Source organism: Pseudomonas sp. GCM10022186 (assembly GCF_042656385.1).
Taxonomy (GTDB): Bacteria; Pseudomonadota; Gammaproteobacteria; order Pseudomonadales; family Pseudomonadaceae; genus Metapseudomonas.
Window position 1 is genome coordinate 277906 of record NZ_JBHSOU010000060.1, and the last position, 56504, is coordinate 334409.

53 protein-coding genes (1 of these 53 running past the window's edge) are annotated in these 56504 nt (G+C 65.0%); 40 read left to right on the plus strand and 13 right to left on the minus strand.

Features of this window, described 5'->3' with window-relative positions; translation table 11 throughout:
- Window positions 1–410: 410 nt before the first annotated feature.
- Complete coding sequence (gene mscL, locus ACFPU0_RS20315; protein WP_377695078.1) at window positions 411–821, minus strand: large-conductance mechanosensitive channel protein MscL; 411 nt, start codon at window positions 819–821, stop codon at window positions 411–413.
- A 209-nt stretch (window positions 822–1030) separates the two neighbouring features.
- Between mscL and ACFPU0_RS20320 the strand changes: the two genes are divergently transcribed.
- The 3 genes from ACFPU0_RS20320 (at window position 1031) to radA (ending at window position 3041) form a co-directional block, all read left to right on the plus strand.
- Window positions 1031–1276, plus strand: a complete 246-nt coding sequence (locus ACFPU0_RS20320) for a YdcH family protein (protein WP_377695079.1) — start codon at window positions 1031–1033, stop codon at window positions 1274–1276.
- A gap of 78 nt (window positions 1277–1354) precedes the next feature.
- Window positions 1355–1633, plus strand: a complete 279-nt coding sequence (locus ACFPU0_RS20325) for a hypothetical protein (RefSeq protein WP_377695080.1) — start codon at window positions 1355–1357, stop codon at window positions 1631–1633.
- A gap of 43 nt (window positions 1634–1676) precedes the next feature.
- Window positions 1677–3041, plus strand: a complete 1365-nt coding sequence (gene radA / locus ACFPU0_RS20330; protein ID WP_377695081.1) for a DNA repair protein RadA — start codon at window positions 1677–1679, stop codon at window positions 3039–3041.
- A gap of 216 nt (window positions 3042–3257) precedes the next feature.
- Here radA and ACFPU0_RS20335 read toward each other — a convergent pair whose 3' ends face one another.
- From ACFPU0_RS20335 to ACFPU0_RS20345, 3 genes are read right to left on the minus strand one after another with little or no spacing between them, the layout of a single operon-like run.
- On the minus strand, window positions 3258–3626 hold the full coding sequence (locus tag ACFPU0_RS20335; protein ID WP_377695082.1) for a PilZ domain-containing protein: 369 nt from the start codon (window positions 3624–3626) through the stop codon (window positions 3258–3260).
- Window positions 3627–3678: 52 nt separating this feature from the next.
- The gene (locus ACFPU0_RS20340; RefSeq protein WP_377695083.1) at window positions 3679–5856 is read right to left on the minus strand and encodes a hypothetical protein; all 2178 of its coding nucleotides are present in this window, start codon (window positions 5854–5856) and stop codon (window positions 3679–3681) included.
- Entirely contained in the window at window positions 5843–7024 is a 1182-nt protein-coding gene (locus ACFPU0_RS20345; RefSeq protein ID WP_377695084.1) for a DUF3142 domain-containing protein, read from the minus strand. Before ACFPU0_RS20345 ends, ACFPU0_RS20340 begins: the two co-directional genes overlap by 14 nt.
- A 173-nt stretch (window positions 7025–7197) precedes the next feature.
- Between ACFPU0_RS20345 and ACFPU0_RS20350 the strand changes: the two genes are divergently transcribed.
- The 3 genes from ACFPU0_RS20350 to ACFPU0_RS20360 all read left to right on the plus strand — a co-directional run bounded on the left by ACFPU0_RS20350 (window position 7198) and on the right by ACFPU0_RS20360 (window position 10138).
- Window positions 7198–7704, plus strand: a complete 507-nt coding sequence (locus ACFPU0_RS20350) for a DUF3015 domain-containing protein (RefSeq protein ID WP_377695085.1) — start codon at window positions 7198–7200, stop codon at window positions 7702–7704.
- 152 nt (window positions 7705–7856) lie between these two features.
- Window positions 7857–9923 (plus strand): carbon starvation CstA family protein, encoded by a 2067-nt coding sequence (locus ACFPU0_RS20355; protein ID WP_377695086.1) that lies wholly within the window; start codon window positions 7857–7859, stop codon window positions 9921–9923.
- An 11-nt stretch (window positions 9924–9934) separates the two neighbouring features.
- Window positions 9935–10138, plus strand: coding sequence for a YbdD/YjiX family protein (locus ACFPU0_RS20360; protein ID WP_377695087.1), 204 nt, complete (start codon window positions 9935–9937; stop codon window positions 10136–10138).
- 306 nt (window positions 10139–10444) lie between these two features.
- Here ACFPU0_RS20360 and glyA read toward each other — a convergent pair whose 3' ends face one another.
- Together glyA and ACFPU0_RS20370 are read right to left on the minus strand one after the other, a co-directional pair.
- Window positions 10445–11698: a serine hydroxymethyltransferase gene (glyA, locus tag ACFPU0_RS20365; protein WP_377695088.1), complete on the minus strand. Its 1254-nt coding sequence runs from the start codon at window positions 11696–11698 to the stop codon at window positions 10445–10447.
- 187 nt (window positions 11699–11885) lie between these two features.
- Entirely contained in the window at window positions 11886–16133 is a 4248-nt protein-coding gene (locus ACFPU0_RS20370; protein WP_377695089.1) for an EAL domain-containing protein, read from the minus strand.
- Window positions 16134–16367: 234 nt separating this feature from the next.
- On the opposite strand from ACFPU0_RS20370, the gene ettA reads away from it, so the two are divergent.
- From ettA to gdhA, 3 genes are all read left to right on the plus strand, one after another.
- Complete coding sequence (gene ettA, locus ACFPU0_RS20375) at window positions 16368–18035, plus strand: energy-dependent translational throttle protein EttA (protein WP_377695090.1); 1668 nt, start codon at window positions 16368–16370, stop codon at window positions 18033–18035.
- A 63-nt stretch (window positions 18036–18098) separates the two neighbouring features.
- Complete coding sequence (locus tag ACFPU0_RS20380) at window positions 18099–18629, plus strand: hypothetical protein (protein ID WP_377695091.1); 531 nt, start codon at window positions 18099–18101, stop codon at window positions 18627–18629.
- Window positions 18630–18917: 288 nt separating this feature from the next.
- Window positions 18918–20252: an NADP-specific glutamate dehydrogenase gene (gene gdhA / locus ACFPU0_RS20385; RefSeq protein ID WP_377695092.1), complete on the plus strand. Its 1335-nt coding sequence runs from the start codon at window positions 18918–18920 to the stop codon at window positions 20250–20252.
- A 149-nt stretch (window positions 20253–20401) separates the two neighbouring features.
- Here gdhA and rtcA read toward each other — a convergent pair whose 3' ends face one another.
- The 3 genes from rtcA to ACFPU0_RS20400 form a co-directional block, all read right to left on the minus strand.
- Window positions 20402–21427 (minus strand): RNA 3'-terminal phosphate cyclase, encoded by a 1026-nt coding sequence (gene rtcA / locus ACFPU0_RS20390; protein ID WP_377695093.1) that lies wholly within the window; start codon window positions 21425–21427, stop codon window positions 20402–20404.
- Window positions 21428–21452: 25 nt separating this feature from the next.
- Complete coding sequence (locus ACFPU0_RS20395) at window positions 21453–22673, minus strand: RtcB family protein (protein ID WP_377695094.1); 1221 nt, start codon at window positions 22671–22673, stop codon at window positions 21453–21455.
- A gap of 115 nt (window positions 22674–22788) precedes the next feature.
- Window positions 22789–24642, minus strand: coding sequence for a DUF4105 domain-containing protein (locus ACFPU0_RS20400; protein ID WP_377695095.1), 1854 nt, complete (start codon window positions 24640–24642; stop codon window positions 22789–22791).
- 164 nt (window positions 24643–24806) lie between these two features.
- Between ACFPU0_RS20400 and ACFPU0_RS20405 the strand changes: the two genes are divergently transcribed.
- The 6 genes from ACFPU0_RS20405 (at window position 24807) to ACFPU0_RS20430 (ending at window position 30106) form a co-directional block, all read left to right on the plus strand.
- The gene (locus ACFPU0_RS20405) at window positions 24807–25130 is read left to right on the plus strand and encodes a TraR/DksA family transcriptional regulator (RefSeq protein WP_377695096.1); all 324 of its coding nucleotides are present in this window, start codon (window positions 24807–24809) and stop codon (window positions 25128–25130) included.
- An 89-nt stretch (window positions 25131–25219) separates the two neighbouring features.
- Entirely contained in the window at window positions 25220–27730 is a 2511-nt protein-coding gene (locus ACFPU0_RS20410; protein ID WP_377695097.1) for a Lon protease family protein, read from the plus strand.
- A gap of 213 nt (window positions 27731–27943) precedes the next feature.
- Window positions 27944–28285, plus strand: a complete 342-nt coding sequence (locus tag ACFPU0_RS20415; protein ID WP_377695098.1) for a hypothetical protein — start codon at window positions 27944–27946, stop codon at window positions 28283–28285.
- A 194-nt stretch (window positions 28286–28479) separates the two neighbouring features.
- Window positions 28480–28974: a TIGR00645 family protein gene (locus ACFPU0_RS20420; RefSeq protein WP_377695099.1), complete on the plus strand. Its 495-nt coding sequence runs from the start codon at window positions 28480–28482 to the stop codon at window positions 28972–28974.
- 123 nt (window positions 28975–29097) lie between these two features.
- Window positions 29098–29403: a DUF6482 family protein gene (locus tag ACFPU0_RS20425; protein WP_377695100.1), complete on the plus strand. Its 306-nt coding sequence runs from the start codon at window positions 29098–29100 to the stop codon at window positions 29401–29403.
- Between the two features lie 85 nt (window positions 29404–29488).
- Window positions 29489–30106, plus strand: coding sequence for an FKBP-type peptidyl-prolyl cis-trans isomerase (locus tag ACFPU0_RS20430; RefSeq protein ID WP_377695101.1), 618 nt, complete (start codon window positions 29489–29491; stop codon window positions 30104–30106).
- 119 nt (window positions 30107–30225) lie between these two features.
- On the opposite strand, the gene ACFPU0_RS20435 is transcribed toward ACFPU0_RS20430, so the two are convergent.
- On the minus strand, window positions 30226–30468 hold the full coding sequence (locus tag ACFPU0_RS20435; RefSeq protein WP_377695102.1) for a hypothetical protein: 243 nt from the start codon (window positions 30466–30468) through the stop codon (window positions 30226–30228).
- 296 nt (window positions 30469–30764) lie between these two features.
- Complete coding sequence (locus ACFPU0_RS20440; protein ID WP_377695103.1) at window positions 30765–31733, minus strand: polyprenyl synthetase family protein; 969 nt, start codon at window positions 31731–31733, stop codon at window positions 30765–30767.
- Window positions 31734–31977: 244 nt separating this feature from the next.
- Here ACFPU0_RS20440 and rplU point away from each other — a divergent pair, with 244 nt between their 5' ends.
- The 5 genes from rplU (at window position 31978) to ACFPU0_RS20465 (ending at window position 35604) form a co-directional block, all read left to right on the plus strand.
- The gene (rplU, locus tag ACFPU0_RS20445; RefSeq protein WP_016490856.1) at window positions 31978–32289 is read left to right on the plus strand and encodes a 50S ribosomal protein L21; all 312 of its coding nucleotides are present in this window, start codon (window positions 31978–31980) and stop codon (window positions 32287–32289) included.
- A gap of 24 nt (window positions 32290–32313) precedes the next feature.
- Window positions 32314–32571 (plus strand): 50S ribosomal protein L27, encoded by a 258-nt coding sequence (gene rpmA / locus ACFPU0_RS20450; RefSeq protein WP_120653000.1) that lies wholly within the window; start codon window positions 32314–32316, stop codon window positions 32569–32571.
- 143 nt (window positions 32572–32714) lie between these two features.
- A complete protein-coding gene (cgtA, locus tag ACFPU0_RS20455) occupies window positions 32715–33929 on the plus strand; it encodes an Obg family GTPase CgtA (RefSeq protein ID WP_377695104.1) in 1215 nt (404 codons plus the stop codon).
- Between the two features lie 80 nt (window positions 33930–34009).
- A complete protein-coding gene (gene proB, locus ACFPU0_RS20460) occupies window positions 34010–35128 on the plus strand; it encodes a glutamate 5-kinase (protein WP_377695105.1) in 1119 nt (372 codons plus the stop codon).
- Window positions 35129–35139: 11 nt separating this feature from the next.
- Window positions 35140–35604 carry a CreA family protein gene (locus ACFPU0_RS20465; protein WP_377695107.1) on the plus strand — a complete coding sequence of 155 codons (465 nt, stop codon included), beginning with the start codon at window positions 35140–35142 and terminating at the stop codon, window positions 35602–35604.
- A gap of 103 nt (window positions 35605–35707) precedes the next feature.
- On the opposite strand, the gene rpsT is transcribed toward ACFPU0_RS20465, so the two are convergent.
- A complete protein-coding gene (rpsT, locus tag ACFPU0_RS20470) occupies window positions 35708–35983 on the minus strand; it encodes a 30S ribosomal protein S20 (RefSeq protein ID WP_069082204.1) in 276 nt (91 codons plus the stop codon).
- Window positions 35984–36199: 216 nt separating this feature from the next.
- On the opposite strand from rpsT, the gene murJ reads away from it, so the two are divergent.
- From murJ to ispH, 8 genes are all read left to right on the plus strand, one after another.
- Entirely contained in the window at window positions 36200–37735 is a 1536-nt protein-coding gene (gene murJ / locus ACFPU0_RS20475) for a murein biosynthesis integral membrane protein MurJ (protein WP_377695108.1), read from the plus strand.
- A 109-nt stretch (window positions 37736–37844) separates the two neighbouring features.
- Complete coding sequence (ribF, locus tag ACFPU0_RS20480) at window positions 37845–38783, plus strand: bifunctional riboflavin kinase/FAD synthetase (protein WP_377695109.1); 939 nt, start codon at window positions 37845–37847, stop codon at window positions 38781–38783.
- 15 nt (window positions 38784–38798) lie between these two features.
- Window positions 38799–41633, plus strand: coding sequence for an isoleucine--tRNA ligase (gene ileS / locus ACFPU0_RS20485; RefSeq protein ID WP_377695110.1), 2835 nt, complete (start codon window positions 38799–38801; stop codon window positions 41631–41633).
- On the plus strand, window positions 41626–42129 hold the full coding sequence (gene lspA, locus ACFPU0_RS20490; RefSeq protein WP_377695111.1) for a signal peptidase II: 504 nt from the start codon (window positions 41626–41628) through the stop codon (window positions 42127–42129). The genes ileS and lspA overlap by 8 nt, the downstream gene beginning before the upstream one ends.
- Window positions 42122–42562, plus strand: a complete 441-nt coding sequence (locus ACFPU0_RS20495) for an FKBP-type peptidyl-prolyl cis-trans isomerase (protein ID WP_377695112.1) — start codon at window positions 42122–42124, stop codon at window positions 42560–42562. Before lspA ends, ACFPU0_RS20495 begins: the two co-directional genes overlap by 8 nt.
- A 49-nt stretch (window positions 42563–42611) precedes the next feature.
- A complete protein-coding gene (locus ACFPU0_RS20500; RefSeq protein ID WP_377695113.1) occupies window positions 42612–42884 on the plus strand; it encodes a BrnT family toxin in 273 nt (90 codons plus the stop codon).
- Window positions 42865–43104, plus strand: coding sequence for a type II toxin-antitoxin system BrnA family antitoxin (brnA, locus tag ACFPU0_RS20505; protein ID WP_377695114.1), 240 nt, complete (start codon window positions 42865–42867; stop codon window positions 43102–43104). Before ACFPU0_RS20500 ends, brnA begins: the two co-directional genes overlap by 20 nt.
- A 52-nt stretch (window positions 43105–43156) precedes the next feature.
- Window positions 43157–44104: a 4-hydroxy-3-methylbut-2-enyl diphosphate reductase gene (gene ispH, locus ACFPU0_RS20510; RefSeq protein WP_377695115.1), complete on the plus strand. Its 948-nt coding sequence runs from the start codon at window positions 43157–43159 to the stop codon at window positions 44102–44104.
- Window positions 44105–44121: 17 nt separating this feature from the next.
- On the opposite strand, the gene ACFPU0_RS20515 is transcribed toward ispH, so the two are convergent.
- On the minus strand, window positions 44122–44637 hold the full coding sequence (locus tag ACFPU0_RS20515; RefSeq protein ID WP_377695116.1) for a GspH/FimT family pseudopilin: 516 nt from the start codon (window positions 44635–44637) through the stop codon (window positions 44122–44124).
- Window positions 44638–45080: 443 nt separating this feature from the next.
- Between ACFPU0_RS20515 and ACFPU0_RS20520 the strand changes: the two genes are divergently transcribed.
- The 12 genes from ACFPU0_RS20520 to ACFPU0_RS20575 form a co-directional block, all read left to right on the plus strand.
- On the plus strand, window positions 45081–45470 hold the full coding sequence (locus ACFPU0_RS20520; protein ID WP_377695117.1) for a type IV pilin protein: 390 nt from the start codon (window positions 45081–45083) through the stop codon (window positions 45468–45470).
- Between the two features lie 5 nt (window positions 45471–45475).
- On the plus strand, window positions 45476–45946 hold the full coding sequence (locus ACFPU0_RS20525) for a GspH/FimT family pseudopilin (protein ID WP_377695118.1): 471 nt from the start codon (window positions 45476–45478) through the stop codon (window positions 45944–45946).
- The gene (gene pilV / locus ACFPU0_RS20530) at window positions 45943–46479 is read left to right on the plus strand and encodes a type IV pilus modification protein PilV (protein WP_377695119.1); all 537 of its coding nucleotides are present in this window, start codon (window positions 45943–45945) and stop codon (window positions 46477–46479) included. The genes ACFPU0_RS20525 and pilV (ACFPU0_RS20530) overlap by 4 nt, the downstream gene beginning before the upstream one ends.
- 10 nt (window positions 46480–46489) lie before the next feature.
- Window positions 46490–47515, plus strand: coding sequence for a PilW family protein (locus ACFPU0_RS20535; RefSeq protein WP_377695120.1), 1026 nt, complete (start codon window positions 46490–46492; stop codon window positions 47513–47515).
- Complete coding sequence (locus ACFPU0_RS20540) at window positions 47515–47973, plus strand: PilX N-terminal domain-containing pilus assembly protein (protein ID WP_377695121.1); 459 nt, start codon at window positions 47515–47517, stop codon at window positions 47971–47973. Before ACFPU0_RS20535 ends, ACFPU0_RS20540 begins: the two co-directional genes overlap by 1 nt.
- Before the next feature lie 72 nt (window positions 47974–48045).
- The gene (locus tag ACFPU0_RS20545; RefSeq protein WP_377695122.1) at window positions 48046–51174 is read left to right on the plus strand and encodes a pilus assembly protein; all 3129 of its coding nucleotides are present in this window, start codon (window positions 48046–48048) and stop codon (window positions 51172–51174) included.
- Between the two features lie 251 nt (window positions 51175–51425).
- The gene (gene thiO, locus ACFPU0_RS20550; protein WP_377695123.1) at window positions 51426–52520 is read left to right on the plus strand and encodes a glycine oxidase ThiO; all 1095 of its coding nucleotides are present in this window, start codon (window positions 51426–51428) and stop codon (window positions 52518–52520) included.
- 276 nt (window positions 52521–52796) lie between these two features.
- Window positions 52797–53261 (plus strand): GspH/FimT family pseudopilin, encoded by a 465-nt coding sequence (locus ACFPU0_RS20555; protein ID WP_377695124.1) that lies wholly within the window; start codon window positions 52797–52799, stop codon window positions 53259–53261.
- Window positions 53258–53695: a type IV pilus modification protein PilV gene (gene pilV / locus ACFPU0_RS20560; protein WP_377695125.1), complete on the plus strand. Its 438-nt coding sequence runs from the start codon at window positions 53258–53260 to the stop codon at window positions 53693–53695. The genes ACFPU0_RS20555 and pilV (ACFPU0_RS20560) overlap by 4 nt, the downstream gene beginning before the upstream one ends.
- A 10-nt stretch (window positions 53696–53705) precedes the next feature.
- On the plus strand, window positions 53706–54737 hold the full coding sequence (locus ACFPU0_RS20565) for a PilW family protein (RefSeq protein ID WP_377695127.1): 1032 nt from the start codon (window positions 53706–53708) through the stop codon (window positions 54735–54737).
- A gap of 16 nt (window positions 54738–54753) precedes the next feature.
- Window positions 54754–55266, plus strand: coding sequence for a pilus assembly PilX family protein (locus ACFPU0_RS20570; protein WP_377695128.1), 513 nt, complete (start codon window positions 54754–54756; stop codon window positions 55264–55266).
- A 16-nt stretch (window positions 55267–55282) separates the two neighbouring features.
- A protein-coding gene (locus tag ACFPU0_RS20575; protein WP_377695130.1) for a pilus assembly protein crosses the window boundary here: on the plus strand, window positions 55283–56504 show its 5' end (the start). 2225 nt of this gene lie beyond the right edge of the window; only the first 1222 of its 3447 coding nucleotides appear in the window; it begins with the start codon at window positions 55283–55285; its stop codon lies beyond the right edge, outside the window.

The window sequence follows — 56504 nt, forward strand, 5'->3', positions numbered from 1 at the left end:
GGCGCCGCCCCACCTTTGGTGCTCAGTTTCAGACCGGTATCGGCTTCAGGATTGCTGTGCCCTGTCAGGCGCGAGTCACCCCTCTCCCTCCGGGGTGAAGAGGCACGCTTTCGGAAGCACCGCTTCCGGTGCCGATGAACGCCTGAGCGCGAAGCGATCAGGCAGGGGCGCAGGGCGGGGGCCGGGGGAGAGGGAGGTGTCAGACTGGTGCGGAGACCTGAAAGCCCCGTACTAGAGGCTTCTATTCGGTCCTGCAACAGCTAATGCAGACATAGTCAATGAATTCGCCAAGCAGGCCGCAGGTCCGCCCTGCATGGACCCGGGGGGCCGCTTCGCAACCCTTGGCGAATGAATTCGCCCCTACAAGGAACAACGGCGCCAATCAGGCGCCGTTGTCGTTTCTTTCAGGACTACTTGTTCTGCTGCGCCTTCAACAGGTCGCGGATCTCGGTCAGCAGCTCCTGCTCCTTGGTCGGTGCCGGCGGAGCTTCGGGAGCCGCGGCCTCTTCGCGCTTGAGCCGGTTGATCGCCTTGATCCCCATGAAAATGGCGAAGGCGATGATCACGAAATCGAGCACTGTCTGAATGAACTTGCCGTAGGCCAGGACGACTGCGGGGATTTCGCCTTCGGCGGCCTTGAGGGTGATGGCCAGGTCGGAGAAATCCACCCCGCCGATCAGCAGGCCAATGGGTGGCATGATCACATCGCCCACGAAGGACGAGACGATCTTGCCGAAGGCTGCGCCGATGATGATGCCCACGGCCATGTCGACCACGTTGCCCTTGACGGCGAAAGCTTTGAATTCACTGAGCAGGCTCATGTTTCACTCCCTGAGGTTCTGGTTTTAAGGCTGAAGTGTAATTCAGCGATCAGAGGCCGCCAGCGCTGGCCACCTCCTTGTGCGGGTGCACATGCTAGGGGCGTGCATGGAAAGTGCCAAGCCCGGGCCGGGTTTCCGTCAGGCGGCGTTTCCCGGCGCCGGGGCCTGGTCTAGCCTGAGAGTGAGGCTGCAAGAGGAGGGTCGCTGCCATGCCATTAGAACATCACCCGCTCAACCGTGAATTCCCGGAGTTCAAGGACACCATGCGTGCGCTGCTGCAGAGCGACGCGCACTTTGCCCGGTTGGCGGGGGAGTACCAGGATCTGGATTCGCGTATCTACGAAGTCGAGGACGGCAACCAGGCCCTCGACGACAACACCTTGCACGACTGGAAGGTGCAGAGGGTCGCCCTCAAGGACGAAATCGCCCGAATGCTCAAGCAAGCCAAGGGCTGAGCCGGGAATTGACCGGTGTCAACGGGGCCCGGGAGGTGACCGGATAGGCTGGGGCATCCTATAGCCGGAGACCGTCCCATGCCTGCCACCATCCAGTCGCCCGGCGCGGAGCTTGCGTCCGCGTCGCCGTCCCTGCCTGAGCGCCGGGAAGCCATCGAGCGCCTCGAGCGCCTGCAGCAGCAGTACGACCTGCTGCAACGCCGTGTTGCGCGCGTCGAAGAAGGCAGCGAGCCGCTGGACGGTTCGAGCCTGGCTGCATTGAACATGCGCCTTGACGCTTTGCGCCAGGACCTGGAGCGCCAACGCCGGCGCGCCAGCGGTCAGTGCTGCAACTGTGGGGGCGGTTGCGGGGGCTGATCCGCTATCATGCGGGCTTTCGTTTTTTCGACGGAGTCCGCCGATGGCCAAGGCCAAGCGCATGTATGGCTGCACCGAGTGCGGCGCCACCTTCCCCAAATGGGCCGGCCAGTGCGCCGACTGCGGGGCCTGGAACACCCTGGTGGAAACTGTGCTGGAGGGCGCCGCTGCCTCGTCCGGCGGACGCGGCGGCTGGGCCGGCCAGCAGGCGCAGATCAAGACGCTGGCCGAAGTCAGCGTCGAGGAAATGCCGCGTTTCTCCACCGCCTCCACCGAACTCGACCGCGTACTCGGCGGTGGCCTGGTGGACGGCTCGGTGGTGCTGATCGGCGGCGACCCCGGCATCGGCAAGTCCACCATCCTCCTGCAGACCCTCTGCAACATCGCCACGCGCTTCCCCGCGCTCTATGTCACCGGTGAGGAATCCCAGCAGCAGGTGGCCATGCGCGCCCGCCGCCTGGGGCTGCCGGAAGACAGGCTCAAGGTGATGACCGAGACCTGCATCGAGAGCATCATCGCCACCGCCCGTGTCGAGCAGCCCAAGGTGATGGTGATCGACTCCATCCAGACCATCTTCACCGAACAACTGCAGTCCGCCCCTGGCGGCGTCGCCCAGGTGCGCGAGAGCGCGGCCCTGCTGGTGCGCTTCGCCAAGCAGAGCGGCACGGCGATCTTCCTGGTCGGCCATGTGACCAAGGAGGGCGCCCTGGCGGGGCCCCGCGTGCTGGAGCACATGGTGGACACGGTGCTCTATTTCGAGGGCGAGTCCGACGGCCGCCTGCGCTTGCTGCGGGCGGTGAAGAACCGCTTCGGCGCGGTCAACGAACTGGGCGTGTTCGGCATGACCGACAAGGGCCTGAAGGAAGTCTCCAACCCCTCGGCGATCTTCCTCACCCGTGCCCAGGAGTCCGTGCCCGGCAGCGTGGTGATGGCCACCTGGGAAGGCTCGCGGCCCATGCTGGTGGAAGTGCAGGCGCTGGTGGACACCAGCCACCTGGCCAACCCCCGCCGCGTCACCCTGGGCCTGGACCAGAACCGCCTGGCCATGCTGCTGGCGGTGCTGCACCGCCACGGCGGCATCCCCACCTACGACCAGGACGTGTTCCTCAACGTGGTGGGCGGGGTCAAGGTGCTGGAAACCGCCTCGGACCTGGCGCTGATCGCCGCGATCATTTCCAGCCTGCGCAATCGCCCGCTGGCCCACGATGTGCTGGTGTTCGGCGAGGTCGGCCTGTCCGGCGAGGTGCGTCCGGTGCCCAGCGGCCAGGAGCGCCTGAAGGAAGCCGCCAAGCACGGCTTCAAGCGCGCCATAGTGCCCAAGGGCAATGCCCCCAAGGAGGCCCCGCCCGGTCTGGAGGTAGTGGCTGTGACCCGCCTGGAGCAGGCGCTGGATGCGTTGTTCGAGTAGGGACTCGCGAACGAATTCGCTCCCACAGCATGGGTTTCGCTCCGCTCTACCCATCCTACGGGGCCTACGGTCTGTCCAAATCAGCCGTGTAGGGTGGATAGCGCTTTTCTATCCACCGGCGAGGCGTTGCAGGACACCGATGGTGGGCTGCACTTACGGCCCCCTCTCCCGCTTGCGGGAGAGGGTTGGGGAGAGGGCGGGCCCAGGGGCTTGAATCTATTGCTCCCCCAACGCCGTCAGGTCCCGCTCCAGCAGGGTTTCGTCCCCCAGGTTGAGCTCGACCAGCCGGCGCAGGTGGCTGATGGAGTCGAGGTCGATATGGCGGCAGATGAAGCCGAGCTGATTGCCCTCGGCACGGGCCAGGTCCACTTCCATGCGCACCTGGATCTCGTCGCTGAGCCTGATGCAGGCATTGAAGGGACGGGCCGGGTCTCCCGCCCAACCCGCAGGACGGATCACCAGCAGGCCCTTGAGGGAAACATCGTGCAGTTCCACCGCCCAGCACTGGTCGCCCTGGGCGACTTCGGTGGCGGCGTCGAAATTGATGCGGTGGAAGCGCCGACGTTCGTTGGCGGTTTCACTCATGTCCATGCTCCTGCGAAATTTCAACCACTATAGACAAGGCTGGCGGGCCCGTTCAGGCGCCCCGGCGGCGCCTGAGCAACCAGATCGCGAGGCCGAGGACCAGCGCGCCGGCTCCGGCCGCCAGGTATTTGTAGGGGCGCAGGCTGGTGCGCAGCCATTGCCCACGTTCTTCCCAGACGCGCTTGCCGGCGGCGTCGAAGTCCGGCGCTTCGCAGTTCTGGCCGAAATTGGCCGCCCAGGGCACATGGGGGCCTTCCTCCACATAGCGACGGTAATAGGCGCGCGCGCCCTCCAGGTCGCGGTAGAGCAGCCAGCCGCTGGCCCTGCACAGCACGGCGGCGAAGGCCTGGCTGCTGTGGGGCAACTGGTCGGCGGCGCGGCCGGCCAGTTCGGCGGCGACCCAGCGGTAGTGATAGCGGGTGTTGGGGCGGGCGAGGCTGGCGTTCTGTCGCCTGGCCTCATCGGCACTCAGCAGCCCCTCGGCTTCCTGCGGGCCGACCTGACGCAGGGCGAAGGAGCCGCCGAGCGTCTGGAAGTCCGGCGACATTTCGTAGCCCAGCAATTCCATACCCTGTTCCCGTGCGATCACCGCCGCCTGGTAAAGCGCCTCGGCGCGGCCGGTGGCGGTCCAGCGGTTCTCCGCATCGATCCGGGCCTGGCCGTAGCGGCGGGCGGCCTCGCGCAACTCATCGCTGTCGAAGTAGGGCAATGCCTCGGCGTACCGGCCTTCGCGCAGCAGGCGGCGGGCCAGCAGGTCGCGCAATCGCGCGGCGGGCGGGCGCGGCTCGTAGCGCTCGCGCTCGTCTTCGGCCTGCGCCTTGGTGGCAGGCACCTTGGCATCCACGTAGCCCTTGAGTTCCTCGAGGGTGAGAACCCGCTCGGCGACGGTGGCCGCGTCCCACCAATAGATGTCGCCGCTGCGGAAGAGCAGGTCGAAGGCGTCCAGGTAGTCGCCGCGCTGCAGGGAGAGGATGGCGTTCTCGCCGTTCACCCGGCAATGCGGCTTCAGGGTTTCGTAGTCCCAGTCGGCGGTGCGCCGGTAGCCCCAGTCCTCGTCCGCGGGGAAGGCCCGGGCGGCCTTGGCGTAGGCCTCGGTGGCGCGGGTGGCGTCGCCGCGGCGCAATGCCAGCTTGGCCCGCAGCCACCAGGCCAGGCCGCTGTCGCCGGCCTTGTCGAGGAAGCGCGCGGCATTGTCGTAGCGGCCGTATTGATAGCTCAGTGCTGCCAGGCGATCGGCGTTGGCGAGGTCGGCCGCCGTGTTGTCCAGCAGCAGGTCGGCCAGGTGCTGCTCAGCGTTCGGGCGCTGCTCGTTGTACCAGCCGATGCGGCTGAGCAACTGGGCGGTGAGCAATTGCTGGACTTCCGGTATGGCGAGCAGGGGGATCAGCTGCGTGTCCGGCAGGCGTGCCAGCTCGCCGGACAGCTGACGCAGGGAGCTGTAGCCGGTGGCGGAGTGATGGGCGCTCTGGCTGGCATAGAGGCGGATGGCCGTGGCCCAGTCGCCGGCCTGGTAGGCCAGCCGCGCTTCTTCGCCGAGGCTGGCGATACCCAGCTCCAGCGGGTCGGCATAGCCCTGGGCGACGAGCTGGCGGGCCTGCCGGAAGGCTTCCGTGGCGGCCCCAGAGGCTTCCTGGATGAACAGCCGCTGATCGTCCTCGTTGCGCTGGGTTTCCTCGGCGGGCACGCCTTCGGGGCGGCTGAGGCCTGCCTGGGCGCGGCCCAGGGAGTAGGCGGCCCAGGTACTGCGCAGGCGGCGCTGCTCCGGCGGCAGTTGCAGCACGCGGCGGAAGTAGTCGCTGGCCAGGACGTAATCGGCTTGGCCGAAGGCCACGGCGCCGGCGGTGTAGAGGCGCAGTTCGGCGGGCAGGTCCAGACCCTGGTCCTCAACCTGGCGGGCGTCGGTCAGCCTGCGCAGGCGCTTGACCTGCTGGTAGAGGGCATCGCCCAGCTCCTGCCGTTCGATTTCATCGCGTTGCTGGAAGTACTGTTCGCTGCTGCCGTCCCAGTACGCCACCAGGGTGGCGTCGCCCGACTGGCCGATGCCCGGCGCGGGTTTGCCGAGGCGCGCGACTTCGAAGGCGAAGTTGCCCTCGGGCAGCTCGGCGAGGGTCTGGGCGCGGTCGTCCAGCAGGCTGAGGGGAAATTCCGGGCCGCAGGCCTGGGCGCCGAGCACCGGCAGGCAGAAGGCGATGGCGAGTGCCAGGCAATGGCGGCGTTCAGGGGTAGACACGGGATCCTCCTTGATCGAGGTTCTGGCAGCGCGCCCAACCCAGGGCACGCTGCTGGCCGGCGGGCAATTGGCCGTCCGCACGGCGGGTGAACACCAGGCTGTCGGCGTTGCGCTGCAGGCCGTAGCCGGCCAGGGCATCGGCGGCTTCGCAGCCCCGGGCCGGCAGCTCGATCCGCTCCGGCAACGGCCCGCCGATAGTGCCCAGGTTGGCCAGGGCCAGTTCGTGGAGCGGCCCTTGCTGGCGGATGCGCGGTTGGATATCGGCAAACAGGGCCTCGCCCCGGGCCACCGCCTTGAGGGTGGCGAGGGGCCAGGCACGGCGGTCGCCGGCAAGGGGCAGGCGGAACCAGATGAGGCCGGTGAGGTGCTCGGGACGGTCCTGGCGCAGTGCGGCGAGCAGTTCGGCCAGTTGTTGCGGATCGGCCTGCAGCTCGCGGCGCGCACCGGCGATGGCCAGGGGGCTTTCGCTTTCTATTCGGCGATTGACCAGGGCGATGCCATAGGCGGGCAGGGCGAGCTGGAAGGGCCGGTCGCCGAGTGCGTTCCAGCGGCGCGCCCAGGACAGCGCCTTGTCCGGGTCGAACAGCCCGTGCTGCGGGGCTGCGATCGCGTGGACCTGCAGCACGCTGCTGTCCACCTGGCGCAGCAGGTCGGGCAGGGCAGGGCTGTCGAGCCAGGCGGGCAGGGCAGTGATGCTGAGCCGCAAGTCGGCGGGCAGTTCCCGGCGCAGTTCGCCGAGGAAGTCGGCATAGCCCGCCAGGCGCGCGCTGGCGCAATCGTGATCGATCTCCAGGCCTTGCATGGCCAGTCCCAGGGCGCGCCAGTGCCTGACCAGGGCGAGGATCTCCGTGCGGGCGCGTTGCAGGTCCAGTTCCGGAAGCTGGCCATCCAGGCGTACCACGGCGACCAGTGGGCGGCCGTCGGCCTTGAGCAGTTCGCTGTCTACCCGGATGCGGGACCAGCCGGCGCGGGGGTGATCCTGGGCGGCGAGCACGCGCAGGGTGGAAAAGTCGGCGTGGCTGGCCGCCAGGGCCTCGGCATGGGCGGGCTGCCATTGCCGTTGCCAGATGTACAACTGCTGGTCGAGCGCGGGCGGCGCTTCCGGCCGGCAGCCAGCGGCGAAGAGCAGGAGCAGGGCGAGGACGGCGCGGCGGCTGGAGGCGGGCATGGATTCGGCGCGCCCTGGGGGCGGCTCCTTGGGGCAGTTGACCCGGATTGCGGCGAATTACATCTGCATTCGTTTGCGCCGGCAAGCGCGCATCCAGACAGGTTTGACAGTTGTCCAACCGTCGCCAAAGCTGCTTAGGCGGTTTTTCTATAAATCCATTCGGAGCGCAAATAATGGATAAGCGACTGCTTAGCAAGGGGTTGATCGTCGGGCTGCTGGGTGTGGCCAGCCTGGCGGCGCAGGCCGAGGAGGCCGGCGGCAAAGGCTGCGGCTGGGGCAACATGCTGTTCGAAGGCCAGCGCGGGCTGGCTCCCCACCTGCTGGCGACCACCACCAACGGCACCTCCGGCAACGCCACCTTCGGCCTGACTTCCGGGACCAACGGCTGCGATTCCAGCGTGCGCATCGGCTACGGCGGCCGTTCCTGGCTGGCCATGAACGGCATGCTGGACAACATCGCCGAGGACATGGCCCAGGGCAAGGGCGAGGCGCTGGATGCCTACGCCACCCTGCTGGGCATCGAGCAGGGCGACCGCGCCCATTTCGCCCAGGTCACCCAGGCCAACTTCTCCACCATCTTCTCCGCCCCGGACGTGACCGGGGAGCAGGTGCTCGCCGCGACCCTGGACGTGATGAGCCGCGACCAGCAGCTGGCCCGCTATGCCAAGCAACCGAGCTAAGCGCCTCAACGAATAAGAAAGCCGGGCCACGCCCGGCTTTTTTCTAGCCCCCGGTCACTGAAAGGGCCGTTGCAGACCCGGGTCCGATACCCCTTGGCGGTGGAACGACTAAGCTTGTGCAAGCTTGTTTGTTCATTCATTCGGAGTGTCCTATGAGCAATAACAACAGCGTCCTGCGCCACCTGCCCTGGGCAGTGCTGGCCGTGGCCGGCGCCTGTGCGCTCGGCGTCGTCGCATTACGCCGCGGCGAAGCGATCAACGCCCTGTGGATCGTGGTGGCGGCCGTTGCCCTCTACCTGGTCGCCTATCGCTACTACAGCCTGTTCATCGCGACCCGGGTGATGCAGCTGGATCCCACCCGCGCCACGCCGGCGGTCATCCACAACGACGGCCTGGACTACGTCCCGACCAACAAGCACGTGCTCTTCGGTCACCACTTCGCCGCCATCGCCGGCGCCGGCCCGTTGGTGGGGCCGGTGCTCGCCGCGCAGATGGGTTACCTGCCCGGCACCCTCTGGCTGATCGCCGGCGTGGTCCTGGCCGGCGCGGTGCAGGACTTCATGGTGCTGTTCATTTCCAGCCGGCGCAACGGCCGCTCCCTGGGCGAACTGGTGCGCGAGGAAATGGGCCAGGTGGCGGGCACCATCGCGCTGTTCGGCGCCTTCCTGATCATGATCATCATCCTCGCGGTGCTTTCGCTGATCGTGGTGAAGGCCCTGGCGGAAAGCCCCTGGGGCATGTTCACCGTGATGGCGACCATCCCCATCGCCATGCTCATGGGCATCTACATGCGCTACATCCGCCCGGGCCGCATCGGCGAGATATCGGTGGTGGGCGTGGCCTTGCTACTGGCCTCCATCTGGCTCGGTGGACAGGTGGCCGCCGACCCGGTCTGGGGCCCGGCCTTTACCTTCAATGGCGTGCAGATCACCTGGATGCTGATCGGCTACGGCTTCGTCGCCGCGGTGCTGCCGGTGTGGCTGATCCTCGCCCCGCGGGACTACCTGTCGACCTTCCTCAAGATCGGCACCATAGTCGCTCTGGCCATCGGCATCCTGATCACCATGCCGGAGCTGAAGATGCCGGCCCTGACCCAGTTCGTCGACGGCACCGGCCCGGTGTGGAAGGGCGCCCTGTTCCCCTTCCTGTTCATCACCATCGCCTGCGGTGCCGTGTCCGGCTTCCACGCGCTGATTTCTTCGGGCACCACGCCCAAGATGCTGGCCAGTGAGTCCCACGCCCGCTACATCGGCTACGGCGGCATGCTGATGGAATCCTTCGTCGCCATCATGGCCATGGTCGCCGCCTCGGTGATCGAACCGGGCGTGTACTTCGCCATGAACAGCCCGCCGGCGGTGGTGGGGGCGGATGTCGCCAGCGTGGCCGCGACGGTCAGCAGCTGGGGCTTCACCATCACCCCCGAGGTGCTGGAAGCCACCGCCAGGGACATCGGCGAACACACCATCCTCGCCCGCGCCGGCGGCGCGCCCACACTGGCCGTGGGCATCGCGCAGATCCTCCACCAGGTGCTGCCGGGCGAGAACACCATGGCCTTCTGGTACCACTTCGCGATCCTCTTCGAGGCGTTGTTCATCCTCACCGCGGTGGATGCCGGTACCCGTGCCGGCCGCTTCATGCTGCAGGACCTCCTGGGCGAGTTCGTCCCGGCCCTCAGCAACACCGAATCCTGGTTCGCCAACGTGGTCGCCACCGCCGGCTGCGTCGCCATGTGGGGCTGGCTGCTGTACCAGGGCGTGATCGATCCGCTGGGCGGTATCAACACCCTCTGGCCGCTGTTCGGCATCTCCAACCAGATGCTGGCCGGTATCGCCCTGATGCTGGGCTGCGTGGTGCTGATCAAGATGAAGCGCCAGCGCTACGTCTGGGTCACCCTGGTGCCGGCCACCTGGCTGCTGATCTGCACCACCACCGCGGGGGTTATCAAGCTGATCGACCCGAACCCGGCCGTCGGCTTCCTGGCCCTGGCCAAGAAGTACAGCGACGCCCTGGCCGCCGGACAGGTCCTGGCGCCGGCCAAGGACATCGGGCAGATGCAGAACGTGATCTTCAACGCCTACACCAACGCGGCTCTGACGGCGCTGTTCCTCTTCGTGGTGCTGAGCATCCTGTTCTACGCCATCAAGGTGGGGCGCAATGCCTGGATGAAACCGGAGCGCACCGACAAGGAATCGCCCTTCCAGCCGATTCCGGATTCCTGAGGAGGTAGCCCATGTTCAACGACCTCAGCCGCATGGGTAAGTACCTGGGCCAGGCTGCCCGCATGCTGGTGGGCATGCCCGACTACGACAACTACGTCGAGCACATGCGCAGCAGGCACCCGGACAAGCCGGTGATGACCTATGAGGAGTTCTTCCGCGAGCGGCAGGAGGCTCGCTATGGCGGTGGCAAGGGGCGGCCGGTGCGTTGTTGCTGAGCTGCGCTGCCCGAAACCGAAGCGCCACGCCTTGTCGTGGCGCTTTTTTGTTGCTCGCGGGACGGACCGGGTGCCCGATCCCATGTAGGGTGGACCACGCTTCACCGGTCCATCGGTGCGTGCAGGCGTTCGCCTGCGAAGTTCCCGGCCCCCTCCGATGGTGGAAATCCACCACGTGGATTTTCACCCTACCCGGCTTGCGTGGATGGGCCGGGCGGCGTTCCGCAAGCGAAGCGATACCCATCGGCGCGGGCCCCAATGAAAAAGCCCGGCATCCGCCGGGCTCCTTCGTTGCGCGTCTGTCGCTTACTTGCCGTAGACCGGCAGCTTGGCGCAGATGGCCTTGACCTTCTCGCGAACCGCGTCGATCACGGACTCGTCGCCCATGTTCTCCAGGATGTCGCAGATCCAGCCGGCCAGTTCACGGCACTCGGCTTCCTTGAAACCACGGGTGGTGACTGCGGGGGTACCGATGCGCAGGCCGGAGGTGACGAAGGGGGAACGCGGGTCGTTCGGTACCGAGTTCTTGTTCACGGTGATGAAGGCGCGGCCGAGGGCGGCGTCGGCGTCCTTACCGGTGATGTCCTGCTTGATCAGGCTGAGCAGGAACAGGTGGTTCCGGGTGCCGCCGGAAACCACGTCGAAGCCGCGGTCGATGAAGACCTGGGCCATGGTCTGGGCGTTCTTCAGGACCTGCTGCTGGTAGATCTTGAACTCGGGCTGCAGGGCTTCCTTGAAGCACACGGCCTTGGCCGCGATCACGTGCTCCAGCGGGCCGCCCTGGGCGCCGGGGAATACGGCGGAGTTCAGCTTCTTCTCGATCTCTTCGTTCTTGCGCGCGAGGATCAGGCCGCCACGGGGACCACGCAGGGTCTTGTGGGTGGTGGTGGTGACCACGTCGGCGAAGGGCACCGGGTTCGGGTAGACGCCGGCGGCGACCAGGCCGGCGACGTGGGCCATGTCGACGAACAGGTAGGCGCCTACCTTGTCGGCGATGGCGCGGAAGCGCGGGAAGTCCAGGACCTGGGAGTAGGCGGAGAAGCCGGCGACGATCATCTTCGGCTTGTGTTCCACGGCCAGGCGCTCGACCTCGTCGTAGTCGATCAGGCCGTTGGCGTCGATGCCGTACTGCACGGCGTTGTACAGCTTGCCGGAGGAGCTGACGCTGGCGCCGTGGGTCAGGTGGCCGCCGTGGGCCAGGCTCATGCCGAGGATGGTGTCACCGGCATTGAGCAGGGCCAGGTAGACCGCGGCGTTGGCCTGGGAACCGGCATGGGGCTGGACGTTGGCGTAGTCGGCGCCGAACAGTTCCTTGGCGCGGTCGATGGCCAGTTGCTCGACGATGTCGACGTACTCGCAACCACCGTAGTAGCGCTTGTGCGGGTAGCCTTCGGCGTACTTGTTGGTCAGCACGGAGCCCTGGGCTTCCATCACCGCCGGGCTGGTGTAGTTCTCGGAGGCGATGAGCTCGATGTGCTCTTCCTGGCGCTGGGCTTCTTGCTCCATGGCGGCGAACAGGTCGGCATCGTAGCGGGCGAGGGTCAAATCACGGCTGAACATGGCGGTCCTCTTAGGGAACGGTGCAGGGGAAAGGCGCGCATTCTACCTGATCGGTCGCCGGCTGGCATATGAAGGTCGGTCATGGGATTGACGAATGGACTTCAAGATAAAAAAGCCGACAAGAGCGCTGGAGGCTGGACGATAGGGCGCATGAGGCATGACTCGTCCAGCCTTCAGCCTTCAGCCCTCAACTGAGGATGAGGTCGGCGCTGGCGCCGAACAGGCGCTCGAACTGGGCCGCCGGCACCGGGTGGCCGAACAGGTAGCCCTGCACCTCGTCGCAGCCGTGCTCACGCAGGAACCCCAGCTGGGCGTGGGTTTCCACGCCTTCGGCGATCACCGCCAGGTTCAGGCTGTGGGCCATGGCGATGATGGCGCGGGCGATCTGCGCGTCGCGTTCGCCGTCGGGCAGGCCATCGACGAAGCTGCGGTCGATCTTGAGTACGTCGATGGGGAACTGCTTGAGGTAGTTGAGCGAGGAGTAGCCGGTGCCGAAATCGTCCACCGCAATGCACAGGCCCAGGCGCTTGAGGTTCTCCAGGATGGCCATGGCCTCGGCCACGTCGCGCATCAGGATGCTCTCGGTCAGCTCCAGCTCGAGGCAGGCCGGCGGCAGGCCGCTTTCCTCGATGATGGCGGCGATGCGCTCGGCCAGCTGGCCGTCGGCGAACTGGCGGGCGGAGATGTTCACCGAGATCTTCGGCAGGCGCATCTTCGCCTGGTGCCAGGCCTTGAGCTGGCGGCAGGCTTCGCTCAGCACCCAGTCGCCCACCTGCACCACCAGGCCGAGCTCTTCCAGGACCGGAATGAAGTCGCCCGGCGGCACCAGGCCGCGTTTCGGATGGCGCCAGCGCAGCAGGGCCTCGACCCCGGTCAGGCGCTTGCCGTCGCCGGAGAACTGCGGCTGGTAGTAGAGCAGGAATTCGCCCTGTTCCAGGGCGTGGCGCAGGTCGCTTTCCAGTTCCAGGCGCTCCAGGGCGCGGGCGTTCATGTCCGCCTGGTAGAACTGGAAATTGTTCTTGCCGCGTTCCTTGGCGTGGTACATGGCGGTGTCGGCGTTCTTCATCAACTGGCTGAGCTCGCGGCCATCCTGGGGCGAGAGGGCGATGCCGATGCTGGCGGTGACGAAGAACTCGCGGCCTTCGAGGACGAAGGGGCGGGCCAGGCTGCCGAGGATCTGTTCGGCGACGTGGATGGCGCGATTCAGCGCGCCCTCGCGGGTTGCGCATGGCTGCAGCAGCAGGGTGAATTCGTCGCCGCCCATGCGCGCCACGGTGTCATCCTCATCGACGCAGGCGGCCAGGCGCACCGCCACATCCTTGAGCATGCGATCTCCCGCGGCATGGCCGAGGGAGTCGTTGATCGGCTTGAAGCGGTCGAGGTCGAGGAACATCAGCACCACCCATTCCTGGTGCCGCTCGGCGTATTGCAGGGCGGTGTGCAGGCGGTCCTGGAACAGGGTGCGGTTGGGCAGGTGGGTCAGGCCGTCGTAGTACGCCAGGCGGTGGATGCGCTGCTCGCTGGCCTTGCGCTCGCTGATGTCGCTGAAGAAGCAGACGTAGCTGACCAGGTCGCCGTCCTCATCGTGCACCGCGGTGATGCCGACCCAGGCCGGGTAGTTCTCGCCCGCCCGGCGCTTGAGCCAGATCTCGCCCTCCCAGCTGCCGCGCTGGTTGAGCTGGCCGATGATGTAGGTGAGCTGGTTGGCCTGCTGGCGGTCGGCGGTGAGCATGGACGGCAGCTGGTCCAGCACCTCGCTGGCCTTGAGCCCGGTGATGCGGCAGAAGGCTTCGTTGACCTGCACGATATAGCCGGCCGGGTCGGTGACCAGGATGGCCGAGGTCGAGTGCTCGAATACCGTCGCCGCCATGCGCATGTCCTTTTCGGCGCGGCGTTGCTGGCTGATGTCGCGACCGACGCCGAGCATGCCCTCGAAGCGTCCGTATTCGTCCCACATCAGCATGGTGCGCAGTTCCACCGGGATCTTCTGGCCGTCGGCGCGCATGCAGTCGAAGAGGAACAGGCGCGCGGGCATCTGGCTGCGCAGGTCCGCCAGGCGCTGCGGATTGCCCAGGGCGCTGTGGATCTGCTCCAGCTGCTCGTACAGGGCGACCATCTGCCGCGGGTCGGCGGCCATGCTGTTGAAGCCGTTGGCGATGGTCCAGTCGACGCTGTAGCCCAGCACCGGCAGTATCGATGGGCTGACGTAGTTGAGCCGCAGTTCGCTGTCGGTGGTGAAGATCACGTCACTGATGCTTTCCGCCAGCATGCGGTAGCGGCGCTCGCTCTCGCGCATGGATTCGGCGGCTTCGATCTGTTCGGTGATGTCCTTGGCGACGCCGATCAGGCGGCTCACCCGGCCCTTCGCGTCGCGGGCCAGGGCCTGCTCGCGGATGTCGAACCAGTGCCAGCTGCCGTCCTTGTGCCGCCAGCGCAACTGGCACTGCAGCAGCAGGCCGTCGCCCACCACCTGCTGCAGGCTGCGCACGCGCCAGTATTGCTCGGTGTCGTCCGGGTGCAGCACTTCTTCCCAGAAGCGTTCGCCCATCCGGTAGATGTCCCGGCGGCTGTAGCCCAGCTGCTGGCCGAGGCGGTTGTTGGTGAGCATCACCCGCTTGCCGATGATGTCGTGCACGTAGAGGGTGTCGGGCACCGCCAGCACCACGTCGGACCAGAAGCGTTCGCGCTCGAGCAGCGACAGCTCCACCTGCTTGCGGCTGGTGATGTCGTTGATGCTGAGGGTGACGGCTTCCAGGTCCTGGATCAGGTCCGGCAGGTGCAGCACCAGCCAGATGTGCCGTTCCCGGCCCTGGGCAGTGACTATCCGGCTTTCCATCTCCAGGTGCCTGCTGCCGCCCAGCAGCGCCGCCATCAGCTGGAAGCGGATGCCGCCTTCCTGCAGCGGACGGGCGCCGATCAGCTGCCGCCAGGCGTCCTCGCTGCTGCCGACGTCCAGCAGGCGCATGGCCACCTGGTTGACCTCGGTGATGCGCAACAGGCGCAGCAGCTCGGGGTGGCGATGCGGATTGGCCCTGATCCAGGCGGACAGGCTTTCCTTGTCGCGAGCCCCCTCCTGGATCAGGTACTTGCGCAGTTCGGCGAGGTCGAGGACGCAGAGGGCGATGCCGCTGCCTTCGAAGATGTCCTGGTAGCGTCGGCGGGTTTCCTGCAGCACGCGCAGGGCGCGCTGTTCCTCGGTGACGTCGCGCAGCACCCAGACGTAGCCGAGCAACTGGGCGCCATCGTTGAGATCGTTGCGGGTGACGGCCAGCAGGCGCTGCTCGCCGCCGCGCTGGAACTGCACCAGGTCCGAGCCCAGGTCGTGGTCGAGGCCGGGAGCATTGAGCAGCAGGGGGTCCAGGCCGGGCAGCAAGGCCAGCAGGTGGTAATCCTGGGCGCGATCGGCGCTGATGCCGAACATGGCTTCGGCCTGGGGGTTGAGGTAGCTCAGGCGGCCGTCCACCTGAGTCGCCAGGACCCGCTCCTCGATCACCCCGAGGGCGCTGGCGGCCTGGCGCAGGGAGCGCCGCGAGGCATCGTGGAGTTCGCGCAACCCACGTTGCTCGCGTTGCAGGTAATAAAGGGCGATCAAGGCCAGGCTGGCGCTGATGAGGAACAGCAGCAGCTTGCTGAGCAGCTCGGGCAGCAGGCTGGCCCGCACCTGGCGCTCGTCGTGCAGGGCACGGACCCGCCAGTCGCTGTGGGCGAGCTCTTCGACGAGTATGGTCTGCGCCTCCTGCTCGGCGGTCACCGGCATGATGAGGGGGCCCGGCTGGTCGGCCTTGCTGCTCCTGGCCAGCACGCGCTGGAGGACGCGGTCTTCCAGCAGCCAGCGGTAGTCGCGGTCTTCGTGTTTCAGCAGCCAGGCGCGGATGGTTTCGGCGTCCAGGCGCAGGGCCCAGTAACCGCTGGGTTCGGGCAAGGGCGACTGGCGCACGACCAGGTAGACCTCGCCGCGGCCATGGGGCCTGAACGCGTAGTGGTAGGCCTCGCCTTCGCTGCGCTGGACCAGGCTGGCGAGGAACAGCGCATCGTCGCTGCCGGCCCGGGTGTCGGCCAGCAGCCCGCCATTGGGGTTGAGCCAGGCCAGGCTGCGCACCGCCGGCAGCAGGGGGCGCACCAGGTCCAGGGCCGCCAGGCGCTGGTCTTCCAGCCGGGCATCGACCGCCTGCTGGCGGAGCAGGGCGAGCACCGCGTCCGCCTTCATCTGCATGACCAGCTCGAGGTGGCTGGCCAGTTCGCGGGTCAGGGTGTAGTTGCGATCCCGCGCGCCGCCCTGGAGCTGGCGGTATTCCTGATGCAGCTGCCAGAGCAGCAGGGCCAGCATCAGCAGCACCAGCCCCATCAACAGGCCTTTGGCCGAGCGGCGCGCGGGGGCGCCGGGCAGAGGCTGTCCTGGCTCGCGCTGGGCGGGAGGGAGTGGGCTGGCTGGCACGGATGCGTTCCTGCTGCTACTGCTCGACTGGCAGCTGACGGGGCGTCCCGGACCCCGGGGCCCGCGGACTGGCTAGCATGCCTTGAAGGCATGCAAAGTGCCAGCACCGCCGACGACTGTCGTTTGCCCTCCCCGGCGCATTCCGGTAGCTTTGCCGCACGCGCGCGGGAGCGCCTGTTCCCAATCCGTCGCTCCCCGCCTTATCCAACATTCGTCACAGCACCAAGGTCTGTCATGGCTCAATACGTCTACACCATGCACCGGGTCGGCAAGGTCGTGCCGCCGAAGCGTGAGATTCTCAAGGACATTTCCCTCTCCTTCTTCCCGGGCGCCAAGATCGGCGTGCTCGGCCTGAACGGCGCGGGCAAGTCGACCCTGCTGCGCATCATGGCCGGCGTGGATACCGAGATCGACGGTGAAGCCCGCCCGATGCCGGGGATCAAGGTCGGCTACCTGCCCCAGGAGCCCAAGCTCGACCCGACCAAGAACGTGCGTGACATCGTCGAAGAGGCCGTGGGCGAAATCAAGCAGGCCCAGGCCCGCCTCGATGAGGTCTACGCCGCCTATGCCGAGCCGGACGCCGACTTCGACGCCCTGGCCGCCGAGCAGGCCAAGCTGGAAGCCATCCTCCAGGCCGCCGACGGCCATAACCTGGAGCGCCAGCTGGAAGTCGCCGCCGATGCCCTGCGCCTGCCGCCGTGGGACGCGAAGATCGAACACCTCTCCGGTGGCGAGAAGCGCCGCGTGGCCCTGTGCCGCCTGCTGCTGTCGGCCCCCGACATGCTGCTGCTGGACGAACCGACCAACCACCTGGACGCCGACTCCGTGGCCTGGCTGGAACACTTCCTCCACGACTTCCCCGGCACCGTGGTGGCCATTACCCACGACCGTTACTTCCTCGACAACGTCGCCGGCTGGATCCTCGAACTGGACCGCGGCTACGGCATCCCCTTCGAGGGCAACTACTCCGGCTGGCTGGAATCCAAGGCCAACCGCCTGGCCCAGGAAGCCAAGCAGGAGGCTTCCCACGCCAAGGCCATGAAGGCCGAACTGGAGTGGGTGCGCCAGGGTGCCAAGGCTCGCCAGTCCAAGTCCAAGGCCCGTCTGCAACGCTTCGAGGAAATGCAGTCCCAGGAATTCCAGAAGCGCAGCGAGACCAACGAGATCTACATCCCGGCCGGTCCGCGCCTGGGCGACAAGGTCATCGAGTTCAACAACGTCACCAAGGGCTATGGCGACCGCGTGCTGATCGATGACCTGTCCTTCAGCGTGCCCAAGGGCGCCATCGTCGGCGTGATCGGTGGCAACGGCGCCGGCAAGTCGACCCTGTTCCGCATGATCATGGGCAAGGAGCAGCCGGACTCGGGCAGCATCGACATCGGCGAAACCGTGCAACTGGCCAGCGTCGACCAGAGCCGCGACAGCCTGGAAGGCAACAAGACCGTATGGGAGCAGGTCTCCGACGGTTTCGACATGATCAAGGTCGGCAACTACGAGGTGCCGTCCCGTGGCTATGTCGGCCGCTTCAACTTCAAGGGCGCCGACCAGCAGAAGTTCGTCAAGGACCTCTCCGGTGGTGAGCGTGGCCGCCTGCACCTGGCCCTGACCCTGAAGCAGGGCGGCAACGTGCTGCTGCTCGACGAACCGTCCAACGACCTGGACGTGGAAACCCTCCGCGCCCTGGAAGAGGCGCTGCTGGACTTCCCCGGTGCCGCCATCGTGATTTCCCACGATCGCTGGTTCCTGGACCGTATCGCCACCCACATCCTGTCCTACGAGGACGACGGCAAGGTGACCTTCTTCGAAGGCAACTACACCGAGTTCGAAGCGGACCGCAAGAAGCGCCTCGGCGAGGCGGCGTCCCAGCCGCACCGCGTGCGTTACAAGAAGCTGGCCCAGTAAGCCTCGGGCAAGCGCTACGCGAAAACGGAGCCCTGGGGCTCCGTTTTCGTTTCAGGAGGTTCCGTGAAGGGATTCAACCACTACCTGTTCTGGCTCTCGTCCCTGGCGCTGTTCGGCGTCTGCGGCCTGTACTTCTCCTTTTATCCGTCGCCAGGCTGGAAGGTCGGTTCCGTCTTCTGCGCCCTGCTGCTGGGTGGCGTGCTCTACGCCTGGCTGGCCCGGCGCGAGCGCTTCGGCACCCTGTTCGGCCTGGAAACCGACGCCGCCCGCTGGCAGCTGCACCTGACCCTGGGTTCGCTCCTGGCCCTGGTGGTCTGGGGTGCCCTGCAGGTGCCGGTGGCAGCGCTCTACACGCAGTGGCTGGGCGAGGACGCCGAGTTCGCCGCACGGGTGCTGGCCAAGGAGCAGGGCGGACTGGGCTGTGAGTATCGGGTGGAGCTGGTACTCGACGATGCCGCCCAGGGGATGGGCGTCTGCGTGCCGGAGGACGTCTGGAAGGGCTTGCCCGACCAAGGCTCGGTGGTGATGGGCGGTAAGCGCAGCGGCTTGGGCATCAACCCCCGGCAGGTACTGCGCGAATCAACGGCGCCCTGAGTCCGGCAGGTTGGCGCCGAGCCTGCGAGGCCCGGTCCCCCTGGGAGTTCCGCGCAGCCGTTGATCGTTCGTGGTGCGCAATGCGCCATGTATTGGTGCGAAAGGCCGTCGGCGGGAAGTCATGGAATAGTGCTCTGTATGCGCAGGAATCCGCCGATCCGGGCGTCGATTTATATCCAATGCACCAAAAAGATTCATCAATGCGTCATTTCGCCCTATCGAGGTGCAGCCTGGCTTGGTAGAGTCTCGCGCCATAAATTGTTCACAAAAGAAAAATTGGTGAGAGACATGACCCAATCCGTCGACGCTTTCCTGCAGCGCCTGAAGCAGCGCGACCCCGACCAGCCCGAGTTCCACCAGGCCGTGGAAGAGGTGTTGCGCAGCCTTTGGCCCTTCCTGGAAGCCCACCCTCAGTACCTCGAGGCCGGCATCATCGAACGCATAGTCGAGCCTGAGCGCGCCGTGCTGTTCCGGGTGCCGTGGGTCGACGACAAGGGCCAGGTCCGGGTCAACCGTGGTTTCCGGGTGCAGATGAGCAGCGCCATCGGCCCGTACAAGGGCGGCTTGCGCTTCCATCCCTCGGTGAACCTCGGGGTGCTGAAGTTCCTCGCCTTCGAGCAGGTATTCAAGAACTCCCTGACCTCGCTGCCCATGGGCGGCGGCAAGGGTGGTTCGGACTTCGACCCCAAGGGCAAGAGCGACGCCGAAGTCATGCGCTTCTGCCAGTCCTTCATGAGCGAGCTGTACCGCCACATCGGCGCCGACCTGGACGTCCCGGCCGGTGACATCGGCGTCGGCGCCCGCGAGATCGGTTTCCTCTTCGGCCAGTACAAGCGCCTGTCCAACGAATTCACCTCGGTCTTCACCGGCAAGGGCCTGGCCTACGGCGGCAGCCTGATCCGCCCCGAAGCCACCGGCTACGGTTGCGTCTACTTCGCCCAGGAGATGCTCAAGGGCATCGGCCGCGGCTTCGACGGCCAGCGCGTGGCCATCTCCGGCTCCGGCAACGTCGCCCAGTACGCGGCGCAGAAGGTCATGGAGCTGGGTGGCAAGGTGATTTCCCTGTCCGACTCCGAGGGCACCCTCTTCGCCGAGGCCGGCCTGACCCTGGAACAGTGGGAAGAGCTGATGGAGCTGAAGAATGTCCGCCGTGGCCGCATCAGCGAGCTCAGCGGCCCGGACCTGCGCTTCCTGCCCGGCCAGCGGCCTTGGACGCTGCCCTGCGACATCGCGCTGCCCTGCGCGACCCAGAACGAGCTGGATGCCGAGGATGCCCGCGCGCTGCTGGCCAACGGCTGTGTCTGCGTCGCCGAGGGCGCCAACATGCCGTCCACCCTGGAAGCCGTGGATCTCTTCATCGAGGCCGGCGTTCTCTTCGCCCCGGGCAAGGCGTCCAACGCCGGCGGCGTGGCCACCAGCGGCCTGGAGATGAGCCAGAACGCCATGCGCCTGCACTGGACCGCCGGCGAGGTGGACCAGCGCCTGCACGGCATCATGCAGAACATCCACCATGCCTGCGTGCACTACGGCGAGGAAAAGGGCCGGGTGAACTACGTCAAGGGCGCCAATATCGCCGGCTTCGTCAAGGTGGCCGACGCCATGCTGGCGCAGGGCGTGGTCTAAGCGCGACGCTGGTCTTGTAGGGGCGAATTCATTCGCCAAGGGCAGCGCAGCTGCCCCTCCTGGCCTTTGCAGGGCAGACCTGCGGCCTGCTTGGCGAATGAATTCGCCCCTACAGGTTCTGCACTTCCCGCCCTCCCCGTGATGAAACGTCAAGGCGCTCCGATGACGACGCGATAGCCGTTCCCGGCCAGCGCCTCGCTATGGATACGCACCGCAAGGAAGCGCTCGATCACCTGCCGGTTGCTCTGCAGGTGGTCGCTCAGGCTTGGCGTGGTGAAACTGCCGGCGCCGGCCAGGGCCATGGGCAACAGCAACTGGTCGGCCAGGTGCTCGCTCACCGCGCAGTGGCTTTCCATCCAGGCCTCGGCCTGGGCGATCGCCTGGCCGGCCACGCGCTCGGCGCTGATGCCGCGCTGGCCGAAGGCTGTGAAGGTCTCGCGGACCTGTTCGCAGTCGATTTCCAGCTGCAGCACATTGCCCGGCCCCTGGTCCTGGGGGAGGAAAACCAGTTGGCGTTCGTCTTCGCGCCAGCCGAGGCGGCGCCTTACCCGTTCCAGTTCGCGCTCGCCGATATGCATCGGCAGGCCGGCGAGCAGGGCGCGTGCCCGCCGCTGGCGGATCGCGCCGGGGCGCTCCAGGTGCAGCGGTTGCCAGTGCGCCGGCCGCACCCGGGCGAGGATCTCGCCGCCGCCGGCCGGGGCGAAGCCGTGCCGGAGCAACTCCAGCTCGACCTCCGCCCCCATCCGCCGCAGCAGCGGCAGCCAGCTGTGCTGCAGGAAGTCGACCGGTGGCGCCAGCGGGTTGTGGGTGCCGCCGGTGATCCGCACCTGGCTGTCGCCGCCGGCCATCAGCACTGCCGGCAGCAGGGTCTGCAACACCAGCGAACAGCTACCGGCAGTGCCGATGGCGAAGGCGTAGTGGCCGACGCGGATGGTGCCGGGGCGGAAGCTCAGCTCCCCCGAACCTAGTTCCGCACCCTCGACCTGCGCCCCGCAGACCTCGGCGGCGGCCCGCACGGCGGTCAGGTGCTGGCGCAGCAATCCGGGACGGCTGCGTCGGCCCCTGATGCTGTAGATGTGGAAGGGCCGGCCGCTGACCATCGACAGGCCGAGGGCGCTGCGCAGGAGCTGCCCGCCGCCTTCGTTGCCGTCGAGCTGGATCAGGTCCGGTTTCATGCTGTTCCTTGTGCGCGGCGCTGACTCAGCCTTTCACGCAGACCACCTGGCGCAGGGTGTGCACCACTTCCACCAGGTCGCGCTGGGCGGCCATCACCGCATCGATGTCCTTGTAGGCCATGGGGATCTCGTCGATCACGTCCTTGTCCTTGCGGCATTCCACGTGGGCGGTGGCGCGCACCTGGTCTTCCACGGTGAACAGCTTCTTCGCCCGTCCCCGGCTCATGGTGCGGCCGGCGCCGTGGCTGCAGGAGCAGAACGCCTCCTCGTTGCCCAGCCCGCGGACGATGAAGCTCTTGGCACCCATGGAGCCGGGGATGATGCCGAGCTCGCCCTTCTGCGCCGACACCGCGCCCTTGCGCGTCACCAGCACTTCGCGACCGAAGTGCCATTCCTTCTGCACATAGTTGTGGTGGCAGTTCACCGCCTCCAGGCTGGCCTCGAAGGGTTTGCCGATGGCCTTGCGGGCTGCGGCGATCACCGCCTGCATCATCAGGGCGCGGTTCTGCCGGGCGAAATCCTGGGCCCAGCCCACGGCCTCGACGTAGTCCTCGAAGTGCTTGCTGCCTTCTTCGAAGTAGGCCAGGTCCCGGTCCGGCAGGTTGGCCAGGTGCTGGCGCATGTCGGCCTGGGCCAGTTCGATGAACTGGGTGCCGATGGCGTTGCCCACCCCGCGCGAGCCGCTGTGGAGCATGAACCAGACGCGGTCGGCCTCGTCCAGGCAGACCTCGATGAAGTGGTTGCCGGTGCCCAGGGTGCCGAGGTGATGGCGGTTGTTGGTCTTTTCCAGCCGGGGGTACTTGGCGGTAATGGCCTTGAAGCGTACGGCCAGCGGGCGCCAGGCCTGGTCGGCGGCCTCCGGCACGTCATCCCAGGCGCCCTGGTCGCGTCTGCCGAAGGTCTTGCCGTGGGGCACTGCGTGTTCGATGGCGCTGCGCAGGCCGCGGAGGTTGTCCGGCAGGTCGGCGGCGCGCAGGGAGGTGAGGGCGGCGATCATGCCGCAGCCGATGTCCACGCCCACGGCGGCCGGAATGATCGCGCCCACGGTGGGAATCACGCTGCCGATGGTCGAGCCCTTGCCCAGGTGCACGTCGGGCATCACTGCCAGGTGCTTGAAGATGAAGGGCATCTTCGCCGTGTTGATCAGTTGCTGGCGGGCTTCCTCTTCCACCGGCACACCCTGGGTCCAGAGGTGGATGGGCTTGCCGCCGGCCACTTCCAGCAATTGCGGGCTGTTCGGTTTCATCTGCGCTGCCTGACTGATGGGGGGGATAACTATTCTGGGCCCGTTCGGGCAGGCCGGACACGCATCTTACCGGCGGAGCATCGACCGTAGGATGGGTGGAGCGAAGCGATACCCATCAATAGTGATACCACTTCAGCTCCAGCATCACCTCGTTCACCGGCTCGGTCAGCTGGCTGAACTCGCGCTGCGCCGAGAGTCGCAGGCCGAGGTTGCGGGAGATTTCCCACTGCTGGTTGAGGGACAGGCGGCGCCGTACTTCGCCGTTGTGGAAATAGTCGCCGGAGGCTTCCAGGCTCAGGCTGCCCAGCGGGTTGTGCCAGAGCAGGCCGGTGTCGAAGCCGGCGGCGCTGGCGATGAAGGGCACGAAGTCCTGGTTGTGCTCGACACGGGCCGTGACCAGGGCGAAGCCCAGGGTCTCGTCGTTCAGCTGCCAGGAACCGCCGATGCCGCCGTTCAGGTGGCTGACCAGGCGTTCGTCGCCGTCTTCGCCGGGAACCCGCTCGAGACCGCCAGCCACCTGCCAGGACCAGGGCTTGAGCAGTTCGCCGCGCGGGGTCAGGGAGCGGATGGTGGCCAGGTCCAGACGTTGCAGTTGCCAGTGGTTGTCCTCGTACTGGCGCAGCTTGAGCTGGAGGATCTCGATCTGCGCGCCCAGGGGAAAACCGGACAGGTTGTCGTTGAGGTCGTGGTAGGCCATGCGCAGGCCGTATTCGGCGAAGGCCCGGTCCTCGCGGCTGCCCAGGCCCAGTTGCCAGGTGCGGGATTCGTGGCCGTCCTCGGGCAGGTCGGGGCGTTCCACCTCGAGCTCCGGCGGCGGATTGCGGTTGATGCCCTGCAGCAGCTTGTAGCTGCGGGTGGCGTTTTCCCGGGTGCGTTCCTCGCCGGTGGTGCGGTAACGCACCAGGCGGAAGGCGGCGTCCTGGACCAGGGCCCGGCGCGGGGCGGGCAGGGCGAGGAAGTCCGGGGCCTCCAGCAGCTTCTCGTCATCGGTGAGAAGCAGTACCCATCGCTGTTCGGCGTCGTCCAGGGGCTCGGCGCGGGCCAGCAGCTCCTTCTCCCGCGAAGGGCGGTAGTCGATGGACTCCACCAGCCCGGCCTGCTTGACCGCGCGCACGGTGTCGGTGGGGATCGCGGTGATGGGGAACTGCTCGGTGAGCTCGATGCCGGGGCGGGCGATCTCCAGCAGTTCCAGCAGGCGGTAGGAGCAGTTCTCGTCGAAGAAGTAGTAGTCGAAGCGGATCTGCTTGAGTTCCCAGACGTGTTCCACCATGCGTCCGGTCTCCGCGGGGCTGAGATTCAGGCGGTATTCCCAGAGATCGCGGTTCTCCAGGCGGCTGTATTCCTTGAGCTTCTCGCGGTAGGGCACCAGGGCGAAGAGGCCGGGGTAGCCGCCCATCAGGCCCTTCCAGGCATAGAGGATGCTGTTGTCCGAGCCCTCGATGAAGGCGCCGAAGTTCAGCGCGTAGCTGAGCATCACCGTGTTGTTCTCGTGGATGTCCGGCTGGTCGATGCGCAGCAGGGTGTGGCCGAACATGGAGGACGGGCTGTTCAGGTAGGCGGCGGGGAACACCAGCACCGTGCTGTGCGGGTTGACGTCGGCGTACCAGGCCTGGAATTCGCTGCAGGCCGGTTGCGGCAGGTCGTTCAGCTGCAGTTGCTGGCGCAGCCAGCGGGTCCGCGCGGGGTAGGTGCACTGCGGGTGCCGGTCGCCGAGGCTGGCGGGGGCGTAGAGAGCGTCCAGCGTGGCGCGCAGTTCGGCCGCCGGGTTGTTCGCCCCGTCCGCTGCGAGGAAGAAGTCCGGATCATCCACATAGCTGCGCCAGCCGCCCAGCTTGCCGGTCTCGTAGTGGCCCAGGGCTATCCAGTAGGGATCATCGGCCAGCGCCTCAAGGCGTTCGGCGGGGAGTTGGGGGGCGGCGTGGGCGGTGATCCAGGAGCACAGGGCGAGGTACGGCAAAATCCGTTTCAAGGGCGCAGCTCTTCTTCACGAGAGGTTCGTTGGCCGGAGCTTTGGGTACGGTCGGGGCGGGTGTCAAGCAAGGCCAGGGCCGGCTTTTGCGCAAGTTTGCCCTGCCGGGATGCAGGCTGCGTTACAGCGTCCACACTTAGGGGGTGAACAGGGGAGATTCCCGCATGACCGCCACCGACCCTCGGGCCGCCCTCGACGCCCTGATTGTGGAATATACCGCGCGTGCCAACGCCATCCGCGAAGACCTGGCCCGCAGCCATTCGCCGGACTTCGCCGAACAGGCCCTGCAGCGGGAGAACGACGAGGTCCTGGAGGCCATCCTCGCCGAGACCGAGGCGGCGCTGCGCCGTGTGGGGCTGGCCAAGCTGCGTCTGGCCGACGGCAGCTACGGCTATTGCCAGCGTTGCGGCGAGCCCATAGAGCCGGCGCGCCTCGCCGTGCTGCCGGCGGCCGAATATTGCCTGGGCTGCGCCGACCTGGCGCGTTGATCCGGCGCTGGCGCAATGCCTTGCCAGTAATGTCGGGGCGGCGCCAGAATGCGGCCATCGCTTTCTTGCCGAGCCATTAAGGACACTCGATGCCTGACTCCTTCGCTGCCAGCCTGCGACTGGCGCCCGATGCGCTGACCCGTCCCTTCGAGCCCCATCAGTTCAGTTTCACGACCACCGACGATCTGGAGCCCTTTCGCGGCGTGCTCGGCCAGGAACGTGCGGTGGAGGCCCTGCAATTCGGCGTCGCCATGCCACGTCCCGGCTACAACGTCTATGTGATGGGCGAGCCGGGCACCGGCCGCTTCTCCTTCGTCCAGCGCTACCTCAAGGCCGAGGGCAAGCGCCTGGCGACCCCGGTGGACTGGGTCTACGTCAACAACTTCGACGAGCCCCGCGAGCCCCGTGCCCTGCAGCTTCCTGCGGGCGAGGCGAGCGACTTCATCAGCGATATCGAGCACCTGGTGGACAACCTGCTGGCCACCTTCCCGGCGGTGTTCGAGACGCCCACCTTCCAGCAGAAGAAGAGCGCCATCGACCGCGCCTTCAACCAGCGCTACGACCGGGCCCTGGACATCATCGAGCGCCTGGCCCTGGACAAGGACGTGGCGCTCTACCGCGACAGCGCCAACATCGCCTTCACCCCCATGAAGGACGGCAAGGCCCTGGACGAGGCCGACTTCGCCCAGTTGCCGGAAGCCGAGCGCGAGCGTTTCCACGAGGACATCGCGGCGCTGGAGGAACGCCTCAACGAGGAACTGTCCAGCCTGCCGCAGTGGAAGCGCGAGTCCAGCAATCAGCTGCGCCAGCTGAACGAGGACACCATCACCCAGGCCCTGCAGCCGCTGCTCTCGCCGCTGTCCGAGAAGTATGCCGAGAACGCCGGCGTGGTGGCCTATCTGCAGGCCATGCAGTGCAACCTGCTGAAGACGGTGGTGGACCAGCTGCTGGACGAGAAGCCGGACGCCCAGCGCCGCGAGCTGCTGGAAGAGCAATACTGCCCGAGCCTGGTGGTGGGCCATCACGCCAGCGGTGGCGCGCCGGTGGTGTTCGAGTCCCACCCGACCTACGACAACCTGTTCGGCCGCATCGAATACGGCACCGACCAGGGCGCCCTCTACACCAGCTATCGCCAGCTGCGCCCCGGCGCGCTGCACCGCGCCAACGGCGGCTTCCTGGTGCTGGAGGCGGAGAAGCTGCTGAGCGAGCCCTTCGTCTGGGACGCCCTGAAGCGCGCCCTGCATTCGCGCAAGCTGAAGATGGAGTCCCCCCTCGCGGAGCTGGGGCGCCTGGCCACCGTGACCCTGACGCCCCAGGTGATCCCGCTGCAGGTGAAGGTGCTGATCATCGGCTCGCGCCAGCTCTACTACACCCTGCAGGACCTGGACCCGGACTTCCAGGAGATGTTCCGGGTGCTGGTGGACTTCGATGAGGAGATCACCCTGTCGGACGACAGCCTGGAACAGTTCGCCCAGTTGCTGAGGACCCGCACTTCGGAGGAAGGCATGGCGCCGCTGACCGCCGCCGCCGTCGCCGGCCTGGCGACCTACAGCGCACGCCTGGCCGAGCATCAGGGACGCCTCTCGGCACGCATCGGCGACCTTTTCCAACTGGTCAGCGAGGCCGACTTCATCCGCCAGCTGGCGGGCGAGGCGGTGACCGACGCCGACCATATCGAGCGTGCCCTCAAGGCCAAGGCGACCCGCACCGGCCGGGTGTCGGCGCGCATCCTCGACGACATGCTGGCCGGCATCATCCTGATCGACACCGCCGGCGCCGCAGTGGGCAAGTGCAACGGCCTCACCGTACTGGAAGTGGGCGATTCGGCCTTCGGCGTGCCGGCGCGGATCTCCGCCACCGTCTACCCGGGGACATCGGGCATCGTCGATATCGAGCGCGAGGTCAACCTCGGCCAACCCATCCACTCCAAGGGCGTGATGATCCTCACCGGCTACCTCGGCAGCCGTTATGCCCAGGAGTTTCCCCTGGAGATTTCCGCGAGCATCGCCCTGGAGCAGTCCTACGGCTATGTGGATGGCGACAGTGCCTCCCTCGGCGAGGCCTGCACCCTGATCTCCGCCCTGTCGCGCACGCCCCTCAAGCAGTGCTTCGCCATCACCGGTTCGATCAACCAGTTCGGCGAGGTGCAGGCGGTGGGCGGGGTCAACGAGAAGATCGAAGGCTTCTTCCGCCTCTGCGAGGCCCGCGGGCTGACCGGTGAGCAGGGGGTGATCATTCCCCACGCCAACGTCACCAACCTGATGCTCGGCGAGCGGGTGCTGGAGGCGGTGCGCAAGGGCCGTTTCCACGTCTACGCGGTGCGCCAGGCCGACGAGGCACTGAGCCTGCTGGTGGGCGAGCCGGCCGGCATGCCCGACGACAAGGGCCAGTTCCCGGAGGGCAGCGTCAACGCCCGCGTGGTGGCGCGTCTGCGGGAAATCGCCGAGATGGGGCTGGAGGAAGAAGAGAAGGCCGGGCCCGCCCAGGAGGTGGTCGACGCCGTGTCCAAGGCCGCCGCGCCACCCAAGCCGGCCCGCAAGGGGCCGAAGCAGGAGCCGGGCAAGGTGCCGGCTGCGGACAAGAGCCAGGGCCCGTCCTGATCGACGCCGCGACCTGCCATGCCGGGACTGGTTCCCGGTATGGCTGGTCAGTCATTGAGCGGCGGGCGCCGATCCCCGCGAAGAGCCTGTCCCGCTGCCTTTCCCTCACCCTGTTCACAGGATTATCCACAGCTGGCGTGGATAAGCTTCGCGCTTTCGCAGGTCCAAACTCGGGTGTAGGCTGAAAAACAGGCCCCTGCGAGGAAAGCCGCCATGACGCGCAACCTCTGCCTTACCCGCCAATGCCTGGGACTGGTGACTCGGATCGAATGCGTGATCCGTCCACTGGCGGGAGAGAATGGACTCTGGACCCTGCTCTGTGCGGCAGGAATGTCGGGGGAGCAGCCCTCGGCCATCAAAGCCCAGGGCCCTTTCCATGGGCCTCTCGTGGCCGAGTCGGTGCTCTCCGCGATCGCCGATTGCCTGGCCGAGCAGGGCTATACCGAAGCCCACGACCCGCCGATCTGGCGTCTGCACCTGCAGGGTGAATTGCGGCGACTCAATGGCACGCGTTGTCGCAACCTGGGTGACTACCAGTTCCGTCCGGAAAGCTGAGGCGCCATTCGCCGGCCAGCTTTTGAGCAGCTGCCGCAAAGCGGCAGGGAAAGGGCGGTGTGTAGGACGTTCCAGTGCTCGTGCACAGACTTATCCACAGTGTTTGGGGATATTTCGTCAGGGGTTGCCATTATTTTTCTGTAGGAAAGTCATCGCTATACTCGCGGCCGGTTTTTTATTGACTGCGAGAAGCCATGGAACGCTTTCTAGAAAATTCGATGTACACCGCACGCTGGCTGCTGGCGCCCATTTACCTCGGCCTGTCCCTGGCGCTGCTGGCACTGACCCTGAAGTTCTTCCAGGAGATCGTGCACATCCTGCCCCATGTGTTCGAGAAGACCGAGGCGGACCTGATCCTGGTGCTGCTCTCGCTGATCGACATGTCGCTGGTGGGCGGCCTGCTGGTGATGGTGATGATTTCCGGCTACGAGAACTTCGTTTCGCAGCTGGATATCGATGAGGACAAGGAAAAGCTGAGCTGGCTCGGCAAGATGGATTCCGGGTCGCTGAAGATGAAAGTGGCCGCTTCCATCGTGGCGATTTCCTCCATCCACCTGCTGCGGATCTTCATGGATGCGCAGAACATCGATAACGACAAGATCCTCTGGTATGTCGTCCTGCACATGACCTTCGTCATCTCGGCCTTCGCCATGGGCTACCTGGACAAGATGACCAAGCACGACCACTGATCGCCGCTTCGCGGCCGCCCGCACCGCCCGCCCGCCGAAAAGCGGACGGGCGGTTGCGTTTCCGGCGTCCACATCCGGCCTCGTGCATTAGATTTGAGGTGTACAGCGCGCGAGGGCGACGCCATGAAACTGCACGACCTCACCAGCCATGCCCGCGCCGGGCACGTCGAAGAAATCAACCTGATCTCCCTCGAGGGGGGCATCTACCTGCTGGAAGCCCGAATCGATGGGCGCTCCCATAGCCTGGACGACGGCCACGGCCACGCCGTGCACCTGCGTTCGGTGGAGCACGCGCGGGAGGTGCTGCACGAGTTCCCGGAGCTTCCCTTCCATCTGGTGCACGACGTGGTGCATGACGAGATGTGCGGGATGGAAGCGGACAGCCAGGACACCGTGCGAGTCCCGATCTCGACCCGCGTTTCCCACTAGCGCAGCGTCACTGAGCGGAGCTCGCGCCGGGAAGGGGAAGCTGTGCTAGTCTGGCCGGCCTTTTTTCCCTGAGCGGAGTTCCGCCATGTCCCAACTCGACCTTTCCACCGACGAAACCCGCGTCAGCTACGGCATCGGCCGTCAGCTCGGCGACCAGATCCGTGACAACCCCCCGCCCGGCGTGAGCCTGGACGCCGTGCTCGCCGGCCTCAGCGATGCCTTCCAGGGCCTGGAAAGCCGCGTCGACGGCGCTGCGCTGTCGGCCAGCTTCCGCGTGATCCGCGAGCGCATGCAGGCAGAAGCCCAGGTCAAGGCCGAAGCCGCCGCTGGCGCCGGCCGTACCTACCTGGAAGAGAACGCCAAGCGTGAAGGCGTGACCGTCCTGGCGTCCGGCCTGCAGTACGAAGTGCTGGTGGCGGGCGAGGGCGCCAAGCCGTCGGCCGAAGACACCGTGCGTACCCACTACCACGGCACCCTGATCGACGGCACCGTGTTCGACAGCTCCTACGATCGTGGCCAGCCGGCCGAATTCCCGGTGGGCGGCGTGATCGCAGGCTGGGTCGAAGCCCTGCAGCTGATGAATACCGGCAGCAAGTGGCGCCTGCACGTGCCGAGCGAGCTGGCCTATGGCGGCCAGGCCGTCGGCAGCATCCCGCCGCACAGCGTGCTGGTGTTCGATGTGGAGCTCCTGGACATCCTCTGATCCAGGTTGCCCCCGGGCGTGCCGTCCCTGGCTCGCCCGGGAACCGGCGAGGGCGCCTTTGCCCTCGCGCCGGTCCTGTGGATGATGCGTCCTGCGTCATCCCCTGTCCCCGATCCTGCTCAGTGCGCCTCGCCATGGGGCCGTAGCGCCCTGGCATAGCAGAACAGGAAGAGGGTGCGTACCAGTTCCTTGAGCACCAGGGGTTCGCTGGAGTTCAGGCCGGCCATGTCGAGGTCGCCCTGGTCGCGAAGTTCGTCCAGGGCCTCTTCTTCGAGTACGGCGCAGACCTCACCGGTTTCCCGGTGGAGAATCCGCAGGTAGGGGTGGGGGCGATCCAGCCAGGCATCGATCAGGTAGGTCATGGCTCATCTCCTTGAGAAAAGTAGAGATGAGAATAATTCCTATTATCGAAATAGCAAGTGTCAATCGATGCCTTTCGTCGCGGCAGAAAAAAGCCCGTCGCAGGGACGGGTTCTTTCGGTGCTCCCGAGTTTCGTAGGATGGGTAGAGCGGAGCGAAACCCATGCTGTCGGCGCGGTGTCGATGGGTTTCGCAGGCTCACGGAGCGCTGCCCGCCCCATCCTGCTCGAGCGTCTGAGCCGCCAGTGGGCGCAAAAAAAGCCCGTCGCAGGGAGGGGCTCTTTCGGTGCTTCGGAACTCAGTGGGTCCGCGCGACGGCGAATTCGGTGAGTTCGACCAGGGCGTCGCGATAGGGGCCGGGCGGTAGTACGTCCAGGCAGGCGATGGCGCGTGCGGCGTATTCGCGGGCCAGGCGCGCGGTGTAGTCCAGTGCGCCGGCGGCTTCGACGGCGGCACGGATGCCTTCGAGGTCCTGGCTGCCGCCCTGCTGGATGGCCTTGCGCACCAGGCTGGCCTGTTCCGCGGTGCCATCGCGCATGGTGGCGATCAGCGGCAGCGTCGGCTTGCCTTCGGCCAGGTCGTCACCGACGTTCTTGCCGAGGGTGGCCGCGTCGCCACGGTAGTCGAGCAGGTCGTCCACCAGCTGGAAGGCGATGCCCAGGGCGTCGCCGAACTGGCGCAGGGACTCGGCCTGTTCGGCGCTGGCACCGGCCAGCATGGCCGCGCTGTGGGTGGAGGCCTCGAACAGCATCGCGGTCTTGCCGCGGATGACTTCCATGTAGGTTTCTTCGGTGGTGCTGGCGTCGCGGATCTTCGACAGCTGCAGCACTTCGCCTTCGGCGATGACCCGGGTGGCCTGGGAGATGATGCGCATCACCGGCATGGAGCCGAGTTCCACCATCATTTCGAAGGAGCGGGCATAGAGGAAGTCGCCCACCAGCACGCTGGGTGCGTTGCCCCAGAGCGCGTTGGCGGTGGAACGGCCGCGGCGCAGGCCGGAGGCGTCTACCACGTCGTCGTGGAGGAGGGTGGAGGTATGCAGGAACTCGATGGTCGCGGCCAGCAGGCGCAACTGGTCGCCGCCGAAGCCCAGGGCGTTGCCGCTGAGCAGCACCAGCAGTGGGCGCAGGCGCTTGCCGCCGGCGGAAACGATGTAGTCACCGATCTTTTCCACCAGGGGAACGCGGGAGGTCAGTTGCCGACGAATGATATCGTCGACTGCGGTAAAATCGTCCGCCACCACGCGGTAGAAAGCCTGGGGTTGCATCAGCCGGAAGTGCTCCTGTTAGGTTGCGCGGCATGCTAGGGACCGCGCTGGGGGCTGTCAAGGCGAGCCCCGGCGGTGCTTGCGCGGCAATCGCGGCTTGCGTACAATCGCGGCCCCTGAACTTCCTTGGGCATTTTCCTGCCTTACGCAATTGCACGGGTGTCAGTTCCGGCCCCATGCAGCCATGCCGACCCATACCTCTTTCTATAAAGCGTCGGGTGAGCAGGTTTAACGGAGAAAATCCATGTACGCAGTTATCGTTACCGGCGGCAAGCAATACAAAGTCGCTGAAGGTGAATTCCTGAAGATCGAGAAGCTCGAAGTCGCCACCGGCGAATCCGTGACTTTCGATCGCGTCCTGCTGATCGGCAATGGCGAAGACGTGAAAATCGGTGCTCCGGTCGTCGATGGCGCCAAAGTAGTCGCTGAAGTGGTCTCCCAGGGCCGTCACGACAAAGTGCGCATCATCAAGTTCCGCCGTCGTAAGCACCACATGAAGCGCCAGGGCCACCGCCAGTGGTTCACTGAAATCAAGATCACCGGCATCCAGGCCTAATTTCCTTTTTGGAGGATTTGACTCATGGCACACAAAAAAGCTGGCGGTTCTACCCGCAACGGCCGCGACTCAGAAAGTAAACGCCTTGGCGTGAAGCTGTTCGGCGGCCAGGTTGTCAAGGCCGGCAACATCATCGTGCGTCAGCGCGGCACCAAGTTCCACGCCGGCGTCGGCGTTGGCCTGGGCAAGGATCACACCCTGTTCGCGAAAGTGGACGGCGTGATCAAGTTCGAGGTCAAAGGTGCTTTCGGTCGCAAGTACGTAAGCATCGTCGCGGCCTGATCGCGATCTCGCTGGAAAAGCCCCGTCTTGCGACGGGGCTTTTTCGTTTCTGCGTCACGGAAACCCTGCATCATTAGCCGGGGTTCCCTGTATTCTATGTGCTTTGTTTTTCTCAACCCGTCCCCGTGGCGGGAGGCGTCCTGATGAAATTCGTCGATGAAGTATCGATCTTTGTAAAAGCGGGCGACGGCGGCAACGGCCTGATGAGTTTCCGTCGCGAAAAATTCATTGAAAAGGGCGGCCCCAACGGTGGTGACGGGGGCGATGGCGGCTCCGTGTACATGGAGGCCGATCCGAACCTCAACACCCTGGTGGACTACCGCTACACCCGTCGCTTCGACGCCCAGCGTGGCGAAAACGGCGGCAGCAAGGACTGTACCGGGCGCAAGGGCGATGACCTGACCCTGCCGGTGCCGGTGGGCACCACCGTGATCGATGCCGCTACCCAGGAAATCATCGGCGACCTGACCAAGCCCGGTCAGCGCCTGCTGGTGGCCCAGGGCGGCTGGCACGGCCTGGGCAATACCCGATTCAAGTCCAGCACCAACCGCGCGCCGCGCCAGACCACCAAGGGCAAGCCGGGCGAGTCCCGCGACCTCAAGCTGGAGCTGAAGGTGCTGGCCGATGTCGGTCTGCTGGGCCTGCCGAACGCGGGCAAGAGCACCTTCATCCGTGCCGTATCCGCCGCCAAGCCGAAGGTGGCCGACTACCCCTTCACCACCCTGGTGCCGAACCTGGGTGTGGTCAGCGTCGGTCGTTTCAAGTCCTTCGTGGTGGCCGACATCCCTGGCCTGATCGAAGGCGCTGCCGATGGTGCCGGCCTGGGTATCCGCTTCCTCAAGCACCTGGCGCGTACCCGTCTGCTCCTGCACATTGTCGACATGGCGCCGCTGGACGAAAGCGATCCGGCCGAGGCTGCCGCGACCATCATCGAAGAGCTGGGGCGCTTCAGTCCCGCCCTGACCGAGCGCGATCGCTGGCTGGTGCTGAACAAGGCCGACCAACTGCTCGACGAGGATCGTGACGCGCGCATGAAGGCCGTGCTCGAGCGTCTGGGTTGGGCAGGTCCGGTGTTCGTGATCTCCGCCCTGGAGCGCGAAGGTACCGAGGCGCTGTCCCAGGAGATCATGCGCTACCTCGATGAGCGTACCCTGCGCATGGAAGAGGAGCCGGAGTACGCCGAGCAGCTCGCCGAGCTGGACCAGCGCATCGAGGATGAGGCCCGTGCTCGCCTGCAGGCCATGGACGACCAGCGTGCCCTGCGCCGTGCCGGCCTGAAGGGTGCCGCTGCTGACGATGATGACGATTTCGACGACGAGGATGACGGCGACGGGCCGGAAATCTTCTACGTACCCTGATCCCGGCGCCACCCGGCGCAGTGGGATGTTCGCATGGCCGCGCGCCTTGCCGCGCGGCCTTCTAGCTAAGGTTGGACGATATGCGGGACAAGGTGACTGGCGCGCAGCGCTGGGTGGTGAAGATCGGTAGTGCTTTGCTGACGGCCGATGGTCGCGGGCTGGATCGCTCGTCCATGGCGGTCTGGGTCGAGCAGATGGTGGCCCTGCGCAGTGCGGGGGTGGAGCTGGTGCTGGTGTCGTCCGGCGCCGTGGCGGCGGGCATGAGCCGCCTCGGCTGGCAGGCTCGTCCAAGTGCTGTCCACGAACTGCAGGCCGCTGCCGCGGTGGGGCAGATGGGGCTGGTGCAGGCCTGGGAGTCCAGCTTCGCCGAGCATGGCCGGCATACCGCGCAGATCCTGCTGACCCATGATGACCTGTCCGACCGCAAGCGCTACCTGAACGCCCGCAGCACCCTGCGGACCCTGGTGGAGCTAGGCGCCATTCCGGTGATCAACGAGAACGACACCGTGGTCACCGACGAAATCCGCTTCGGCGACAACGACACCCTGGCGGCCCTGGTGGCCAACCTGGTGGAGGCCGACCTGCTGGTGATCCTCACTGATCGCGATGGCATGTTCGATGCCGACCCGCGCCACAATCCCGATGCCCAGCTGATTTTCGAGGCTCGTGCCGACGACCCGGCCCTGGATGCCGTGGCGGGCGGTACCGGCGGCGCGCTGGGGCGTGGCGGCATGCAGACCAAGCTGCGCGCGGCGCGCCTGGCGGCCCGTTCCGGCGCCCATACGGTGATAGTCGGAGGGCGCATCGAGCGGGTGCTGGATCGCCTCAAGTCCGGCGAGCGCCTGGGTACCCTGCTGGCGCCCGAGCGCGGCCTGCTGGCCGCGCGCAAGCAGTGGCTGGCCGGCCACCTGCAGACGCGCGGCACCCTGGTGCTGGACGCGGGTGCGGTCAAGGCGCTGCGCCAGGACCGCAAGAGCCTGCTGCCGGTTGGCGTGAAGGCCGTCCAGGGCAGTTTCCGTCGTGGCGAAATGGTCGTTTGCGTCGGGCCTGATGGTGCCGAGATCGCTCGCGGCCTGGCCAACTACAGCGCGCTGGAGGCACAGAAGATCATCGGCCAGCCTTCCGATCTCATCGAGAAGCTGCTGGGCTACGTGGACGAACCTGAGCTGGTGCATCGGGACAACCTGGTCCTGGTGTGAGGGGGGAAGGGATGCGATTGATCCAGGGTATGGCGGCGGCGCTGTTGATGATGCCGCTGCTGGCGGCGGCCGAGGAAATCGGTACGGTGTCCACCGTGTTCAAGTGGGTGGGGCCGAATGACAAGATAGTGGTCGAGGCTTTCGACGATCCCGGGGTGGAGGGCGTGACCTGCTACCTGTCGCGCGCCAAGACCGGTGGCGTGAAAGGTGGCCTGGGCCTGGCCGAGGATCGTGCCGAGGCGTCCATCGCCTGCCGTCAGGTCGGTGCCATTCGCTTCAAGGGCGAGCTCAAGGATGGCGAGGAGGTGTTCAAGGAGCGCACCTCGCTGGTATTCAAGACCATGCAGGTGGTGCGCTTCTTCGACCGCAAGCGCAACACCCTGGTCTATCTGGTCTACAGCGACCGGGTGATCGAGGGCAGCCCGCAGAACGCGGTCACTGCGATCCCGATCCAGCCCTGGCCGAGCAGGCCTTGAGCTGGTGAAAAGGAGCCCGGCATTGCCGGGCTTTTTCATGGGTGTGTTTTTCGCAGGCAATAAAAAACCGGCCAGAAGGCCGGTTTTTTACAAGAACTCAAGCTTAGGCAGCAGCCTGGCCGAGCGCCTTGATGTGGGCGTTCAGGCGGCTCTTGTGACGAGCAGCTTTGTTCTTGTGGATGATGCCTTTGTCGGCCATGCGGTCGATCACCGGAACAGCGGCGGTGAAAGCGGCTTGAGCCTTGGGCAGGTCTTTGGCGTCGATAGCCTTGACCACGTTCTTGATGTAGGTACGAACCATGGAGCGCAGGCTGGCGTTATGGCTACGACGCTTCTCAGCCTGTTTGGCGCGTTTTTTGGCAGAAGGTGTGTTGGCCACCGTCAAGCTCCTCGAAACTGGGGGATTGAATCAAATTAAGGCCGCGAATCATGCCCACGTGACTTGGCCTTGTCAAGGGCGATCAGGCAGGTTTGGCGACGAGCGTAAGCTCCTGCCGCGGGATGATTTTATCCCGCCCGGACTCTACACTCGGCAGCCTCGACCGACCGCCGGCAGTTTACCGGTGCGTCGTGCCACCCCTGTCCGGACCCCTGAATGAACCTGCTCAAGTCGCTGGCGGCCGTCAGCTCCATCACCATGCTGTCCCGTGTCCTGGGATTCGTTCGCGACACCATAGTCGCGCGTTTCTTTGGCGCCGGCATGGCCACCGACGCCTTCTTCGTGGCCTTCAAGCTGCCCAACCTGCTGCGCCGAATCTTCGCCGAAGGCGCGTTCTCCCAGGCCTTCGTCCCCATCCTGGCCGAATACAAGACCCAACAGGGCGAGGAGGCGACCCGTACCTTCATCGCCTACGTCTCCGGCCTGCTCACCCTGGCGCTGGCGCTGGTCACCCTGGTGGGCATCCTGGCTGCGCCCTGGGTGGTCTGGGTAACCGCGCCGGGCTTTGCCGACACCCCCGAGAAGTTCGCCCTGACCACCGACCTGCTGCGGGTGACCTTCCCCTACATCTTCCTGATCTCGCTGTCTTCCCTGGCGGGGGCGATCCTCAACACCTGGAACCGCTACTCGGTGCCGGCCTTCGTGCCGACCCTGCTGAACGTCAGCATGATCGTCTTTTCGCTGTTCCTGATCCCTTACTTCGACCCGCCGATCATGGCCCTCGGCTGGGCGGTGCTGGCCGGCGGCCTGGCACAGCTGCTCTACCAGCTGCCCTCGCTGAAACGCATCGGCATGCTCGTGCTGCCGCGCCTGGACCTGCGCGACACCGGCGTCTGGCGCGTGCTCAAGCAGATGGGGCCGGCGATCTTCGGGGTCTCGGTCGGGCAGATTTCGCTGATCATCAACACCATCTTCGCCTCCTTCCTGGCGGCGGGCTCGGTGTCCTGGATGTATTACGCCGACCGCCTGATGGAGCTGCCCTCCGGGGTGCTGGGCGTGGCCCTGGGCACCATCCTGTTGCCGTCCCTGGCCAAGACCTACGCCAACGATGACCGCCACGCCTATTCGCACTTGCTGGACTGGGGCCTGCGCCTGTGCTTCCTGCTGGTGCTGCCCTGCACCCTGGCCCTGGCCCTGCTGGCCGAGCCGCTGACGGTGGCGCTGTTCCAGTACGGCAAGTTCACCGCCAACGATGCACTGATGACCCAGCGCGCCCTGATCGCCTATGCCGTGGGCCTGCTCGGGATCATCCTGGTCAAGGTGCTGGCGCCGGGCTTCTACGCACGGCAGAACATCCGCACACCGGTGAAGATCGCCATCTTCACCCTGGTGGTCACCCAATTGATGAACCTCGCCTTCGTCTTCCCGCTGCGCCACGCGGGTCTCGCGCTGGCCATCAGCCTGGCGGCCTGCATGAACGCCGGGCTGCTCTACTGGCAACTGCGCAAGCAGCAGTTGTTCCAGCCCGAGCCGGGGTGGGGCAAGTTCCTCTGCAAGCTGGTGCTGGCCGTGCTGGTGATGTGTGCCGTGCTGCTGGGTGTGATGCATCTGCTGCCGGCCTGGGATCTGGGCGGCATGGCCGAGCGCCTGCTGCGCCTGGGCGTGCTGGTGGGCGCCGGCGTGATCGCCTATTTCGGCATGCTGGTGCTGCTGGGTTTCCGCCTGCGGGACTTCGCCCGCCGCGCGGTTTGATCCGCCGGGGCCGGCCCGTCGCCGCTTGTCGCGCCGGCTGGCTCGCGGCGCCTGTTGTCCGGCGTCGGCTGTGCGTATAATCGACCACTTTGTGAACAAGACTTGTGCTATGCAGCTGGTTCAAGGCCTACACAACCTGCGGCCCCAACATCGGGGCTGTGTCGCCACCATTGGCAATTTCGACGGCGTGCACCGCGGCCACCAGGCCATTCTCAAGCGGTTGCGCGAGCGTGCGGCTGAGCTGGGTTTGCCCACTTGCGTGGTGATCTTCGAGCCGCAGCCGCGCGAATACTTTGGCCCGGACACCGCGCCGGTACGCCTGACGCGTCTGCGCGACAAGCTCGAACTGCTGGCCCGCGAAGGCGTCGACCGGGTGCTCTGCCTGGCCTTCAACCGTCGTCTGCGCGAACTCAGCGCCGCCGAGTTCGTGCATGCGGTGCTGGTGGAAGGGCTGGGTGCCAGGCACCTGGAAATCGGTGACGATTTCCGCTTCGGCTGCGACCGTGCCGGCGATTTCGAATTCCTCCAGCAGGCCGGTGAGGCCGAAGGCTTCAGCGTCGAGGCCGCCGCTACGGTGGAACTGGATGGCCAGCGGGTCAGCAGCACGCGGGTGCGGCAGGCCCTGGCCGAGGGCGATTTCCCGCTGGCCGAGCGCCTGCTGGGTCGCCCCTTCACCATCACCGGTCGGGTTCTGCACGGGCAGAAGCTCGGCCGGCAACTGGGCACCCCGACCGCCAACGTGCAGCTCAAGCGCCGCAGGGTCCCGCTCAACGGCGTGTACCTGGTCAGCGTGGAACTGAACGGCCGTCAGCTCCCCGGCGTGGCCAATATCGGCGTGCGTCCGAGCGTCAAGGGTGACGGACGTGCCCACCTGGAAGTCCACCTGCTGGACTACTCCGCCGACCTCTACGATCAGCGGATCAGCGTGACCTTCCATCGCAAGCTGCGCGATGAGCAGCGTTTTGCCTCCCTCGAGGCGTTGAAGTCGGCGATCGATGCGGATGTCGCTGCCGCCCGTGCCTATTGGCAGGGTACTCAATCAAATTGAAGAGCCTGGACTGAAATGACCGATTACAAAGCGACCCTGAACCTGCCAGAGACGGCATTCCCGATGAAGGCCGGTCTGCCCCAGCGCGAACCGGAACAGCTGCAGCGCTGGAACGGCATCGACCTGTACGGCAAGCTGCGGCAGATCGGCGAAGGTCGCCCGAAGTTCGTCCTGCACGATGGCCCGCCCTACGCCAACGGCAGCATCCACATCGGTCACGCGGTCAACAAGATCCTCAAGGACATCATCGTCCGCTCCAAGACCCTGGCGGGCTATGACGCGCCCTACGTACCGGGCTGGGACTGCCACGGCCTGCCCATCGAGCACAAGGTCGAGACCACCCACGGCAAGAACCTGCCGGCGGACAAGACCCGCGAACTGTGCCGTTCCTATGCTGCCGAGCAGATCGAAGGCCAGAAGGCCGACTTCATCCGCCTGGGCGTGCTGGGTGACTGGGACAACCCCTACAAGACCATGGCCTTCGCCAACGAGGCCGGCGAGATCCGCGCCCTGGCCGAGATGGTCAAGCAGGGCTTCGTGTTCAAGGGCCTGAAGCCGGTGAACTGGTGCTTCGACTGCGGCTCGGCCCTGGCCGAGGCGGAAGTGGAGTACGCCGACAAGAAGTCCGACGCCATCGACGTCGCCTTCGCCGTGGAAGACGCCGACAAGCTGGCCGCCGCCTTCGGCCTGGCGAGCCTGGACAAGCCCACCGCCATCGTCATCTGGACCACCACCCCCTGGACCATCCCGGCCAACCAGGCGCTGAACGTCCACCCCGAATTCAACTACGCGCTGGTGGATACCGGTGCGCGCATCCTGCTGCTGGCCGAAGAGCTGGTGGAGTCCTGCCTTGCACGCTACGGCCTGGAAGGCCAGGTCATCGCCACCGCCAAGGGCGAGGCGCTGGACCTGATCCGCTTCCGTCACCCCTTCTACGAGCGCCTGTCGCCGGTCTATCTCGCCGAATACGTCGAGCTGGGCGCCGGCACCGGCATCGTCCACTCCGCGCCGGCCTATGGCGAGGACGACTTCCGTACCTGCAAGCAGCACGGCATGAGCAACGACGACATCCTCAGCCCGGTGCAGAGCAATGGCGTCTACGTGCATGACCTGCCGTTCTTCGGCGGCCAGTTCATCTGGAAGGCCAACCCGGCCATCGTCGCCAAGCTGGAAGAAGTCGGCGCACTGCTCAAGCACGAAAGCATCAGCCACAGCTACATGCACTGCTGGCGCCACAAGACCCCGCTGATCTACCGTGCCACCGCCCAGTGGTTCGTCGGCATGGACAAGCAGCCGGAGCAGGGCGCCACCCTGCGCGAGCGCGCCCTGACGGCCATCGACCAGACCGAGTTCGTTCCGGGCTGGGGCCAGGCGCGCCTGCAGGGCATGATCGCCGGCCGTCCGGACTGGTGTATCTCCCGCCAGCGCAACTGGGGCGTGCCGATTCCCTTCTTCCTGCACAAGGCCAGCGGCGAGCTGCATCCGCGCACCGTCGAGCTGATGGAAGAAGTCGCCAAGCGCGTCGAGCAGGAAGGCATCGAGGCCTGGTTCAAGCTCGACGCCGCCGAGCTGCTGGGTGACGAGGCCGCCCAGTACGACAAGATCAGCGACACCCTGGACGTCTGGTTCGACTCCGGCACCACCCACTGGCACGTGCTGCGCGGCTCCCATGCCGAGCTGGGCCACCCCAGCGGTCCGGCCGCCGACCTCTACCTGGAAGGCTCCGACCAGCACCGCGGCTGGTTCCACTCCTCGCTCCTGACCGGCTGCGCCATCGACGGCCACGCGCCGTACCGCCAACTGCTGACCCACGGCTTCACCGTGGACGAGAGCGGCCGCAAGATGTCCAAGTCCCTGGGCAACGTGATCGCTCCGCAGCAGGTCACCGACAGCCTGGGCGCCGACATCCTGCGCCTGTGGGTATCGGCTACCGACTACTCCGGCGAGATGGCCGTGTCCCAGCAGATCCTCCAGCGCAGCGCCGATGCCTATCGCCGCATCCGCAACACCGCGCGCTTCCTGCTGGCCAACCTGAACGGCTTCGACCCGGCGAAGGACCTGCTGCCCGCAGAGGACATGCTGGCCCTGGACCGCTGGGCCGTGGACCGCGCCCTGCTGCTGCAGCGCGAGCTGGAAGAAGCCTACGGCGAATACCGCTTCTGGAACGTCTACTCCCGCGTGCACAACTTCTGCGTGCAGGAGCTGGGCGGCTTCTACCTGGACATCATCAAGGACCGCCAGTACACCACCGCTGCCAACAGCGTGGCGCGCCGCTCCTGCCAGACCGCGCTGTTCCACATCGCCGAGGCCCTGGTGCGCTGGGTCGCGCCGATCCTGGCCTTCACCGCCGACGAGATCTGGCAGTACCTGCCGGGCGAGCGCAACGAATCGGTCATGCTCAACACCTGGTACCAGGGACTGTCCGAACTGCCGGAAGGCTTCGAGCTGGGCCGCGAGTTCTGGGAGCAGGTCATGGCCGTCAAGGCCGCGGTCAACAAGGAACTGGAGAACCTGCGCAGCAGCAAGGCCATCGGCGGCAACCTGCAGGCCGAAGTGACCCTGTTCGCCGAAGACGCCCTGGCCGCGCGCCTGGCCAGGCTGGGCAACGAACTGCGCTTCGTGCTGATTACCTCGGCCGCCGAGGTCCAGCCGCTCGCCAGCGCCCCGGCCGATGCCGTGGAAACCGAAGTCGCCGGCCTCAAGCTGAAGATCCACAAGTCCGCCCACACCAAGTGCGGCCGCTGCTGGCACCACCGCGCCGATGTCGGCCAGTTCGTGCAGCACCCGGACCTGTGCGGCCGTTGCGTGGACAACATCGATGGCGCCGGCGAGGTTCGTCACTATGCCTAAGGCATATGGCCGCCTCGGTTGGCTCTGGCTGACCGCCCTGGTGTTCGTGCTGGACCAGGCGAGCAAGTGGTTCTTCGAATCCGAGCTCAACCTCTACCAGCAGATCGTGGTCATCCCCGACTACTTCAGCTGGACCCTGGCCTACAACACCGGCGCGGCCTTCAGCTTCCTCGCCGACAGCTCCGGCTGGCAGCGCTGGCTGTTCGCCGTGATCGCCCTGGTGGTCAGCGGCGTGCTGGTGGTCTGGCTGAAGCGCCTGAAACCCGAGGAAACCTGGCTGGCCATCGCGCTGGCCCTGGTCCTCGGCGGCGCCCTGGGCAACCTCTACGACCGCGTGGTACTCGGCCACGTGGTCGATTTCATCCTGGTGCATTGGCAGAACCGCTGGTACTTCCCGGCGTTCAACCTGGCCGATAGCGCCATCACCGTCGGCGCCGTGATGCTGGCGCTGGATATGTTCAAAGCGAAGAAGTCCGGAGAACCTGCCCATGACTGAACATCGCATAGGGCCGGACATGGAAGTCACCCTGCATTTCGCCATCAGGCTCGACAACGGCGACGTGGTGGACAGCACCTTCGAGAAGAAGCCGGCCACCTTCAAGGTGGGCGACGGCAACCTGCTGCCGGGCTTCGAGAACGTGCTCTTCGGCCTCAAGAGCGGCGACAAGCGTACCCTCGCCATCGAGCCCGAGCAGGGCTTCGGCCAGCACAACCCGCAGAACGTGCAGGTGATGCCCCGCGGCAACTTCCAGGACATGGAACTCTCCGAAGGCCTCTTGATCATCTTCAATGACGCGGCCAACGCCGAGCTGCCCGGCGTGGTGAAGTTCATCGACGACAGCCACGTGACCATCGACTTCAACCACCCGCTGGCCGGCAAGCCGCTGAGCTTCGAGGTGGAGATCATCGAGGTTCGGAAGGTGGTCTAGAGCGCGGGCCATGTATCGGACGGCATAAAAAAGGGATGTTTTTTATACTATGCTGCGTTTCGAATACGACGAAGCCAAGAGTCGCTCCAACCAGGCCAGGCATGGCATCGATTTCCTCACCGCCCAGCAGTTGTGGGACGATCCCGACCTGCTGGAGATTCCGGCCAGGACGCAGGATGAACCCCGCTACCTGGTGATCGCCTGCCTTGCGGGCAGGCACTGGTCCGCGGTGATCACCTACCGGCAGGAATGTATACGCATCATTTCCGTCCGCCGTTCGCGGATGGAGGAGGTCAGTCTTTATGAAAGCAGCGGAATTTGACCGCCTGTTCGATGAGGAGGACGGAGAAGTCCTCGAACATCTCGACCTCTCCCGGGCGAAACGGAGCGGCCATGAGCAGAAGCGTGTCAATGTGGACTTTCCCGTCTGGATGATCGAGTCACTGGATCGCGAGGCCAGCCGTCTGGGCGTCACGCGGCAGTCGATCATCAAGATCTGGCTGGCCGAGCGCCTCGAACAAGCCGCATCCAGGCATCCCTGATTCCGCCCCCCCCATGATCAATCCTGATTTCCCGCGCGCCGAGATACCCAGCATGCAAATCAAACTCGCCAACCCCCGCGGCTTCTGCGCCGGCGTCGACCGCGCCATCGAAATCGTCAACCGCGCCCTGGAAGTCTTCGGCCCGCCGATCTACGTGCGCCATGAAGTGGTGCACAACAAGTTCGTGGTCGAGGACCTGCGCGCCCGCGGTGCCGTGTTCGTCGAAGAACTGGACCAGGTGCCGGACAACGTCATCGTCATCTTCAGCGCCCACGGCGTATCCCAGGCCGTGCGCCAGGAAGCCGCGCGCCGTGGCCTCAAGGTGTTCGATGCCACCTGCCCGCTGGTGACCAAGGTGCACATGGAAGTCGCGCGCTACAGCCGCGACGGCCGCGAATGCATCCTCATCGGCCACGCCGGACACCCGGAAGTCGAAGGCACCATGGGCCAATACGACGCCAGCAACGGCGGCGCCATCTACCTGGTGGAAGACGAGGAAGACGTCGCCCGCCTGGAAGTGCGCAATCCCGAGTCCCTGTCCTTCGTCACCCAGACCACCCTGTCCATGGACGACACCAGCCGCGTCATCGACGCGCTGCGCGCCAGGTTCCCCAGCATCGGCGGTCCGCGCAAGGACGACATCTGCTACGCCACCCAGAACCGCCAGGACGCGGTCAAGCAACTGGCCCACGAAAGCGACGTGGTCCTGGTGGTCGGCAGCCCCAACAGCTCCAACTCCAACCGCTTGCGTGAACTGGCCGAACGCCTGGACACCCCGGCCTACCTGATCGACGGCGCCGAAGACCTCAAGCGTGAATGGTTCGACAAGGTGCAGCGTGTCGGCATCACCGCCGGCGCCTCCGCCCCCGAGGTGCTGGTGCAGGGCGTGATCGACCAGCTCAAGGCCTGGGGTGCCGAGGTCGCGGTCGAACTGGAAGGCCGCCCGGAGAACGTGACCTTCTCCATGCCGAAGGAATTGCGGGTGGTCGACGTCGGCTGACCTGGATTTTCCGGGGTTCAACAGGGGCCGGGTGGTTCTCGGGTGCCGCGTACCCGGCCCGTAGCGCTGATCACCAGCTTTCGAACGGCAGTCTTGCCGTCGGCATGACAGAGCACCAGGGTTCCCGCCTGGAAAGCGCCGCTGGCCATGGATGTCCGCCCGGTCGGCGTATAGCGCACATAGCGCCGCACGGGCGCGTTGCCTCTGATGATCAGCCCCTCCGGCTGCGGACCGACTTCCTCTAATACCGGCTCGCCCTCGTCCCACCGGGCGTTGTTGTTCTGATCGGCGTAGACCCGCCAACCTGAAGACCAATTCTCGTCCTGGTTATCGACCAGAACGGGCACCCTTCTGGTGACCGAAGCTTGTCGCGCCTGGTTGAAGCTGATATGCAGCGCGTGACTTGCCGTTCGGAGCTGGTATGAGCGTATGAGCTCCGTCATTGCGGGCGTGCCGAGGCCGATGAGTAGCGCGATGAGCGTCAGCGCAACCAGCGCTTCGATGAGTGTGAAGCCGCGAGGAATTCCAGCCATGGCATCCGTGCTCTCCTGGCGTTAATGGGTGGGGCGACCTGTCGTCCATGGTCTTGGCCCGCCCGTCGCCGACAAAAGGACGTCGGTCGGAATCCACCTATAAGCTTCTGGAATTGAAGGATTTTCTCAATGCCGCCCGATCTCTGGGCAACGAAGAAATCTCCGGAATTTGGCGGCAGGTCACTTTGTAGCCTGTAGGAAAAGCGCATCCTATATGCGCGATTGTGCTAAGGCTTATTGCGTGCCGGTTGTTTCGCGTGGGGTCTGCCGAGTTATCGAATGCCAGAGACGAGACAGGCCTGACCAAGGCAGTTGTTGGTGTGGGAGTTGCGGCAGCAGTTGGAGGGTGGAGAATGGGCGAGTTGAAAGGATCTCAACTGATGTCGAGGGCCGTGAAGCCGAATCCGGCATTCCTCCGGTCGTACAACCAATAAGGTGACCCCGTGGGCAGAACCAAACTGGGTGGCTTCACCCTTATAGAACTCATGATTGCGGTCGCGATAGTCGCGATCCTGTCTGCGATTGCATACCCTTCCTATCAGCAATACGTCCAGCGCAACAAGCGTGTGGCGGCCCAGGAATTCATGATGCTGATCAGCAGCCGGCAGGAGCAATACCTGCTGGATCGGCGGCAATACAGCAACAACGTCACGGCGCTGGGCCTGACGACCCCGACGGAAGTCAGTCCGAACTTCGATATCACCATCGCTCCGGTCAACACCGATACGCCACCGACCTACACCATAACCGCATCGCCCAAGGGCAGCATGGCTGGCACGAGCACACTGACCCTGAACAGCCTGGGTCAAAAAACGCCTGCAGATAAGTGGTGACCAGAATGTTCCGGAAAACCAGCCGCGACTGGCAGCAAGGGTTCACGCTCGTCGAGTTGATGGTGGCGATTGCTGTGCTGGCAGTGCTCGTTGGTTTGGCCATGCCGAGTTTCCAGCGCTTTACAGCGGAACAGCGTGTCAAGGCAGCTACCTCCGATCTGGCGGCATCACTCAACTACGCCCGTAGCGAAGCAATCATGCGCAAGGCCACGGTTACCGTCGCGCCCTTGACAGGTGGGTGGGAGAAGGGCTGGAGCGTCCAGGTCGGCAGCCTCAACTTGCGAAGCGACTCGCAGTCCGGGGTCGTCATTCCCGCAGCGCCAACCGCCTCACTGCAATTCGACAAGACCGGACGTCTTGACGCCGATGCGGATCAGTTCGAGATCTGCGACAGCCAGGGCACCGCAACCAAGCGTACGCTGAAAGTTTCCTTTTCCGGTCGCGTCAGCGTGACCAAGGGAGGGGATTGCGAATGAGGTTTGCCAAGAGTAATCGAGGTGTCGGGCTGATCGAAGTGCTGGTTGCGCTCTTGATCATTGCTGTCGGGGTGCTGGGCGCTGTCGCCCTGCAGTCGCGTGCGGTGCAGGCGGGAATGGAGTCGTATCAGCGGGCCCAGGCTCTTCTGCTGGTCGAGGACATGGTTGAGCGCATCAAGAATAACCGAGCCTTCGCTACGGGCTGCTACGTGATCTCGGGCTATCTCGGAAGCGGCGCCACCACTGTTCCCAGCGGTTGCAACACCATGGCGGATGTCGATATCGCAGGCTGGCACGCCTTGCTGCAGGGCGCGTCGGAAGTCCAGTCGGACAACCAGAAGGTGGGTGGCATCCTGGGCGCGCGCGGTTGCATCGTGTCTGAAGGCGTTGGCCGTTTTCGCGTCTCTGTGGCTTGGCAGGGGCTGAGCAAGTTGGACAACGGCAATGCGGATGCTTGTGCCAGCGGAACTTTTGGTGATGAAGGATATCGCCGGGTCGTGGGTGTCAGTTTCCGTCTTGCCAAGCTGAATTGAGGGAAGGTTCATGAGCGGAGGTAATTGCGGACCAACGTGGAGAGGTGCCCTGCAACGGTCCGGCGAGCAAGGCTTTTCACTGATCGAGCTCATGGTGGCCATGGTCATTGGCCTCTTGTTGGTGAGCGGATTGCTGACCCTGGTGATGGGTAACCTTCAGGGGTATGGCGAGTTGATGAAGTCCGGCTACCAGATAGAGAACGGTCGCTTTGCGAGCGAGATCCTCCATGACGATCTGGCCCATGCCGGCTTTCTCGGAGGGTTGAGCAGCCCGCTGGCTCCGGCAGCGGTTCCGGACCCTTGTGATTTGACCTCGGCAAAATTGGAATCGGCGCTTGGATTGGCTGTCCAGGGGTGGAACTCTCCCAACGCAACTACGACTCCCGGCTGGTCCTGTCTGAACAGCGTCAATTACAAGGCTGGAACCGATGTCCTGGTGGTGCGTCGGGTCTCCACCAATGCGGTTGCAAGCCTTTCGGCAGGAAATTTCTATTTACAGGCGTCCCCCGTCGATTACCGATTTGGTGACAAAGACACCGAGTTCGACCTGCCTGCCATGAAAAACTCGGTCAAGCCCGATATCCGAGTCTTTATCCAGCACATTTATTTCATCAGCACATGCAGTGATTGTTCTGGTAACGGAGATGGTATTCCCACTCTGAAGCGACTTGAGTTGACGGCGGTTTCCGGTAGTCCTGCGTTACGCGCCGTACCACTCGTGGAGGGTATCGAGAACTTGCAGATCGACTACGGTCTGGACGACAACGGTAACGGCAGTCCTGAGCGCTTCGTACTGTCTCCGGCCAGTGTCGCCGAGTGGGAGAGTCTCGTGGTCGTGCGCTTCAATCTCCTGGTGCGCAACCTGGAAAGTTCCGGTGGCTACAGCGACGACAAGAAATACAGCCTGGGCGGGGCGGTCAGCGCAGCGGGAAGCGTCACTGCCACGGAGGCTGGTCCCTTCAATGATGGGTTCAAGCGACATGTATTCGGTCTGACGGTGCGTTTGACCAATCCGGCAGGTCGTAAGGAGTCCTGATGAAAAAACGCTCTCTTGAAGCAGGATCGGCATTGCTGGTGAGCCTTGTCATGCTGTTGCTGCTGACTTTGCTGGCCATTTCGGCGGTGAAAATGACCTCCATGAACCTTCGCATGGTCGGCAATATGCAGAGTGAAGTTCAGGGAGAGGCGGCGGTGCAGTTGGCCATCGACGAAGCAATCAGCAGCACGACTGCATTCAACACACCTGCTCCGTCCACCCCCACTATCAACGGCTATGGCGTGAAGCTTTCAGCTGCGGAGTGCCTGGCATCGGAGTCATCGCCCGGATGGGAGGAGAAGTATTCGCCCAACCAGGAGGCGGGAGGGCGCTATGACAATCACTGGCACATCAAGGGCAGCATTGCCAGTGGGGCGGTGAGCGGCGAGTCCGCCACAATTGATCAGGGTGTTCGCCTGAAGAATATGCTCGCCCAATGTGTAAACGCGGCGCCCTAGGAGCCGATGCCGGCCCCCGATGGGGCCTGAGACGCCGGTAGTACGGACTCTTGTTTAATAAATGGAGCTTGTATGCGCTCAAAGTTCTTGATGGCTCGAGTTTGCGCGGCGGCGCTGCTTGGGATGGTCTGGCCAGCGGTTCAAGCCGAAGATATCGATATTTTCAGAAAGAGCCCCGATGTGGTCGGAGGCCTTCCCAATGTCCTGTTCGTGATCGATAACGGCGCCAGCTGGTCTTCGACCCTTTGTAGCGACGACATTTACAAGGATCTCGACGAGGATGGCACAGCCGAACTGGTCTGCAGGAAGGGCACCAGCAAATCCCAGGCGATCCACGAGGCATTGCACGCCGTCGTTACCTCCAAGGACTTCTCGCCCGACGATCCGGAAACAACAACGACCGAGAACAAGGCACGAGTGCGTTTGGGGTTGATGCCTTTTGCGCACTCCAACAGCCCCAAGGGCGGACAGGTTCTGGTGGCTGTCAACGACCTGGACAAAAACAAGATTGCGCAAATTTCTTGTCGGCTCTATCAGACCACGCCAGACCCCACCACTGGCGTTTGTCCGGCAGCACGAGATAACGAGATTCTGCCCAAGGGCAACAATACACCGTACGGGCTGACCTTGAATGAAGCTTATTTGTACTTCAAGGGCTTGAAGCCGGTCTCCGGTCTGGGGGACGGCGTCTACAGTTCAAAGAATCTGGCGGGCTATGATCCGGCCGCTCTCAATGGCGATAACTATAGAAGCCCAACGACCGGCAACAGTTGTGCTAACAACTTCATCATAGTCATAGGTACCGGGGATCCTGACAATGGTGAGAACAACGACGCGGAGAGTAAACTACGAGCCAGGGGTGGGGTTCTGAATAGCGATCCGATCAAACTGTCTCCGGATAACTATCAAAGCAGTTGGGGGGATGAATATGCCCGGTACCTTGACTCCCTGGACCTGGAGCCAGGCATTCAGGGCAAGCAGTCGATCACTACTTACGTCATCGACGTGTTCGACCCGGAAACAGGTTATAAGACGAATCCGGACAAAGCGGCTCGTGCCTATTACAAGAGTTTGGCCGGCCAAGGCCAACGTTACTTTTCGGCCAGTAATGCTGCGGAAGTAGCTGCTGCAATTGGTCGCATCGTCGATGAGATCGAGGCGGTTAATACCGTGTTTGCCTCGGTCAGCCTGCCGATCAGCGTGAACGTGCAGGGGGCGAACCAGAACCAGGTTTATATCGGTATGTTCCGGCCCGATAAATCGCCGCGCTGGTTCGGTAATCTCAAGCGCTATCAGTATGAGTTCGACAGTACGACTGGCGTGCCTTTCCTGGCGGGTGAAAATGGCCAGGCAGCCTACAACTCTACGTCTGGTTTCATTCTCGACAGTGCCATCAGTTATTGGACCAAAAGCTCAGACTATTGGAAATTCAACCAGGACTATGCCCCATCGGATAGCCCCGATGGCAGCATCGTCGAGAAGGGGGCAACCGCCCAGCGTCTGCGGGAACGAACTGATACTCGTAATGTGTTGACCTGTACTGACTGCAGTAGCAACACCGCGTTGGAAAATTTTGTTACTGAGATGGACGAGGAAAGGCAGAAGGCATCGACATCGAGAACGGTCTTGGCAGAGGATGTAGTCAATTGGGTGATGGGCACGGATGTTCAGGATGAGCGCGACAATTCGATTCTCAATGAGGTACGTCCATCCATTCATGGCGACGTGCTGCATTCGCGACCCTCGGTGGTGAACTATTTCCGTACCGGCACCGTCGACAGCGGCCAAGACGTTATTGCCTTCTATGGGGCTAACGACGGCTACTTCCGTGCGGTCGATGGCGCTACTGGAGAGGAACTTTGGGCCTTCGTGCCGGAGGAGCAATGGGCCGACGTGCAGCGCATTTATGACAACACCGCCGTCACAGGAAGCTGGCACCCCTATTTCTCTGACGGTAATGTCGTGGTGATCTCGCAGGACATCAATAAAGATGGTCGATTGAAATCGACTGACGGCGACAAGGTTTGGCTCTTCATCTCTATGCGCCGGGGTGGCCGATATCTTTACGCCCTGGATGTAAGCGAGCCCAAGACACCAAAGTTCATGTGGAAGATCAGCAACCAGAATACCGGCTTCAGCGAACTGGGGCAGACTTGGTCGGCACCCAGGCCTGCCTTTGTCCGAGCATTCGGTACAGACAAGCCGGTCCTGATTTTCGGTGCTGGTTATGATGCCGCGGCAGAGGACTTCCAGCTTGATGTAGCGGCGCCAGCTGATCGCCCCGCCCGTACCCAGGGGCGCGGGCTGTACATGGTCGACGCGGAAACTGGAAAGCAGCTCTGGCATGCGGCAGCCAATCCCGGGACCTTGTCTGGATCTGCCCAGGCAACCACTGTTAGCGGCATGGACTTCAGCATTCCGTCTGAACTTGCCCTGGTCAATTTCAGTCGCAGTGCTGCGAACTACGCTGAGCGGCTTTACTTTGGCGATACGGGCGGAAACCTCTGGCGCGCCGATATCTCTTCTGAAAACCAAAGTGAATGGACAGTGCGCAAGCTGGCCAGTCTGGGCGGTAGCTGTACGGCTACTTCCAGGGCTGACTGCCGCAAGTTCCTCTATCCACCAAGCGTGGTACGTGAGCGGGATCACATGGCCGTTCTGCTTGGCAGCGGTGACCGCGAGCACCCGTTTGAGGATGCGGTACAGAACCGTTTCTATATGGTCAAAGATTCGAGCACGCTCACCACGACAATAACTGATACCGATTTGCTGGATGTCACCTCGACGCCGACGGGTGTCGATGCAAAGTCCGTCGTCAGTGGTTGGTACTTCAACTTGCGGACGGGTGAGAAGACTGTTGGTAACGCTCTAACGCTTGATGGTGTCACCTATTTCAATACCAATGAGAGGGGCGAGGCCGCGAGAGACGCTAGTGGCAATATCGTCAGCTGCGTGGGCAATCTGGGGATCGCGCGCGAGTATTTCGTCAACTTCAGGGATGGAACCGTTGTGACCACCCTAATGAATAGCAGGGATGCAGTAGTGCCGGGAGGGGGATTCCTGCCGCCGCCGGTTTCCATCACGATTGTCGATAAAAAGGGGAATCCCTGGACGGGTATCGGTGGCTTGCGTCCAAAAGACGTAGGTGCCGGCCAGCCTGGCAATAGGCAAAAGACCTACTGGTTCAAAGACATCGACTAATTGTCGCATGTCCCTTGCTTCGGGCCGGCATTCTTGCCGGCCCGTTCGTTTCCAGCACTTCAACTCGACTCCGCACCCTGTCATTCAGGAACTGAATCGACCATGCCTTCGGCAGGGGCATCTATCAGTGGTATGACGGTGGAGACGGCTTGATCAGCGGTGTTGGTGTCCTTGATGACGACACTTTTGCTTGCCTTGGGCGATCGGACTGTATGATGCCGGGAGTATCCGCCTGGTGGGAGTAGTGAGCTTTGCTTGATGTGCTTGTGGTAGGTGGTGGTGCAATTGGCCTTTTGACGGCGTTCGAGCTCGCCAGGGCCGGTCAGAAAGTTTGCCTGATGGAGCGTGCGAGCGTTGGACGCGAATCCTCCTGGGCCGGCGGCGGGATCGTCTCGCCACTCTACCCCTGGCGTTACAGCCCGGCGGTGACCGCGCTGGCGCATTGGTCGCAGGACTTCTATCCACAGCTTGGCCAGCAATTGCTGGCGGAAACCGGCGTCGATCCAGAGGTGTTCGTCACCGGCCTCTACTGGCTGGACCTGGACGACGAAGCCGAGGCCCTGGCCTGGGCTGCTCGCGAAGGGCGGCCGCTGGCGCCGGTGGCGATGGACCAGGTGCATGCCGCCGTGCCGCCGCTCGGGCCGGGTTTCCACCACGCCATCCATATGGCCGGCGTGGCCAATGTGCGCAATCCCCGCCTGACGCGCGCCCTGCGTGAGGCCTTGTTGCGTATGCCGAACGTGAGCCTGCATGAGTCTTGCGAGGTGCGGGGCTTCATCCGCGATGGTCAGCGGATCAGCGGGGTCAGCACGGCTGGCGGTGAATTCCTGGCGGACCGGGTGGTGCTCTGCGCTGGCGCCTGGAGCGGTGAACTGCTGGCCAGCCTGGGGCTGTCCTTGCCGGTGGAGCCGGTGAAGGGGCAGATGATTCTCTTCAAGTGTGCCGAGGACTTCCTGCCGGCCATGGTGCTGGCGAAGGGGCGCTATGCGATTCCGCGCCGGGATGGCCATATCCTGGTGGGCAGCACCCTGGAGCATGCCGGTTTCGACAAGACGCCCACCAGCGACGCCCTGGAAAGCCTGAAGGCATCCGCCTTTGAATTGCTGCCGGAATTGAAGGATGCCGAGCTGGTCGGGCACTGGGCGGGCCTGCGTCCGGGCTCGCCGGAGGGGATTCCCTTTATCGGCCCGGTGCCCGGGGCGGAGGGGCTGTGGCTGAACTGCGGCCATTACCGCAACGGCCTGGTGCTGGCACCGGCATCGTGCCGTTTGCTGGCGGACCTGATGCTCGGCCGTGCGCCGATCATCGATCCGCAGCCGTACGCGCCGGCGGGGCGCCTGGGGTAACGCAGAGGCAGCTGCGGCGGGGGCTTGCGATCGATGAGGGCAGGCCCCGCAACCGCGATTCCCTCAGGCCACCCCCTACAATCTTGTGGGCAAGCTCGCAGTTCACAAAACGCGATTTAAAACGACCGTACCACTCAGCTACTATTCGCGCGTACATTGCCGCTGGTCGTTGGTTTTCGACCGCTCGTCATGGAAGGTCGGCAAGGTCGGGGCAGGAAGCTCCGAGGCGTGAGCCCCGGCTCACGCAGGTCTGGACCATTCTAATGAGGGCAGGGAATGTCGCAGCGAGGTTTCACGCTGATCGAACTGATGGTCACGCTCGTCGTGCTCGCAGTGTTGATCGGATTGGCAGCACCGAACTTTTCCCAGATGCTTCGCGAGAACCAGGCAGCGGCAGAACTCGATGCGTTCTCCGGCATGCTCAACTTTGCGCGCCGCGAAGCGGTCCAGGGGGCCCAGACCATCAGGCTCAAGGGGCCGGCGGCCGATGGCAGCTGGCAGCTGCTGCGCGAGCGGGACAGCCTGGAACTGCGTCGCTTCCCGGCCCTGAGCTTTTTCGTGGTTTCCCCCGTGGGCCAGCGGAGCATTCTCTTCGACTCCCAGGGCCGCCTGGTAAGCGCAGCCAGGGTGGCCTTCGACCTGGCGATAACGGACACGTCGCTCGGCTGCGCCACCTTCAATCGCAGCGTTTCCATCGAGCTGTCCGGTTCGATTTCCCTGCAGAAGGGAGGCTGCCAATGAGTGGATCGTCCCAGCGAGGGGCTTCCCTCATAGAGGTCCTGGTCGCCGTGCTGCTCTTCTCCATCGGTGTACTGGGGCTGGCGGCCATGCAGCTCACCGCGCTGAAGGCCAACCAGACGGCGTCCGTACGCTCCCATGCGACCTTCCTCGCCTACGAGATGGCCGACCGCATGCGCGCGGCGCGGGGAGATGCGCAGGCGGGGTTCTACAACCTGGCGGTCGGCGCCGACCTGCCCTGTGATCCGGCCAAGGAGACCTGCCTGCCTTTCCAGCGGGACCTGGCGGAATGGCGCGCCAACCTTGCCCGGCAATTGCCGGAGGGGAATGGCGGCGTGGTGCAGAACGGTGACCGCTTCACGGTGATCGTGCAATGGAACGAGGAGCGGGTGGGCGGAAGCGCCGCCCAGCAATTCTCCTTCGTCACGCAGATTTGACGGGGTGCTCATGCGCAAGCAACGCGGCTTGAGCCTGGTGGAGCTGATGGTGGCCATGGTGATCGGCCTGGTCATCAGCCTGGCGGTCCTCCAGGTCTTCATCAGCAACAAGAACACTTTTCTCCTCCGGGGGGCGGCGGGAAACCTGCAGGAGAACGGCCGTTTCGCCCTGCAATACCTGGCCGCCGAGCTGCGCCCCGCGGGCGTGGGGGTAGGGACTCGGCTCGACGAGGAGGACATCTGCGTGGTGGCCGCCAAAGGCGACTCCGCGGAATGGAGCGCCATGAACCGCCCCATCTGGGGACAGCGCATCACGGCAACCGGCAGCCTCGGGGCGGTGGGCACCGACCAGCTGGCGATCTTCGCCAATGACGGTTGCGAGTCCTTTCTCACCGCCGGCGAGCTGCTCAAACCCTCGCTCAATGCGAATCTCAAGGTCACGGCCTATTGCCCGAGTATGCAGCAGGACCACGCGGTGATGGTGCTGGACATGGAGAAGGCGGTGGTCATCCGGATCACCAACCAGCCGAATTCGTCCGGCAATGGCCAGGTGACGCTGACCCATGCCGCGAGCAACAACGACAAGAACGCCAAATGCGGTGGCTTCAAGTTCTCGGATATCCAGTTCACCGCCCCGGCGCGGGTGGTGGGCTTCAGCCACAGGACCTTCTATGTGGCGAACACCGGCCGCGTCACCGCGAGCGGGCAGCCGATCCGGGCCTTGTTCGTCCGCGACGCGGCGCAGGTGCCGGCGCAGAACAGCGAGATCGTGGAAGGCGTGGAGTCGCTGCGCACCAGCTTCGGCGTGGCGGCGGACAACGGTGTCAGTGTGCAGACCTATCTGAGCCCGGCCGAGGTGGAAGCGGCCAACCGCTGGGACGATGTCCGCACGGTGAAGATCGATCTGCTGCTGGCCAGCAACGAACGCGTAGCGGGGGCCCAGGACCAGGCTGTGCAGTTCGGCGGGGCGGCGGTGGCGGCGGATGGGCGCCTGCGCCAGGTATTCAGCACGGTAGTGGCCCTGCGCAACCGGGTCGACTGATGAGGCAAGGATAAGCATGCAAAAGCAAAAAGGAGCGGTGCTTCTGGTCTGCCTGATCGCACTGCTGGCATTGACGGTACTGGGGGTTACGGCGATGTCCGGAAGCACCCTGCAGGAGCGCATGGCCGGCGGCGCGCGGGATTACAACGTGGCCTTCCAGGCGGCCGAGAGCGCCTTGCGGGTGGGCGAGGCCTATGTGCGCCAACAGGTGGAGGCCAGTGTCGATCCCACCCAGTTGTTCCTGGCCAGCACCGATTGCCCGGCCGTTACGACAGCGCAGTGGACGCCTCCCGCCGAGCTCAACAGCCAGCCACGCACGCCGGTCTGCCGGGTGCGCAATTTCTACGGTGCATCGGGGGGCGCGACCACCTTCGTGTGCGAAACCGACGGCTCGATCGCCGAGAACCGCGCGTTCGACTGCCTGAGCCGGACCTATCTGTTCAACGTCGAAGCCACCGGTTATGCCGGCGGGGATGCCGAAGTGCACCTGCGCTCCACCGTGGCCATTGCCATCCGCAGCCAGAACTGATCGAAGGGAGACACGGATGATCCGCTCGAAATACGCCTTTGCGGTACGGGCATTGCTGGCCGCCCTGCTGACCGCCGCGGTCAGTCACAGCGCCCTGGCGGCATTCGTGCCCGGGCAGGTGCCGTTGAACCTGGGGGGCCAGGTCGAGCCCAACCTCATGTTCATCCTGGATGACTCGGGCTCCATGCGCTGGGGCTTCCTGCCGGACGATCTGCGCCCGGCCTACCTGGAAAGCACGAGGGACTGGGAGCGCAGCGGAGAGTGTCAGGTGCGTGGCAGCTACGCCGGCAAGAACCTGCATTTCTGCCCGAAAACCGGTCACCGCTACCTGGCGTCCAGCCACCTGAACAAGTCCTACTACAACCCGGCCGTGCAGTATCTGCCGCCGATCAAGAGCGATGGACAGCGCTACGCCAATGCAAGCTTCACCGCGGCGCCCGTGGACGGATACGCCGGGGGCCAGACCGTCAATCTCGGCAATGGCTACATGGCGATCATGGACGACTACTACGCGCCCAATAGCAGAGGCTGTTCGAACTGGAATTGCGCCGACTACGAAGGATTCGCCGTGGGCCCGAAGAGTAGTGCCGGCGCAGCCTTCTACCACGAGTTCACCGGCGGGGGCAGCTGTGCCAGCAATCCCCGCCAGGATGCCTGCTATACCGAGCGTATCGTGGGCGCCGACGAGCAACAGAACTTCGCCAACTGGTTCTCCTACTACCGGACCCGCATGATGTCGGCCAAGGCCGGGATCAGCCAGGCATTTTCCGCGTTGCCCGGGGACGTCCGGGTTGGCTACGGTGCGATCAACCTGACCAGGAACACCGTCGACTCGGACAGGACCGATACCCTGGCGCGCGGCGTGCGCCGATTCGAGGGGACCGGGCGCTCCGAGTTCTATGACTGGCTCTTCGCTAGCAACGCATCAGGCGGTACGCCTCTGCGCAAGGCTCTGGGCGATGCCGGCGAATACTTCTCGCGCAAGGACGAGGCCGGCCCCTGGAGCTCGACGCCGGGCCAGACCGGCGGCAAGGAGTACGCCTGCCGCCAGAGCTACACCATCCTGACCACCGATGGCTACTGGAACGGTGACGCGGCCTCCAGGGATGGCGCGCGCGCCAACGTGGATAACCGCAACGGCCCGACCATCAGCGGGCCGGATGGGCAGACCTATCGCTATGTGCCCAAGGCGCCGTTCAGCGACAGCGCGGACAACACCCTGGCGGACGTCGCCATGT

Excerpts from the sequence above, each read along its gene's own strand:
- ACFPU0_RS20395 (WP_377695094.1), bottom strand. The coding sequence starts at position 22,673 with ATGAAACCGAACAGCCCGCAATTGCTGGAAGTGGCCGGCGGCAAGCCC.
- ACFPU0_RS20425 (WP_377695100.1), top strand. The coding sequence starts at position 29,098 with ATGAAACTGCACGACCTCACCAGCCATGCCCGCGCCGGGCACGTCGAA.
- pilV (WP_377695125.1), top strand. The coding sequence starts at position 53,258 with ATGAGTGGATCGTCCCAGCGAGGGGCTTCCCTCATAGAGGTCCTGGTC.
- ACFPU0_RS20555 (WP_377695124.1), top strand. The coding sequence starts at position 52,797 with ATGTCGCAGCGAGGTTTCACGCTGATCGAACTGATGGTCACGCTCGTC.
- ACFPU0_RS20360 (WP_377695087.1), top strand. The coding sequence starts at position 9,935 with ATGTTCAACGACCTCAGCCGCATGGGTAAGTACCTGGGCCAGGCTGCC.
- ACFPU0_RS20420 (WP_377695099.1), top strand. The coding sequence starts at position 28,480 with ATGGAACGCTTTCTAGAAAATTCGATGTACACCGCACGCTGGCTGCTG.
- ispH (WP_377695115.1), top strand. The coding sequence starts at position 43,157 with ATGCAAATCAAACTCGCCAACCCCCGCGGCTTCTGCGCCGGCGTCGAC.
- ACFPU0_RS20410 (WP_377695097.1), top strand. The coding sequence starts at position 25,220 with ATGCCTGACTCCTTCGCTGCCAGCCTGCGACTGGCGCCCGATGCGCTG.
- rpmA (WP_120653000.1), top strand. The coding sequence starts at position 32,314 with ATGGCACACAAAAAAGCTGGCGGTTCTACCCGCAACGGCCGCGACTCA.
- ACFPU0_RS20325 (WP_377695080.1), top strand. The coding sequence starts at position 1,355 with ATGCCTGCCACCATCCAGTCGCCCGGCGCGGAGCTTGCGTCCGCGTCG.
- ACFPU0_RS20355 (WP_377695086.1), top strand. The coding sequence starts at position 7,857 with ATGAGCAATAACAACAGCGTCCTGCGCCACCTGCCCTGGGCAGTGCTG.
- mscL (WP_377695078.1), bottom strand. The coding sequence starts at position 821 with ATGAGCCTGCTCAGTGAATTCAAAGCTTTCGCCGTCAAGGGCAACGTG.
- ACFPU0_RS20320 (WP_377695079.1), top strand. The coding sequence starts at position 1,031 with ATGCCATTAGAACATCACCCGCTCAACCGTGAATTCCCGGAGTTCAAG.
- ACFPU0_RS20465 (WP_377695107.1), top strand. The coding sequence starts at position 35,140 with ATGCGATTGATCCAGGGTATGGCGGCGGCGCTGTTGATGATGCCGCTG.
- ACFPU0_RS20405 (WP_377695096.1), top strand. The coding sequence starts at position 24,807 with ATGACCGCCACCGACCCTCGGGCCGCCCTCGACGCCCTGATTGTGGAA.
- rplU (WP_016490856.1), top strand. The coding sequence starts at position 31,978 with ATGTACGCAGTTATCGTTACCGGCGGCAAGCAATACAAAGTCGCTGAA.
- proB (WP_377695105.1), top strand. The coding sequence starts at position 34,010 with ATGCGGGACAAGGTGACTGGCGCGCAGCGCTGGGTGGTGAAGATCGGT.
- radA (WP_377695081.1), top strand. The coding sequence starts at position 1,677 with ATGGCCAAGGCCAAGCGCATGTATGGCTGCACCGAGTGCGGCGCCACC.
- ACFPU0_RS20415 (WP_377695098.1), top strand. The coding sequence starts at position 27,944 with ATGACGCGCAACCTCTGCCTTACCCGCCAATGCCTGGGACTGGTGACT.
- brnA (WP_377695114.1), top strand. The coding sequence starts at position 42,865 with ATGAAAGCAGCGGAATTTGACCGCCTGTTCGATGAGGAGGACGGAGAA.
- ACFPU0_RS20495 (WP_377695112.1), top strand. The coding sequence starts at position 42,122 with ATGACTGAACATCGCATAGGGCCGGACATGGAAGTCACCCTGCATTTC.
- ACFPU0_RS20545 (WP_377695122.1), top strand. The coding sequence starts at position 48,046 with ATGCGCTCAAAGTTCTTGATGGCTCGAGTTTGCGCGGCGGCGCTGCTT.
- ACFPU0_RS20515 (WP_377695116.1), bottom strand. The coding sequence starts at position 44,637 with ATGGCTGGAATTCCTCGCGGCTTCACACTCATCGAAGCGCTGGTTGCG.
- ettA (WP_377695090.1), top strand. The coding sequence starts at position 16,368 with ATGGCTCAATACGTCTACACCATGCACCGGGTCGGCAAGGTCGTGCCG.
- glyA (WP_377695088.1), bottom strand. The coding sequence starts at position 11,698 with ATGTTCAGCCGTGATTTGACCCTCGCCCGCTACGATGCCGACCTGTTC.
- lspA (WP_377695111.1), top strand. The coding sequence starts at position 41,626 with ATGCCTAAGGCATATGGCCGCCTCGGTTGGCTCTGGCTGACCGCCCTG.
- ACFPU0_RS20435 (WP_377695102.1), bottom strand. The coding sequence starts at position 30,468 with ATGACCTACCTGATCGATGCCTGGCTGGATCGCCCCCACCCCTACCTG.
- ACFPU0_RS20500 (WP_377695113.1), top strand. The coding sequence starts at position 42,612 with ATGCTGCGTTTCGAATACGACGAAGCCAAGAGTCGCTCCAACCAGGCC.
- ribF (WP_377695109.1), top strand. The coding sequence starts at position 37,845 with ATGCAGCTGGTTCAAGGCCTACACAACCTGCGGCCCCAACATCGGGGC.
- ACFPU0_RS20540 (WP_377695121.1), top strand. The coding sequence starts at position 47,515 with ATGAAAAAACGCTCTCTTGAAGCAGGATCGGCATTGCTGGTGAGCCTT.
- ACFPU0_RS20430 (WP_377695101.1), top strand. The coding sequence starts at position 29,489 with ATGTCCCAACTCGACCTTTCCACCGACGAAACCCGCGTCAGCTACGGC.
- ACFPU0_RS20570 (WP_377695128.1), top strand. The coding sequence starts at position 54,754 with ATGCAAAAGCAAAAAGGAGCGGTGCTTCTGGTCTGCCTGATCGCACTG.
- cgtA (WP_377695104.1), top strand. The coding sequence starts at position 32,715 with ATGAAATTCGTCGATGAAGTATCGATCTTTGTAAAAGCGGGCGACGGC.
- ileS (WP_377695110.1), top strand. The coding sequence starts at position 38,799 with ATGACCGATTACAAAGCGACCCTGAACCTGCCAGAGACGGCATTCCCG.
- pilV (WP_377695119.1), top strand. The coding sequence starts at position 45,943 with ATGAGGTTTGCCAAGAGTAATCGAGGTGTCGGGCTGATCGAAGTGCTG.
- gdhA (WP_377695092.1), top strand. The coding sequence starts at position 18,918 with ATGACCCAATCCGTCGACGCTTTCCTGCAGCGCCTGAAGCAGCGCGAC.
- ACFPU0_RS20525 (WP_377695118.1), top strand. The coding sequence starts at position 45,476 with ATGTTCCGGAAAACCAGCCGCGACTGGCAGCAAGGGTTCACGCTCGTC.
- ACFPU0_RS20535 (WP_377695120.1), top strand. The coding sequence starts at position 46,490 with ATGAGCGGAGGTAATTGCGGACCAACGTGGAGAGGTGCCCTGCAACGG.
- ACFPU0_RS20440 (WP_377695103.1), bottom strand. The coding sequence starts at position 31,733 with ATGCAACCCCAGGCTTTCTACCGCGTGGTGGCGGACGATTTTACCGCA.
- murJ (WP_377695108.1), top strand. The coding sequence starts at position 36,200 with ATGAACCTGCTCAAGTCGCTGGCGGCCGTCAGCTCCATCACCATGCTG.
- ACFPU0_RS20350 (WP_377695085.1), top strand. The coding sequence starts at position 7,198 with ATGGATAAGCGACTGCTTAGCAAGGGGTTGATCGTCGGGCTGCTGGGT.
- rtcA (WP_377695093.1), bottom strand. The coding sequence starts at position 21,427 with ATGAAACCGGACCTGATCCAGCTCGACGGCAACGAAGGCGGCGGGCAG.
- ACFPU0_RS20345 (WP_377695084.1), bottom strand. The coding sequence starts at position 7,024 with ATGCCCGCCTCCAGCCGCCGCGCCGTCCTCGCCCTGCTCCTGCTCTTC.
- ACFPU0_RS20335 (WP_377695082.1), bottom strand. The coding sequence starts at position 3,626 with ATGAGTGAAACCGCCAACGAACGTCGGCGCTTCCACCGCATCAATTTC.
- ACFPU0_RS20565 (WP_377695127.1), top strand. The coding sequence starts at position 53,706 with ATGCGCAAGCAACGCGGCTTGAGCCTGGTGGAGCTGATGGTGGCCATG.